Here is a 45,624-nt window from a genome sequence, read left to right on the forward strand (position 1 = left end):
TGCAGTGAGTGAGGTTGCTGGCCGGGGCATTCGGTGTCCCGGTTGTGCTTCACAGCGCTCGGCGTGGCCACGCTACGCCGGGCGCGATGCGTTTTGGTTGCGGGGCCATCCGAAGGTTGAGGACGTGCGCAGCGAACGCAACAGGCAGCAGCACGCCGTACGTCTATGGGTTGGGCGCGACGCTGCGGATCAGGTTGTTGGCTTGATCGGCAACATACAGGTTGCCGCTCGTGTCGACCGCGATCCCGGCGGGTTGATTGAACATCGCGGTGTTGCCTGCGCCGTCGGTGCTTCCCGGATTGAGGGAGCCGGCCAGGGTGGCGACCACGCCTGCCGGCGTCACCATGCGGATCAGGTTGTTGCCGTCGTCGGCGACATACAGCACGCCGTTGGTGCCGATCGCGATTCCCACCGGCAGCGAGAACGTCGCCGCAGTCCCCACGCCGTCATCACTCCCTGTCGCGCCGGGCCGCCAGCGTCGTGACCATACCTGCCGGCGAAATCTGCCGGATATCGCTGTTGAACCACTCCGCCACATACAGCGTGCCGGACGGAGAGCGCGCGATGCCCGACGGGCCATTGAAGGTGGCGAGGGCGGCCGCGCCATTGTCGCTGCCCGCCGTGGTCGTGCCGGCCAGCGTTGTCACCACCCCGGCCGGCGTGATCTTGCGGATCATGTTGTTGCTGTAATCCGCCACGTAGACGTTCTCGGCGGCGTCAACCGTGATGCCCAGCGGGTTGTTGAACGAGGCGCCTGCGCCGACGCCATCGGAACTGCCCGCAGTGGCCGAACCGGCAAGCGTCGTGACCGTGCCGCCTGGCGTGATCTTTCGGATGTCGTTACCGTAGAACTCGGTCACATAGATGTTCCCGCTGGCGGCCACGGCAATGCCGACGGGCGTCGCGAACTTGGCGCTGCCCGCCATGCCATCGACATGGCCGGGGCTGCCTGTGCCCGCCAAAGTCGTTACGACGCCACCCGGCGCGATTTTGCGAATGACGTGGTTGCCGTAATCGGCCACATACAGGTTGCCCGAGGCGTCCCGCGCAACACCGCTCGGCTGGCGGAACGACGCAGCCGATCCCGTACCGTTGGCATACCCGGCGGTGGTGGACCCGGCGATGGTCGACACCATCGACTGTGCGACCGCGCAGTTGACGCTCACGCCATTGACATCGCCGTTGGCCAGCCCCGTGCCGTTTGCAACGGAGCAAGACTGCCAGAGCGGTTTGGCGCTGACCGAGACAGCGTAGGCGCCCCCGCCGCGACGGGGACCGGAAAGCTGAAACCGCCATCTGCGGCCTGGACGATCGGGTCCGCACCGTTGTTCAGCAACGTGAGGCTGCCGTAGTCGAGCAACCCCGTGACCGTTCCCGCAATGGTGTAAGAGGCTGGAGCAATGGGGGTGACGGGGCTGACCGGGCTGACCGGCGAGCCGATCGGCGCAACCGGCTGCGTTGCGCTCGGTGGCGGGGTGGAGGCCGCATCGTCGCCGCCACCGCCGCATGCGGCCAGGATCAGGCAAATTGGAATGGCTTTCAGAAGCGGAGGGCGTGCGAACGGCATGGCTCGGTGCTGGGCAAACAACGATCAGATTTGGGTGGTGGGCCTCTCAACCCCAGCGATGGGGGCGCGGCATGTGTCTTCTGCGCCGCCGTATAGACCGTTTCTGATAGGACGCCAAACCGGGCGATGTGACGCAAACGCTTGACCGTTCTTGCGCACGCTCGCTTCGATGCTTCGCTGGAAATGCAAGGGCTCGTTGTAGATCGGCACCGGTTCCTGAATCTGTAGCCGTGCCTTGACGAAAACGGCTCTGGGTGCGGGTTTTCCTCCACATGCGTGGCGGTTCCCCCACCGATTTACCGGGATGGCATAGCGTCGCCCTTACGTTTGCCGCGATGGCCGCGTTCGGTCAGCGGATCCCCGTGTTCGTTGAATTGGGTGTAGATCGTGGCCAGCGCAGATTGAACCTTGCGCATGCGAACTCGGTAAAACATGAACGCGGCCGATAGCGCAGCCAACAAGAGACCCGAGGCCGGACCGATGATCTCGGCGCGCTTCCAGAGTGCTTCATCGTCGGCGGGAGTCGCGCTGTGGCTTTCGAGCGCGACACGTGGCGCATCGCCATTCTCTGTGGATGGTGCCGCCGCTGCCGCTGCCGCTGCCGCTGCCGGCGCCGGCGCCGGCGCATTCTTCAAGGCCGCGAGCCGGCGCATATCCGCCAGATTCTGCTCAACTTGCGCAAGGCGCGATTCGAGTTCACGGATCGCCTGCCTGGCCGCAACCAATTCCTCGTTGAGCTGCTCCACTTTTGCGCGCTCTTGCGTGCCCGAAGCGGAAATGTGCAGCGCGTCCTTGTCGGATGCATTGGCTGGTGCAGAAGTCGGCCGGCTGCCGGCAGCAGGGTTCGCATTTGCCCCGGGCTCGGTGGTCACCGCCTGCGTCAGCATGCGGATCTGGCGTTCGGCCTCGCTCCTTGCCACCGCGGTGATTTCCTCGGCCGACGGCACACGCAGCGCGGCGCCGACGCGCAGTCGGTTGATGTTTCCGCCAATGAAAGCGCGCGGATTGCCCCGGTAAAACGCGAGCGCGGTCTGCTCGGCAGATACGTCCGCCCTGTTTTGCACGGCACCGAGCGCGATCTGCGAGAGGCTGTCGCCCGCCTTGACGGTATAAGCCGCTTCGGTACGCCCGCCGTCTTCACCTGCAGGAAAGGTGGCGGCCGAAGACAAGGGACGCGCACCGTCTGGCTGACTGCCGGTCGCCGTGCTTGCAGCGGGAGAGGCTGCAGCTGTCGCTGCCTGCTTCTCGGCGCGTCGTGCCGGCGCACCGTCAGGCGAAGACACCGCGGAAGTGGGCGCGACTTTGCGTTGGGCCTGCAGGAAGGTGGTAGGTGCGCTCGCCGCGCCCGGCGGGCTGAGCAGCACCGTATACGCCGCCAGCATGTTTCCGCCCGGCGCTGCCAGACGCACGACGATATCCGCAATGGCGTCCATTTGCGGCGCGGTGGAGTACACGCGAACGGCATAGCCGCCGTCTTGCCGCTGCACCAGGCTCGTCCGCAACGAAGTCGCGCCTGCGCTGTAAGGCACGCCGGCGGCAAGGTAGGTTTCGCGGTTCCCGGGTTGCGGCACAAGCGTTTGAGCGTCGTGCGGGCGCAACCCTGTCAACTCGATTTCCGCATCCAGCGGCTGGCCAATGTTCGAATGCAGATGCAGCACGCCCAGCTCAACTGCGTGCCCAGCCGGCATGCAGGCCCACAGCGCTGCCGCTGCGCCCGCAGCCAGCGACTGCCGCGCAGGCCAATGCGCAATTCCTCCACGAAATTGCTTTTTCATTTTGATTGCTCCCCTTGTATTGCTGACACCCGAGTTATTGGTTTGGGGGGTGGTCGGGAAGGATAGAGCGTTTCGTCCGAGTGCCGGCGCCGACGTCGGGGCAGTTGAGAAAAATTCAGAGTTCGGGCGGCGTGCCGGTTCCGGACTTGGTGCTGAAGGCGTCACCCGAAGCCCGAGCGGGGTCGGCCCCAGCCGGCAATGACGCATGCGCTTAGCGGCTGAAGCGATCCCGCAAGCTCGCACTCTGGTTCAGGCTCGTCAGCATCGCATCGAGCCAGTGCTCATCTGCCCCGGCCGTCGGCACGTCCGCGCATGCGTCCTGTGCTCGGAGGTCTGATCGGCCGCATGCCTGAGAACCACCGGGCGCATGGGTTTGGCGGCATCCTGCTGTGGTTGCGGCGCAGCCTCTTGTGCTCGGGTTTGACCGGCAAGCGGCAACGGCGCACGTGCTGCCAGCTTGCGGGTCAGGATGCCTTCCACGGCGCGCGCATAGATGCCGTTTTCCCCTGGCGACTCGGAGTGATAGGCGCCGATGGCATGCCAGCTGTTGCCGTGCAGTTGCACCTTTCGCGCCAGATGCCATGCGGCCACATAGGCGCTGACGCACGGGTCATAGAGCATCTGGCGGCCGATGCCGTAGCGCGACAGTTCGGGCAGGTGGATCGTATTGATCTGGAACATGCCCAGGTCTTCACTGCCGTTGCGGTTCCGGTTGTGCGCTTGCGGGTTCAGGTGCGATTCCTGATACCCGATCGCGCGCAGGACTTGCGCGTTGACGCCGTGATAAGCGGCGGCATCGTCGATGCAATCGGCCAGGGCTGCAGCGGGCAGGCAAGCCAGCAGTGCGACGGCGAACACCAGCCCCCGGCGCAGCGCGGCGGCGTAACGCTTACGCCCCCGCATGCTCTTGCCTGCCGGCGCAGGCGCGCGTCATGGGGTGGCGTTGTTGCAGGCGTTGCTGCCGCCAGGTGCGATACGTTTCGCGACGCGTGGGCCGTACGGCATGGGTGGTTGCGCGACGCTCCCGCGCGGCCATGATGCGAGACGATTGGGCATGCATTGCGAATCTCCGGTAACGAGCATGCGCGCATCATAGAAATGGCTGCGCGGTGGTGCGCGCGGGCTGTGCGAACTAGGCGGGCCTGCAGCGAAACCGTGTCGACAGCGTGCGTTGGCATGACCGTTCGCTGTGGGCGCAACGGGTTCGTCCTGCCACGGGCCGGGTTGTGCGGGGGTCCATACGATCAGCAAACAGGCGGAAAGGGCGTGTTGCCCGCCGCTGACTGCCACTCATCTTCTTGGGCCCATCATGCAATCACATTACGGTAGTGTCCCCATGCTGCCCCACACCGTCGCACAGACCCGCGCCGACCCGGATGCGGCGGACGCCGGTGTCTCGGTCACCGGAAAGCTGTCGCGCGCATTGCGGCGCGCGCTGCAGCGCGTGCGAACCGGGCACGCCGAGCCGTCGCCTGCCGCGAACCGATTCCACGTGTCGGTACCGCACCATGACCGACAGCCGGCGCCGACGACTTCGCGCGCGCAGCATCAACAACGCGCAGGCGCGGCGCGCGATGCGCAGCGCATCCAGCAAGCCATGCCGCAGGGCCACGGCTTGCGGGCCCCCATTCCGCCGACCGATGCCAGCCGCTGGCTGTCCGTATGCGAGGCGGTGGCCGGATGGCAGCAAGAGATGGCGCGTCGCCTGCACCGCTATAGCGGCCCATTGTTGACCGACACGGCGCGGCCCACGGAGCAGGGTCTGGCACTGGCCGCCACGCGCATGCTGCTGGCCATGCAACAGAAGAGCCGGCACCTCGTGCTCGACGGTATTCCGGTGATGCGGCTGCCGGCGGCTCTGTGCCTTGCCGAAGAGCTGGAGCGGCTGACCGTTCACGATTGCGATCTGTTTGAGTGGCCGGCGTCCGGCGGTTTGCCGGTCAACCTGAGCGCGCTGCATTTCGCTCGCAACCCACGGTTGACGGCGTTGCCGGGGCGCATGGGCAAGCTGTTGCAACTGAAAGAGATCGTCGTGCTCGATTCGCCGCTGCGTGCGCTGCCGTCGTCGTTGTCGCAGCTGCCGAGGTTGGAGCGGCTGGTGCTGCAGGGCACGGATCTGCGCATCGTGCCCGTGGAGCTTGGTGCGCTGGCTGCGTTGCAAACGCTGACGCTGGCATCCAACAAGCTGCTCGTGCAATTGCCCATCAGCCTTGGCCAGCTTGCGCAGCTGCGCGAGCTGCAGTTGCGTGGCAACCCTCTGCTCACTGTCTTGCCAGACACGCTCGGCAACCTGGCCGAACTCGAGCGTCTGGACCTGCGCGAGAACTGCGCCATCACGGCACTGCCCGAATCGCTTGGGCGACTGCGCAAGCTGCGTCATCTCGACGCCTCCGGCATGGCGAGTCTCGTCGCCGTGCCGGAAGGCATTGGCCATTGCACGCAACTCCGTACGCTGCGCCTGCGCGATTGCGGATCGCTGCGCAGCTTGCCTGCGTCCGTTGGCAACCTGACGCAGCTGACACACCTCGATTTGCGCGGTTGCTACGCATTGTCGGGCCTGCCCGAAGCGCTTCGCGAGCTGCCGGCGGCATGCCGTGTCGATGTGCCGGCGCATCTGTCGGCACGGCTGGCCGAATTGCGCCCCGCAGCTGCCACCGTTGCGACAGCCGGCTCCGGCATTGCGCCGGATTGGACGGCACTGCGCCAGGAGTGGCGTGCGCGCCTGCAGCCCTATGACGCCGAATATGGCAGCGATGCCCTGTGTATCTGGATGGAACGCTATATCAACGCCATCGCACCCGACGCCGTGCGCGCCTACCGCGACAGCCGCCGTCTCGGCCTGCTGGTGGATGGCCTGTGCGAAATGGCAGCGCTGCGCAGCGCCGTATTCCAGAGAGCGCAAGAACGCTATGCGCTGGGTTGCCTGGACGAAGAGGGTCTGCCGCTTGACGTGCTGATGGCGTTGCTGGTGGGCGAGCGCTTGCGCGAGCCCGAGCTGCCGGAAGATGCGGCCGCGCGCATGGTACGCGCGGAGGCGTTTGCAGCATTGCTCGAATATGGCGCGGCCGGCGGGTCGATCGACGAAGCCGTTCAGAAGCTCGCGGCCTGGCCGCCGCTGCAAGGCTACGTCGCGCGCTATGTCAGGGCTGGGGAAGGTGTCGCACAGCGGCACGTTGCTGTCGCGCGCGAGTGGCTGCACGCCGGCTAGCACCGCTGTTCAATGTTGTTCCCATGGGCCGGCTTGATGCCGGCCTTTGTCTTGTGCGCCTACGGCAGCACAGCAGGACGCTTGCCGGGCAAAAAAAGCCAGCCCGGGCGCATCCTGGGCTGGCTGCAGAGCGTGCCTTCCGCGGGCTTTACGTCTCCGATGGGCCCTCTTCGGTCGGGAATGCGTTGCCGAGCAGCGCCTTGCGGCGTTGCAGTTCCTGCTGTGCCTGTTGGCTGATCGGCAGGTTCATGGCAGCGAGCCGCTGCAGATCGGCCAGCTTCGCCTGCTTGACCGATGCCTTGGCCGGCTCCAGGCGCATGCGCAGCTGGCCAATGGTGCCCGACGGTTGCGGTTTGCCATGGAGTGCAGCCTGCGTTCGGTTGTTCTCGCGTTGCAGCGCCTTGGGGTTGCGCACCAGCGACTGGATGCCGATGTTGCGCTCCTCGGTATGGAACAGAGCGGCCGAGTTGATTGCGCGCGTGTTGCCGATGATCTTCGAGAACGCGTCGAGCAGCGGGCGGCCCTGGTTGGAGTCGCACAGATAGTCCGCGCGTTCCTCGATGGTGGTCATGGCTTGCAGGCGCGCTCGCATCGCGTTCACGTCGAGGTGGCTCACGTCGATCGGCTTGGCTAGCGGTTCGGCCAGCTTGAACAGCTCTTCGCCGTTGGCGGTGGAGCCCGGCGCGTGCGCCGCCACCTGCGTCGACACCTGGGCCGCACGTGCGAACGGCGTCGCAGCGTGATAGCGCACGAACTCGTTCTTGATCTGGACGGGGCGGTTCTCAGCCGCCGCGGCGTTGATCTCCTGCGTGGCGGCTGCGTACTTCGCCACCACGTCGGCCATCAGATTCGGGTTGGCGAGATAGCGATCGCGTTGTACCGGATTCGCATCGAACGCCTGCCGCAGCGCGGCGTCTTCGCGATGCGCTTCCGCGTCGACGATCTTGGCGAGAAACGGGTGCTGCATGATCAGGTAGCTCGTGTCGGAGCCCATCACCTCGCCTGCGTAGCTCTGCGTGCTGTCCGTATGAGAGACGGACGGTGTGAACGTGCCGTGCGGTGTCGGGACCGTTATCGCCAGGCTCATGCCGCTGTTCTTGTTGCGCAGGACGCGCGCGTATTGGAGCTCCATCGGGGCATTCTGTACGTCAGGCGCCTGACGCAACTTGACGACCAGGCTGGTGCCGTCGGTCACGTTGAGCAGCAGCCCCTGCGTCTGGCGGATCAACTCATGCGGGTCGAACTTCTCGTCCTGCAGCCGCATGTTCGGCGCGAATTTCTCGATGGCCGCTTCGATGGCCTTGTTGAGGATCGCGCCGGTAATGGGTGCACTGCCCTGCGCTGTGAACGTCAATTGCAGGAACTTGCCCGTACGGCTGGGGTTGGGTTGATGATTGGCGTTCATCAGGCGTGCCTCGGCGGTGAGCGAAATTTGCCCCGCGCCATTGCCGACCGAGATGGAGCCCGTGAAAGGCCCCAGTTGCACTTTGCCGGTGGACCGACCGAAGCGGTTGACGATTGCGTTGAGCGCACTGCTCTGCGCGCCGCCGGAAACCGTTGCCTTCAGTGCTGCATCCCAGCGCTGCCACAGCGATTTGTCTTTCAGCGGGCCGTTCTTCTGCACGTCGTAGTTCTTGAGCGGCAGGTAGGTCTTGTCCAGCATCTCACGCGCGGTCTTGTACATCGAATCCGCCGTCAAGATGGCTTCGGCTGCAGCCGTACCGTGCTCCTCGCGCTGCGCCATCTGCTGCTTGACGACAGAGATATGCGCACCCACGCAGCCCAGCGCCAGGCTGATGGCAGCGTGGCTCTTGGAGACGAACGCTTCGGGGTGGGCCAGCGCATCCTTCTGCGGGTAACGGCCCTGCCACACGGTCTGGTTAATGTGTGCGAAGGCGGCTTCTCGATGCTGGGTCAACGTACCGCGCTCGCTGGCAGGCATGAAGCGATCATTCCTGGCGAGCACGGCGCCGGCCTGGTTGGCAAATTGCAGATACGTGCCGATGAGATGCTCCAGCTGGTCCGTCGCGTGATTGAGCTGTTCGGGGCTGGCGTGCGTGATGGCGTTGCGGAACTGCGCGGGGATGTTGGCTTCTTCACCGTAGTGCAGGCGCTCGGTTTCGGTGAAGGGCAGCGCGGGGCCCGCATGCAGTTCCTGCGTCAGTGCCTTGCGTGTCTCGTTGTACAGATGGAGCTGCGCGGGCGGCGGTTCGGCACAGGCCGCATCGAGCTGCTGATGCAGCTTGAACGTGGACTGGTAATCCTTGTGATAGCCGGGGTCCAGCAGCGTGTGCGGTGCGGCTGCGCTTTCCGTGAAGTACTGCGCGACGTTCCCGCGCAGATTCACATCAAAGCTGCCGCCGGCTTCCAGGTTGGTGCCCCCGTGGGTCTCGTTGCCGACGTTGGCATCCAGGCTGCCCGTCACCTGGCGATAGGCCAGGATGCGGTCGCCATAGGCCACCGAATTGGGCACGTCGCGTCTCGGTGGTGCGGGCAGTGGCTGTCCGCTGCCCATGCGGTCCGTCACGACGTCGGTGATCGGCGGATACGCGGCCTTCATCAGCGTGCTGAAGTGCTCGCCGCCCAGTTTCTGGTCGATGGCGCCGGCCAGCAGCGTCATCTTCAAGGTGTTGAAGCCCTTGGCAATCTTGGCGTCGTTCAGAAAGTAGGGCTTGCCGGCAGCTTCCGTGTAGTTGCGGCCCAGCGCGTGAGACACGAGGTTGGCCAACGATTCCAACTGCTGCATCGCCTGGCGCGCATGCGGCCCGGCGGACTTGACCCAGGCATGGTTGGCATCGTGGTTGGCAACGAGCTTGACGAGTTGGCGCAAATCATCGTGTTCGAGGAAGACGTTGCCGCCGGACAGGTCAAGCCGGCCCGTGAGCTTGGCGGCCCACTCGCCCAGCTTGCCGCCCAGCGCGACCTTGGCAAAGGCTTGTGCCGAGGGCCAGTAGTCCACGTCGCCGTCGTCGTCGGCAAAGTAGATGCGGCCCTTGCCGCCACCCGCTTCCACCGACACGTGCGCGCCGGCGTAGCGGTTGGTGGGGAAGGCCGACACTGCCACGCCGCCCGACGTGCCGGTGCTCACGTTGGAGCCCGGCTTTGCCGTGCTGATGCCGGGAGCCTTGGCTTCGAGGTTGGCCGTCTCCTTCTCGGCGTAGTGGCTCATGACCTCGTGCGCGCTGCCGCTCAGGTGTGTTCGCTTGAGTTCGGTGAGCAGCGCGGCGATGCCTCTGTAGGCGTCGGCCGGATCATGGTTGCCCAACGATTTGGCAAGCTGGCGCGCGGTCTTGGCGGCCGACGCAAATGCATCACGCACGGCCATGCCGACTTCATGGGGCGCCTTGCGCGTGTCGTCCGCGGCAATCGTCTGGATGGTGCTCAACTGATGCTGGAGCTTGGCGAGCAGCCCGTCGCTGTTCGGATGCGAGTGCATGAGCGCCACCGGCACCCTGGGCAGCGCATCCTTGAGCGCCAGTGCCATCTGGCGTAGCTGCGGTTTGTTCAGCGCGCCGGTATCGACGTCGAACACCGGCGAATCCGGCGGCGCGTGACGGCCTTGCGCCCGCCCGCTGAACGAGGAGACAACGGCGGCTGCTCGGGCTGCTCCGGCTGCTGGGGCGGCCACTGCAGTTTGCCCTCGCGAATACGCTTCTTGGCTTCCCGGTGCACAGCGCGCGTACCACGCCCACTCAAGGTGCTGTTCGACAGCTCAACCTTGAGCTGCTCATTGGAAAGCGATGCAGCGCTTTTCTTTTGGCGGCTGGCCGTCACCATGTCGGCAAGATCGCGCAGGCCGCTGGGCAACTGCGAGGTCTTGCGCACGCTTGGCATCGATGGCTGCGAGGATTGCGATGCCGATGTGCTGGACGACGTCTGTGCCGGAGGCGTCGCTCTGGAGTGGCGGGAGAATATCTTCATGATGCGCGAGGGCTCCGAGGTTGCATGCCGGGGCAACGCGGTTCCGCCCAAGCACAATTGAACCTTGCAAGCCTAGCCAGCCCCGGCCGGCGGACGTTGCGGGCACCGAAGTGCTGCGTCGGCATCCGAAACGAGTGACTCCGGCGTCTCAATACCGTGTGGGCGCGGCGCCGTCGTCCAGTTCCGCCGTGAGTGCGGCGATGGCATCGAGCAAATCCGTCGCTTCGGGGTCGTCGTCCAGCGCATAGCGGAAGCGATAGATCATCTGGCCGGTTTGCGGGTGTCGCACGACACTGCCGCGTGCGGCGCCCTCCACTTCCAGGCAGAGACCGAGCAGCAGATTGAGCGTCAACGCGACGTCCAGCGTGTCGCGAGGCCCAAGTTCGACATAGGCCGTCAGCATGTCGGGATCGGCGTAGCTGTCATAAGCCAGCCAGACGTTGCGGGTGCCGATGCGCAGGGCATGCGCGGGCAATGCATCGTTGTCGAAAGGGGTGGGGCAATTCTTCGGAGGGCATGGGCGGGCGCCGTGGCGGGCGTCGCTGCAACGCATTGCAGCAACCGGGTTGCACTGCCAGACGATGCCAGCAGGGGCTCCTGGATGTGGCTGGGGTACCGAAAAAGTGCGATATAGGGCGAAAAATGCCCACCTGAAATATCAGCGGTGGGTAAAATCTCGACATCTGGGTGGGGCCTTTGCCCACACCGGATCGGGCTGTTTACCGGGGAACGCCCAGCACAGATTTTCGCGGAGGGTACCGTGACGCAAACCTGCCAGCCAGTTACCGAACTGGCCTCTGACTGGTTCCGACAGCACTATGCATGGCTCGCCCGTCGTATGGGCTGCAAGACGGGCTGTCGCTTTGGCGCCGAAGACATTGCGGCGGAGGCATTTGCGCAATTGCTGCAAGCGCCAGGGTGGCAAGACACCCGCGAGCCGCGCGCCTTGCTGACAACGATTGCGCAACGCCTGCTCTACGACACCTGGCGCCGTCGCGATCTCGAAGAGGCCTACATGGCGTGGGCCGCCACGCAACCGCAGGCGACGTTGCCATCGCCGGAAGAGCGCGCGTTGATCCTCGAGACCCTCACCTCCATCGACCGCGTACTCGATGGGCTGGCGCCCAAGGCGCGCCGGGCCTTCCTCTATAGCCAGCTCGATGGCCTCACATACCCTGAGATCGCCGAGCGCCTGCAGGTATCCGTTCGCATGGTGCAGAAATACATGACGCAGGCCATGCGCCTGTGCTACCTGGCCGAAGCATCGTGAAGCACGCGCTGCTGACCGGATCGCCGAGCAGGCGATCCAGTGGCTTGTCGTACTTCGCTCGGGCACGGCTTCGGAGACGGAGCGCCAGCGCTTTGCCGCGTGGCAGGAAGCCGACCCCGCGCACGCCGCCGCCGTGCAACGCTTGCAGGGCGCGTTGGGTTCGATGGCGTTGCCGTCCGTCGCAGACTCGCACCGGCGCGCCGCGCGGCGGTTGCTTGATGCGCCGTCTGCGCCGATGCGGCATGTGCGCCGCGCACTGATCTTCAGCGGGCTGGGTTTGGGCGTTGCCGCTCTCGTTGACCGGGAGATCCCGCTGTCCGACCTGGCTGCCGACATGCGTACGGCAACCTCCGAGCGCCGCGATTTCACCCTCGTCGGCGGTTATCAATTGCGTCTGAACGCACGCAGCGCGGTCGACGCCTCCGCGGTTGTGCGCGGCTACGACGTGCGTCTGCGCAGCGGCAGCGTCCTGGCCGTTGCCGGGTCGCCGTCGGGCCAGTTGCGGTTGTGGTCTGGCGCGGGCACGGTGGAATGCACGGGCGGCATGGTCTGCGCAACGCTGGAGCCTGAAGGTGCGATGAAGGTCGCCGTGCTTGAAGGCACCGCAGCACTGTCGACGCCGGCGGGGGCCGTTTCCACGGCGCGTGCAGGCGAGGTTCGGCGTCTGGCCGACGGCGGCATCGAAAAACTGGCGCTGATGGCGCGCAACGTAGCCGCCTGGACGCGCGGCATGGTCGAGGTCGAACACCAGCCGCTGGCCGATGTGATCGACGCATTGCGCCCCTACCACCGTGGCCTGATTGAATTGAACCGCGAAGTGGCCGGCCTGCGCGTGACGGGGCGGTTCCCGCTCGGCGGATGCCGCGCCCTGCAGATGCTGGCCGAAACGCTGCCCATTCAGGTGAAGGAGCTTGGCGGCGTGTGGGTGCGCATCGGCCCGCGCTGAGCGCGCGTGCGCCGCGAAAAAATTGTTGCGATCGGGGTTCCGGTTTTTCTCGCTCGTTGCACAGAGAGAGTAAGAGGCTGCCGCGGTCACCATCCGTGCGCGCCCCTGCATCCAGATGCAACAGCTTCCACAAGAGCGAAGGACGACATGAACGCCCGGGTCCAGAACGACGTGCTGCTACACGCAGCCGACAGCACGGCTGAAAGCCGGTATTTCTCTCCCTTTCCTGCGGCCGCCGCCTGGCGGGCGCACGCGGTGGCACCTCTGACGATCTCGGTGCGGCAGGTCTCGCGTGCCCCGAACGGTGGGATCCTGGTCGATCTGACCGAGCTGGCCGAGGCCGCCGGTGAAGATCCGCCGGCCCAGCCGGTCACGCTGGAGCAGGCGCACGCCATGCTCGGGCGGATGTTGGAATCGAGGCGGAAGGGGCCTGGCCGGTCGGCGGGCAAGGAGGCTATGTTCTCGGTGCTGACGCCACGCCAGTGCGACATCCTGCGTGAGGCAGCCTCCGGCAAGTCCAACGTGGAAATAGCGCAGGCGCTGCATATCGGCGTAGAAACCGTGAAGTCGCACGTGCGCCAAATCCTGATGCGTTTGCAAGCGCGTAATCGGACAGAATTGGCAGCGTTATACCAGCAATGTGCCGGTGAAAGCCGCGCCCGCGAAAATCATTAACGCGGTAATTATTAACAAGGCAATGTTTTTAAACCGGCACTGAGTTTTTTAAGCCGGTACTGAAATTGTCAGCCTTGAAGATTTTCATTAACGAACGCTAAAAAGATTCGCCGTAGGCGCGGTCTGCCCTACGGCGCGCAATCGTTTGCGCAAAAGACCGCTCACGCGGCCAGGATGGTGTGCGCGAGGGGGCCTGTCGGCTCGTTGCTGGCAGCCTGCACGGCCAGCTGATAGCCGCGTGCATAGACGGTCTTGAGTTCCACGCCGGTTTCGGGGCCGAACTGAAGTTTCTTGCGCAGCTTGTAGATGTGCTGCTCGATCGAGCGCTCGACGATGCTGGCGTCCGCGCCCCAGACGGCCGATGCGATCTGCTGGCGTGAGAGGAACGAACCCGGCGAAGAGAACAGCAGCCATGCCGTCGCGAACTCCCGCGCAGTCATGCGAATGGGGACGCTGTTGACGGTGGCGGTACGGGTCAGCCGGCAAAGGCGATATGGCCCCACCACGACGTTGATACCGGCATTCTGGCGCACCGGCTCTGCGCGGCGCAGCGCCCGCTGCACGCGGGCCTGCAGCTCTTCGGCGCTGAAGTGACCGGTCAATACGTCGTCCACACCGGCATCAAACGCCGAGGCCATGTCCCCCCGGTCGACAAACTGCCCGAACACCAGGGTGGGCCAGCACATGTCGGCATTGCACTCGCGCCACGACAGCACGAGCTGCCCGGCAGTGCGGAAGTGCTGCGCGTCGATCATCAACAGATCAAACGTTTCCGTGCGGCGCGCGCAGCAGCGACAGCGCGTCGTCAAAGCGGACGCACTCCGCTTCCTGGGTGGATAGACAGCTCGCCACGTAGGCAAAGCTGGATGGGTTCGAGGTCAATACGGCGAACTTCATGGCGCTCCCTTTCAAGCCACTGCACTACCGATTCGAATCTTGCAGATGGCGCTTCAAACTGGGGCAAAGCATAACGTTCACAATTTGCTCACACATCCCTATAAAGAGTGAAATCGCGCTTAGATCTGATTGAGTTTTTTGTTGACTCTGCAATTGAGCGTTGAGTATGCAAATGCCGCATTCTGAGTGAACGATTATGCGCATATGCAAATTAAAAAACCGCCGAGAACATTAATTTGACGGCTTATGTGACAACCTGATGAAACGATCTTCAGCCGAACTTGATGGCGGCGAGTTCACGCGTGCCTTCAGCTTCCTTGCTGGCACGCAGCTGCAGTGCACTCGTCAGGCCGCGGCTGCGGCTGGTGGATACCTGCTCCACGATGGCGAGCTTTTCCGGCAAGCGGGACGTTGGCGCTTCCAGGAGCGCCTGCGCCAGGGCTTCTGAAGCGTGCGCGTCGGCGGAATTCGGGTCGATGCTCCGGTGCAGGTCGGCCAGGGCGAGGTGACCTTCGATCTCGCGGGCGGCGGACGGCCGAAGCCGATGCCGATGCAGATAGCGCTGGTTGGGGCGGGCGTGCTTTTCGACTGTCTCGCAGTAGGCCTCGAACTCGCGCGCGGCTTTTTCAGGCGTGCCGCCGGGCTTGTGCGCCAGCATGTTGATCCACGCATCGCGGTCGCTGCGCACGACGGCCAGGTATTCGCGCACGCTGCGGTATTCGGTGTCGAAGTAGCTGACGCGATCGGCGATCTTGCCGTTCTGGTAAGCCATCCTCACCTTGGTCGTGTGGCCGCCTTCGGAGAGTTTCCAGTTGAAGCCCAGCGGCATGCCCCCGGTAAACGACTGTGTGAACTTGCCGCTTTCGCCGGCCTTGGCCGATGCGTTGTCGTCGGGCGCGGCCGTGTAGAAGGTGCGGCCCACCGAAAAGGCCAAGCCACCCCGCGCCGTGACCTTGTGCCCCGTGGCGACGCTGAATTGCTCGACACGCATCGTGCCGGTCTTCTCGTGCAGGGTGGCCGTGTTGCTGAGTGTCTTTTCGCCGCGCAGCCGTGCCGACGGGCCGATTCGCACCGGCGTATGCGGGCTGCTCACGCGCACATTCATGCCAACGCTCGCGTCCATCGAGGCGCGCCAGCGCTTCTTTGTCTGGTCGACCCAGCCGACGGAAATGCCGCTGCCGCTCTCGCCGCAGTGCTGCGCCAGCGTATTCCACAACGTGTCGGGATCGGGCCGGTGGCCAGGCGCTGCGGTTGCCTGCTCGAACAGCAGGTTCATGGCCTTGACGATGGCCTCCGCCGCGGCCTTGTCGTCGTACTTGATGGCTTCCCAGTCGTCGTGGCCCTCTACGGGGCGTTGCGTGGGCCGTGTGGCGCGGATCACCACGCCGCGCGGCTCACCCGTCTCCACATCGAAGGGTGTGACCTTGACGGCGAGCAGGTTGGCGCGCAGGCGCTTGCCCCACGTCTTGAGGTCGTAGCCCACGGAGGCCCCCACGCCCACTGAAGCACGCATCGTGCGATCGGTGCCCACGAACACGTCGCGGCCGTGTGCACTGCGCCCGATTTCCACCACGGCCTGGCGGCCCCTGCCGTAATTGGCGTCCAGTTGGACCGACACGGGCACCGGCAGCGCCTTGCCGACGTGCGACAAGCCGGTCGATACGCCGGCCGTGCTGCCGCCGATCCAGCCGCCGTTGGACAGGCGTACCTTGTTGCCCGACTCCATGGACGTGAGCAGCGTCTCGATGGTCTTGCGGGCGTCTTCTACGGTAGGCGCTTGCATCTTGAGGTCTGCCGGATGCTCCAGCTTGTCGGCACGCTCGAGCGCGCCACGGAAGGCGGGCGATTCGGCCGCTTCGCCTGCGTGGGTGCCCCAGTAGCGCAACAGCGTGGCCGAGGGCTGCAGCCCGACCAGGTATTCCGGCGGCTCACCCGTCAGGCCGGCATGATCGATGAGCTTGGCCACGTGGGCCTGGGCGGCACTCACCTGCGGCAGCGTCAGCGTATCCAACCGGCTTTGCGCCCAGGCCCGGCTGTCGGCATCGTCGGTCAGTCCGGTCAAGGCCACGAGTTGCGCGAATTCCTGGTGGGCCGGCGAGCTGCCCGGCGTGCGGGCGATGGCAGTCGGCTCGGCATGCTCACGCTGCATGCGGCCCACAGCTGCCCCGACTTCGGGTTGCAGCGCGCGCAGCTTCTCTGCCGTGAGCGTGTAGTCGCTCAACGGCGCGTTGGAGGCTGCCAGCCCGGCCCAATGCGCGAGGATGGCGCTTCGCCAAAGATCGCCTGGGTGGGCGATGGCGTGCAGCGATGGCGCATTCCCAGCCTGCGCAAGCGTGTCGATCATCGTGCGCAGCGCCGCCGTATAGGCGTCCATTTCCTTGACCAGCCCCGGCCGCTGTGCGCCGTGCATGCCAAGCGCGGCCGATGACAGCGGCGACTTCTTCTTGCCGATCATCTGCCAGAAATGGCTGCCCGCGGTTTGCTTTTCCACGCGCGGAATGGTGCGCCCGACAAACTTGGCAAGGCGTGCCTTGGTGTTGGCCAGATCCGAGCCCGGACCATCTTCACGAAAGCCCTGGTGCCAGGCAAAGAGGACGCCCGCTTGTTGCGCACCGACGGGCTCGCCCCGCAGCTTGAGCGCAGCGGCGTGCATGACGTTGATGGCGAGTGACGCGGCCTGCGTGCCGCTGCCCGGCGGATGCGCGAGCAACAGCGCGGTGGGATCGGCCGCGGAGGTGGCAGCCGTATGCACATGGTCGGCTGCCTGCAGGAAGGCGCGCGCGGTGTGCGCCTGCTCCGGCGTGGGCGGAGCTTGCATCAGGCTGGTCAGCGCTTCAAAGCCGTGGTGGCTGCGCGAGAGCAACTGCGCCGTGCGCCAGGCCGCGCTTGCCACACCGGCATCGCTCATGCCCTGTGGCATTGGTGGGGCCGTCAGGCTGCGGGAGGAACCGTCTGAACCATACTGGACCGACAAGCTGGATTGCCGGGAGAGCGAATTCGGACTGTGCTGATCAACGCTCCGGCTGGCGCCGTCTGTTTCGCCCTCGCCAAACAAATGCGACAGGCCCAGATCGGATGCACTGGAGCGCTGCGACGACGTTGCCGATGCTGTCTCGTCAAACAGGCGCCCCATGCCCAACGAGGAGGTGCCTGTCGAATGCGTTGAGCCCTCGTTGCTGGGCGCCGGCGCAGGAGCGGCAAAGGCGGCAGCATCAAAATGCACCGCCTGCGTGACATGCTGCAGCACCCGCAGCGCATCGGCTGCATTGCCGCCGCTGGTGGCCGCCAGTGCGCGTGCCGCGAGCATTGGCCCGATGTAGTTGCCGGCTGCGGACGACGTGCCCTGCGCAGGGGCCGCCAGGACACCGAGTCGATCGGCCAGCAACTCGCGTTCGCTCGCGCTGCCCGCCGTACGGAACAACTGCCCAATGCTCTGACGAAATGCTTCGGCCGTGGCCGGCACGGTCAGCGGTGCCGTGGATGCCGGCGCTTGAGGCGTCGGCGGTTTTCCGTGCTGGCGCAGGCGCTGCGCACCCTGTTCGGCGCGCTGCATCATGGTCGACGTCTTGCGCTGCGAACGTGCAGCGCGGCGCGTCTCCTGATGTTCCTGCACCTGCGGTGTAGCCGGGTGCGGCGTGCCTTCGGCGGCCTGCGGCGTTGCCTCGGGCGTGACCGTCAACGTGCCGCGCGTGGGCTCCCTGTAGTTGCGCACCGTATCGAACGATGTGCCGGAGCGCTTGCTGTCGCTGAGCAGCGTGGCCAGTTCTGTCTCGTCGCTCTTGGGCAGCTTTTCCCGTACGCGCGACTTCAGGTTGCCCAACCAGCCGCCTTTCTTTCGCGGCTGCGGTGCATCGCCGCCTTGAGGCGAGGCCGATGGCGTGCGTGCGGCGAAATCGTGGAGCGTCTCGTATTCCGACGGCGATGTCGGCACGTTGACGGGCAACAGGCGTGAAGGGGGCATGGCTTGGAGGTTCAGGCACTGGCGTGGTCAATCGGCATACCACTTTGATGCGGCCGAATGACAATCACGCGTGCAATGCGAATCCGGTGTGACGATGGCGAAGCTGCATGGCAACGTCACACGCACGATCCGTCAGTGCACCGACCACTTGGAGACCGAGTCGGCAGACGCCGCCAGCCCGGTCATTGCATCCACCAGCAGGGCGCCCGTCGGGTCATCGTCGAGCATGTAAGGAAAGCGATAGACCAGCGTACCGGTGTGCTGCTGCTGCGCGACCATGCCGCGCGACGAAGCGGGTAGGCCGAGGCAGAGCCCCAGGATCATGTGCAGGGCTTCGTCAATGTTGATCTCGAGCGGCTTGCCGAGGTCGATGCAAACGGTGACCGACTCGGCATCGGCCTCGGCATCACAGGTGAACCAGAGCTGATATGCGCCGATGAGGATGGGGTGCGCGGCAAACGGGAAGAACTCATCGGCGCGTAGAAGCGGGATGTCTAGGGTCGGCAGATACGGCGTGCGTGAGGCGGACATGAACTTGGGTTGGCGATGCCGCAGGAGCCGACGCGTCAGCTTCAACGAGCACCTTCGCATGGAATGCCGCGAGCGTACGGCGTTATATGACAGCCGGCATACGCGTTCACGAAATCATCACGGGCGCTGCGAAGGCGCGCCCGTGGCGGCACTGCCGTGCGCCCCATGCATGCGCATTACGCGCGAATCCAGACGTAGGTGCCGTTCGCGAGGTTCTCGAACATGTCGTCGGTCGTCTGCAGGATGTTGTCGCGCCAGTAGCGGCCGTGCTCGGCGTAGTGGCCCAGCAGCTCGGCCAGTTGCTCGCCGTCGATGTCGGGGTCGTAGGCGACGCGCACGATCAGGATGATGCCGCCCGTATCGCCGTCGAGCCCGAGCTGGGCATGGTCCTGCGCATAGATGGTGACGTTGGCTTCCAACATGAGGCGGAACACGCGCAACGTGCGGCCGCCGGTGACGATGCCGTAGTCGAAGTTCAGGTAGAAGGCATCTAGGTCTTCCTCGACGGCGTCGATGATGACTTCGAACCCTTCGACAGTGAGCCTGCCGGCGGCGATGATGGCGTCGGCATCCGGAATCTGCAGATGCACGCACATGTCGCGGATAAGGGCGTCGCGCCGTTCGATGCTCATGTTCTACGCCAGCAAGTCTTTGGCCGCTTTCGGGCCCGCTTCCATCAACTTGGCGAATGCCTGCGTGCGGTTCAGTTCATCTTCCAGATGAGCGGTGTTCAGCATGTCCTGTGTGCCGGCGGAGACCACCGCTTGCAGGGTGCCGGAACCGTGCGCGGCCGGCAGGCCGTGAGCAAGGTGCGACGCGGAATCGCCCGGTGCAGGGATTGCCGGCGTGGCGGAGACGTTGCGGTGGATCGGTGTCATGTCGGGATCGCGGTAGCGGGTCGGATTCGGTGAATCGGGCTGCGGCGCGATGGGCCGGGGAGAACAGCAGAAGCGCGCGGGGAACCATTCAAAAAACCGCTCGGGAACGGCGCGGCCCCGTTCCCGAACGTTGGCGGCACCGAATGTGCCGTCCGGAACCGATCATTACGAGATCAGGTCCTTGGCGGCCTTCGGGCCCGCTTCCATCAGCTTGGCGAACATGTTGGTGCGGTTCAGTTCGTTTTGCAGCTTGGCGGCCTCCAGCATGTCGGCCTCGCCTTCCTTGGTGATGGCTTCTTGCTGCGCATTGAACGACAGGCGGCTAGCGGTGTCACCGACGGCAGCGGCTTTGGTTTGGAACGTCATGGAAAACTCCTTTGCGGTGGATGAGTGGTCTCGGGTGAGAGCCGGGTTTTTCAACAACATCCCGGTGTGGGATGTCGCTGATTCGGTTCAGCGAAACGTGCTGCTGTTGTGTTCGCCGTGAAGTCATCATCGTGGATTTCTGCGCTCCGGGCCGGCGGGGAAGCGAAATGTGATGTCGTCTCGCGAAGCCCGTAGGGGTGCTGTGCGCGTTATGCCGGGATCAACCCGGAGCACACCTGTGCCGCGCTCGAAAAGCCATGGGACAGCACACGAAGCTGCTCGCGCTGGTTGACGTCCACCGCGCGAATGGCGCGCTGTTCCATGTCCATGGCGGTGCGCTTGAGCGCGTCGACCGCCTTGTTCAGCGGGCCGAAATCCTTCGGGCCTTCCTGCTTGGCAAAGGTCTGAATGCCGTCAAACGTTTCGATGATGTCGAGCGTGAAATGGTCAAACATGTGGGTCTCCGGAAGAGTGGAATTGGCAAGAACGGCCAGGCAGCGTTAACGCTGCGCAGCGAGAAAATCCTTGGTGCCGTCAGAGCTTTCGATGTAGCTCAGCTCATCCACCGAAAGTGCCGAAGTGGCATCGGCCTTGGCGTTGCGCTGGCGGGCCTGCGTGATGTCCAGGACGATGTCCTTGATGTTGCCGCCCAGGTCACTGCGGACATGGTCCGCCGTTGCGCGCACGCGTTCGGGGTGCACGGCGGGGCCCGTGATGGAGAACCGGTTGCTGCCCAGGTAACTAATGCTGAGCCCCGGCTCCTGCAGCGATTCGCGCAGGTTTTCAATCACCTCCTGCGCGATGGAAAGATCGGTATGGACGGACGCCGACACGGCCCGCAGGTCGCGCAATGTGGCGAGCTCTTCGGCGGGCGACGTGACGATGCCGTGGACGATGATCTCGTTGTCGTGCTGCTCGATCTGCAAGCCATCGATACGGTGCAGCGCCAGGCATGTGCGCACACGCTCGATTAGCGGAATCGGGGTCGCAGCGGACGAATGGGCGGCAGAGGATGTTTCGCGTGTGGAGGCCAGGAGCAGTGCGCACGGCGTCAGCAGCGCCACTGCCGTCACGCCCATCCAGCCTTTGCGTGCGCGAGGCCGGGCGTGCGCGGGTGCATCGGAAGCAGGGGCTTGCGCAGCGGCGACGCTGTGCGTGCCGGTCTCTTGGGCAGCGGGCAACAGCACGCGCTCCAGGAGGGCAAGATCGGATGGCCATGCTTCACCGGTGGGGCCCACGCAGAGATGATCTCGCCGAAGCGGCGAGGGGCCAGGTCGTCCCAGGCGGTGCCGCCGTCGTCGGATTCGATCAGGACGCCGTGTTCTGCGTCGACAAGCAGCGCGAGCGGATCGCCCACCCAGTCGGAGATGCGGATGCTGGCTTGTGGGTCGGGGCCGACCGTCCAGCGGCCCGGAGTGAGGTCGAGGCAGGCGCCGGCATGCGCGCCTGCCAACACGCGGATGTGCTTGTTCATGGTGATTGCGGTGAAGGATCAGAAAGCGGGGGCAGGGCCAGACCGAGCCCCGCGCGGTAAGACCACAGTTCGGTCGTCCAGCGGCGTGCGACCGCGCTGCTGCGTGCGATGCTCTCGCCGCGCTCGCGGCCAATGCGCGGCCGCGATGGACTCAGCAGCAAGAGGGGAAACAGCAGGTTGAATGTCTTTTCGCGGTCGGTCAGTGCGTGGGCAGCTGCGTGCGGTGCCGCGGTGGTGGCCAGCAGCCGGTCTTTCACGGCGGCCAGCGTGCCGGGCGTGCCCTCGATGGACGCCTGTTTCAAATAGCTGCGCAGGATGTCGAACGCCATGCGCAGCGGCATCGGGTGGCCCGTGTGCATGGCGTGCCGCACGGCAAGCAGTTCCTGTTCAAGGCGCTGGTAGCTGGACGACGCCACCTCCGGGAGCAGCGTGTCGGCTGGCGGCGCGCCGGCCTCGGCTGCCGCGGTTTTCTTCGGCGCGGCGGCCGAGGTCTCCGCTGCTTGTTCCTGCAAGTACTGCAGCAACAGGGCGCGGCGGCCTTGGGCACTGCGATGGTCTCGTGCCTGTTCGTCGTCACCTTCGCTTTGGCCTTGCCGGGACGACAGGCCAATCACCATGGGCTCGACCTTGCGCGCATGCTCTTCCAGCATGAGGAGCAGTTCTTCGAACGTGCTGTCGGTGATGGGCTCTTCAGGCGAGCCCGCGCCACTGCGCTTGCCCGTGCGCGGCCGTCGCACGCGTTTTGCAACCTGCGCAACGTGCTTGTGGTGGTGCAGCTTTTCTTCGGCCAGTTGGTCGGCCCAATGGTGGTGTTCGTGCGCGCCATGCCGATGATGCTTGCGATGGTGCGGCGCGGCCGCGTTCTGTGGCGGTGCCTGCACCGGATCGGGCAACGGGAGAACGTTGGGCGTCGAAGCGGAGATACGTGTCACGGCTCCCTCCTACTGGAACAGCGATTGCAGGATTGTGTTGCCGAACTGCAGGATCGATGCTGCTCCCCAGGGCGCCGCGACCACGATCACCACGGACACGATGATGAGCTTGAGCCCATGCGAGATGCTGCTGTCCTGCAGCGACGTGACGGCCTGCACGAACGAGATCAGCAGGCCGGCAATGGCGGACACCGCCACGGCGGGCAAGGACACCAGCAGGCACAGCATGAGCGCCGTGCTGGTCAGGCGCGTGATGTTGTCGTAGTCCATGACGGCCCCTTATCGATACGTGTTGACCAGGCCGTGAATCAGCACGGACCAGCCGTCCATCACCACGAAGAGCAGCAGCTTGAACGGAATGGCGACGTTGCTTGGCGTCACCTGCGACAGCCCCAACGCCATCAGCAGGTTGGCGATCACCAGGTCGATCACGATGAAGACGAGATACAGCAGGAAGCCGATGCGGAACGCCGCGGTCAGTTCCGTCAGGGTAAAGGCCGGCGCGAGGATGATGAGGTCGTCTTCCTTGAGCTGAGCGGCTTTGGCCGGCGGCCACAGTTGTTGCGCCGAGCGCATGAAGAACGCTTTCTCGCGTGCATTGGTGTGCTTGTCGAGGAACTGCCGGAACGGTTCGCGCGCGGCGTCGAGCAGCGGCATGACCTGGCTCACGTTCGCGCTGGAATCATTGAGTTGCATGTGGGCACGCTGCATGGCCTCCATGCCGACCGGCGCCATCACGAAGCACGACACGATCATCGCAATGCCGTTGAGCACCATGCTGGGCGGTACCTGCTGCACACCCAGCGCATTGCGCAGCAGGCCCAGCACGACGACGATCTTCGTGTACGACGTGACCACCATGGCGGCAAACGGCAGCAGCGCAATGGCAACTGCCGCAATGATGAGCGAGGCGAATTCAATGTTCTGCATGGCGCGCACTCATGGCGGAGATCTGCAGACCCAGATGCTCGCCCACCGCCACGAGCTGGCCATGCCCCAGCGTCTGGCCGTGGCACACCAGGCGCACGGTCGCATCGCGCAGCAGGACGGGCAACTGCAGGACGTGGCTTGGCGCCAGCGCAGCCACTTCGGCCAGCGGCAGGCTCATCACGGCGATTTCGAGGTGGACGGGCACCTCCAGCGCTTCCACTGCAATGCCGTCAGTGCTGTCGGATGGGGTGTCGCCTGCGGCGATCGTGTCGTCGTCTGCGAGCGTAGGAACATCGAGAATCGTCACGGTGCCTTCCTTGTAGTGAGCATGGGCAGTGAAGTGGGTGCGCCGGCTGTCGCCGCAGGTCAGGTGTACGGCGCCTGCATCGGTGTCGGGGCGATAGGCGTGCGGGCCCCAGCCGAGCAGAACGTCGCCGGCCGCGAGCGAAGAGAGCGTGCGCGTTGTGCAGCGCCGGCTGGCAATGCGGACGCCCACCGGCAGGCCAATGACGCCGAGTCGTGCGAGCACAGCGCTGCGATCGGCCGTGGGTGGCGCAGGCGGTGTGGTGTGCCAACCGAGCGTGGCGATGCGGCATGGCGTTTCACCGTGCGGCCCTTCGAGCCGCATCGGCAGTTCCGGATCATCGTTACGCAGCGCACTGTGGCGCTCGGGTGCGATCGCCGTCAGCGCGGCGTCTTTCAAGCCCGCAGCAGACAGCGCATCGAGCATCGGTGTCAGCCAAAGACCGGCAAGCGCCGTGCGGCGTTGCGCATCGGGGTCCTGCGCGATGGCGTAGAGCGCCGGGTGGTTGGCCCCGTCAACAACAACGTCGACCGCGCACAGCGATGAACCGACGCCCAGCCGCATGGGCGTCTGCATGGGCGTCGGGCGTTCTACGGCGTGCAGTTGCCAGTGGCGGCCATCGTCATCCGGGAAGGGTGTGCCGGTCAGCCGTGTCAACGCGGCCTGGGCCGGCGTGAACGCACGCAGATGCGCATCGAGCGGGGATGGCGTGAGCCCGGTGTTCATGGCGAGTCGGCGAGAGGTGGCGTGTGGCGTGTGTGGCAGCGGTCACCACACTTCGAGTTCGACATCGATGCGCTGCTCCAGCAAAACGTGAATGCGTTGGCGCAGTGCATCGCCGTGTTCGGAGAGTAAGTCGCGCGCCCGCGGGTGTGCCGCCAGGAAGCGAAGCCATAGCGTGTGGGGCGAAAGGCGCAGGGTGAGGCGGGTATCGGGCAGCACGCGCGGGTCGAGGTCGAGCGTGACCTCCCAGCATTCGCTGTTGGCTTTCACAACGCGCGAGCCGCAGAACCTGGAGAGCAGCTGCGCGAGATGTTCCGTCACGGTGCTCCCCACGCTGATCTCCGAGCACGTGCGCACAAGACGGTTGGCCATGGCCGAGGTGTGCAGCGGCGCGGCCTCGGGGGCCGCATCATCGGGCTGCGCGTCTGCGTGGTCGTGTGTGGGCGGTTCGTGTTCGGGTGCGGCTTCGCTTACGGCGTCGCTGTATGTATCGAGCGGTATCCAGGCGCTGCTTTCACCCGCACCAGGCTCGGTGTGCATGCCGGCCCGCGCCTCTGTGCTGCGTTGCGCCGCAGGGCGCCTGACCGGCGTGACGGGATGGACGATGGGCGGCGCTCGCCACAGGCGTACGGGTGTGGTCATGGCGGCTTACAGCGTGAGCTTGCCCACGGGCTGCAGATCTACGTACGCGCCCAATTCCTGGAACGAATACACGTTCAGCGCCTGCAAGCGCGGCTCGATCATGCGGCGGACATAGCGTCGGATGTCCATGGACGTGACGATGGCAAGCGCCCCCGGCGTTGCGTCCGATTGCGGCGCGCTGCGGCTCATGTGTTCGAGCCGCGTGACGATGGTGTCGACCTGCTGCGGATCCAGCGTCAGGAAGTTGCCTGCGGGCGTGGGCTTGATCGCCTGACGCACTGTCTGCTCCACCGTCGGGTCCAGCAGAATGGCGGGCATCTTGCGTGAGCCGCACGTGGCCTGGTGCGCGATCTGCCGGCCCAGATCGCCGCGCACGTACTCCACCAGCATCAGCGTGTCTTTTTCTTTCGGCCCCCAGATAACGAGGCTTTCCAGGATGGCGCGCATGTTGCGAATGGGCACCTGCTCTTCCAGCAGGCGGCGCAGCACGTCTGCCATGCGCTGTGCGGGCACAGCCTTCTGCGCCTCGGTGACCAGACCCGGGTACTCGGTGGTCACACGCTCCATGATCCATTGCGTTTCCTGCAGGCCGATGAACAGGTGCGCGTGCTTGCGCAGCACATGCACGACATGGTCGGCAATCACCTGCTCGGCGTGGGGCGGAGCATCGGGCGCGGCGTCGAGTTGCGCGCGCAAGGGCTCCGGCAGATCCGATATCGATACCTTGCCGTCGGACACCGCCACGGGTTCGCCGGGGATGTCATGTACCAGCACTTCGTACGCGTCTTCGGGCTGTGCGGCGCTCTTCCACACGGCAATGCCCGGAAAGGGCAGGCCCAGCTCTTCGGCCAAGGCGTGCCGCCCGCTTTGGAACGCGGCGTCGAGCTTGGGAATGTCGAGCCCCTCTGCCAGGCGCGTGCCGAGCCGCACCCCCAGAGGCGCCGTGAACGACGGGGCCTTGTCGGCGATGGTCGGCGCCTTGTCCTTGGACCCTTCGCGCAGCAGCGCGGGCAGGGTGTCGCTGTCGGCCGTGCTGCCCGTGTTCAGGCGCTTGCGCAGCGTGTAGCCAAAGGCAAAGACCGCCCCAGCCAGCGCGACAAACAGGACCGAGGGAAACCCCGGCACCAGCGCAAAGCCGGCCAGCAACGCGCTGGCGGTGAACATGGCCCGTGCGCTGGTGGAAAGCTGCCGCACGATCTCCTTGCCCAATGAGCTTGGCTTGGCGCCGTGATCGTCGTCAGACACGCGCGTGATCATCACGCCGGCCGCCACCGAGATCAGCAGCGAAGGGATCTGCGACACCATGGCGTCGCCGATCGACAGCACGGCAAAGCGGTTGGCGGCTTCACCGGCCGTCATGCCGTGATACGTGATGCCGATCACGATGCCGGCCAGGATGTTGACCAGCGTGATGACCAGGCCGGCAATCGCGTCGCCCTTGACGAACTTCATGGCGCCGTCCATGCCGCCGTGCAGCTGGCTTTCCATGGCTAGCAATGCGCGTCGCTTGCGGGCTTCGTCAGCACTTAGATGGCCGGCGCGCAGGTCGGCGTCAATGCTCATCTGCTTGCCGGGCATGGCATCGAGCGTAAAGCGCGCTCCGACCTCGGCCACCCGTTCGGAGCCCTTGGCAATCACGATGAACTGCACGGTAGTGATGATCAGGAACACCACCAGACCGACCACCAGGTTGCCGCCCACCACGAGCTTGCCGAAGCTCTCGATGATGTGGCCGGCGTCTGCGTGCAGCAGGATGGATTTGGTCGATGCGATGTTCAGCGAGAGCCGCAGCAGCGTGGTGAACAGCAGCAGCGACGGAAACGCCGACAGCGACGTTGCCGCCGGGATGTACATCGTCACCATCAGCAGCACGACCGATAGCGTGATGTTCAGCCCCAGCAGTGAATCGATCAGGACCGTGGGCAGCGGCAGCACCATCAACGCAATGACGGCAACCACCAGCGCAGCGATGCCGATTTCGCCGCTGAATTCAGAGAAGGCGGTCTTCTTGGCCATATCGGATGCCTCAGTTCAGGATGGAAGGGCTTGCGCCCATGTGTTTGGCGCCAGGGTCTTTCGCGCCGATCTCGCCCACCCAGGCCAGCACTTCGGCCACGGTTTCAAACAGCGCTTCGGGCACGGGGTCGTTCAGCTTTACGAGGTACAGCGCGCGTGCCAGCGGCGGATTGCCGATGATCGGAATGCCCAGCGCCTGGGCTTCTTCGCGCAACCTGAGAGCTTCTTCGTCGACGCCCTTGGCGGTGATGCACGGCAGGCCGCACGCTTCGGGTGCGTAGCGGATCGCCACGGCGTAGTGCGTGGGGTTGACGATCACGGCCTGCGCGCCGGCCACTGTCTGTTTGGGCTTGGCTTCATCCACCATCTGGCGCGCGAGCTGCTTGCGCTGGCCCTTGATGTGCGGATCGCCCTCGCTGTTCTTGTGCTCGCGCTTCACTTCATCCTTGCTCATGCGGTGGTCGCGGATGAAGAGCCAGCGCTGGATGCCAAAGTCCACCGCGCCAAGCACCAGGAACAGCAGGCCGCCCGCGCCCAGCAGCTTCACGAGCATCGACATGCCGATCTGCGCGATGTCCATGATCGGCTGATACGGCGTGCCCACAATGGTCGGCAGAAGCATCAGGACCAGCTTCCAGAGCGCGGCGCCGACGGCAATCGCTTTCACCACCATCTTGAGCAGATCGATCATCGAGCGCATGGAGAACATCCGCTTCAGGCCCGATGCGGGGTTGATGGCGCTCATCTTCAGTTCGAGCGGTTTGGTTGAGAGCACGATGCCCGTCTGGCCCCACGTGGCAATCCAGGCGACGAGCGCAAACACGAGGCTCAGCGGCAGCGTCATCAGCGCCAGCTGAAGCGCGACGTGGCCGAGTGTCTGCTTGAGCGTCATGGCCGGGTGCCGGCTGTTGTTCACATCGAGCGCGAGGTCGACCAGCGCCCGCCAGCGGTCGCCCAGCAGCGATGCCGTCATGGCAAGCAGCAGGCAGCCCGTGAGCAGCACGACGGCGGCAATCAGGTCGGCACTCTTGGCGGTTTCGCCGTCTCTGTGCGCGTCTCTGAGTTTCTTGTCTGTGGGCTCTTCGGTTTTTTCATCCGACATGGCGGTGCCCTGGGGTGTCGACGGAGGAGGCCGCGGCGTACGGTGCCGTAGCGATGCGAGGCATTGTGCGGACGCGGGCGCCTTGCGCGTGCCCTTTGGGCGAAGGCGGATGCACGGTTCCGAAGCTGGGGTGTGAGCGAAGCGAGAGCGGTCGCTTTTGCGTTGTGCGTACTGGCGCACAGGGCGAACGGACTTCGGGGCAGGGCGCTCTTTTTCGGGGCAACTGGCCGGCGCGCGGCATGCGGGCGTCTATGGTTCCACCAGAGCTTGGCCGGAGCACCCACGCCGGCATCGACATGACCCGACACGGAGAACCCTGCGATATGGAACCGATTCAATGTAGCAACCGCCTGCTGGGCGGGCTGCTCGAAGTCTTGATGTATGCAACGCGCAGCGGCCAGTTCGACAACGCGCAATCGCTGCTGACTGCATTGCGCACGCTGCGCCCGAATTTTCGCGAACTCGACCTGGTGGAAGGCTGGCTGCTGGTGGGCCGCCATCAATACGCCGATGCCGCGCGCATCCTGCGCGAGCTGCACAACGGCGAGCGGGCCGAGAGCGTGGTGCCGTTTGCCTCGGCCATGATGGCGCTGTGCCTGAACGCCCTGGGCGATCAGGAGTGGCATGTGTATGCCAATGAGGTGCTCGCCCGCAACGAAGACGCCGATTCCGTCGCGCTGGTGCGCACGCTGATCGGCGTGCAGGAAGAAATGGATGCCGGCACGTTCGGCACCACCGCCGCTGCCGCGCCGGCCGCAGAAAGCGTGGATCTGAGCGCTTACCACAGCGCGCACTACTTCACCCGCGCTTAACCATCCTCCCGGGAGTCCATCATGATCCAAGGTCCGACTGCCATTCCGCCGGTCACTGCCGGCACGCCGGGCGCCGGCATTGCCCCGGCTGAAACTGCCGCGCCGGCGCCCGAGCTTGTTGCACGCTTCGAATCGATGCTGCAGAACGCAAAGCACAGCCAGCACCACAGCAAGGGGCCTTCAGCCGTTGGCGAACTGGTCAAGAAAGAGGATGCCGCCGTGCAGGCGTCGATGGCGCGTGTGGAGGCCATGACCGAGGCCGAACGCGGTATGTCGGTGCAGGAAGTCGTGGCCGAAGGCGTGCGCGTGCAAATGGAGTGCGCGGCCACCATGACGAAGATCCACCTGGGCAGCACCATTGCGCATTCCGGCAAGAACGCCGTGCAGACCCTGATGCGGAACCAATGATGCGGACCGCGCTTCCATCCTGCCGCATGCGGCGCGGCGCACTGGCACTGCTGTTCGTGCTGACTGCGCTGCTGGCTGGCTGCAACAAGCAGCTCTTTGCGCAGCTGAGCGAGGCTGACGCCAACGACATGCTCACCGTGCTGCTGCAGGCCGGCATCGACGCGCAGAAGAATTCGCCCGACGACGGCAAGACCTGGTCGGTGATGGTCGACCAGGATGCCTTTGCCCGCGCGATGGAAGTCCTGCACAGCCACGGCTTGCCGCATGAAAAGTACGCGAGCCTGGGCGACATCTTCAAGAAGGACGGGCTCATCTCTACGCCCACGGAAGAGCGGGTGCGCTTCATTTACGGCGTATCGCAGCAGCTTTCGCAAACGCTTTCGCGCATCGACGGCGTGTCCGTAGCCAATGTGCAGATCGTGCTGCCCAACAACGATCCGCTGGCCACCGTGGTCAAGCCATCCAGCGCATCGGTGTTCATCAAATACCGCCCGAGCGCCAATGTGTCTTCGCTGGTTCCGAGCATCAAGAACCTGGTTGTGCATAGCGTGGAAGGGCTTACCTACGAGAACGTCAGCGTCACGCTGGTGCCCGGCACCGTGGATGCGCCCACCGCCGATGTCGCCAGCCGCGCGCCGGCTGGTGTGTCGTGGGTCACGCTCGGGGCCGTGGTGGGTGCGCTGGGCGTGATCGTCCTGCTGTGGCGTGCCGCCATTCGGCTGTCTGCTGTACGGACACGGCTTGACGCAGCGCGTGCGCGGCTGGAAGACAAGTTGCCGGCACGCTGGAAGAAGCGCGTAACAGCATGATCGACACGAGCGCCGCACCCGATCCGGCCGCCGCCATGATCCTGCGCATGTTGCACGCGTATCAAGAGCGGATGCGTGGGCTAGTGCATGTGTTCGATGCATCGGCATGCGCCGCGCAGGCTAACGGTGTACCGGCAGGCGCGGCCAAAGACTGGCGCCAGGTCTGTATCGCGCTTGGCGTGGGTCAGGTGGGCTTGCCGACATTGCTTTCGCGCGGGCATCGCCTCGCCGTGCTCGATAAAGACGACCTCCAGCGCGTGCTGGCCGCCCGCATGCTGATCGGCAGGCGTGCCGCGCTGGCGCGATGCATCGACGGTGCTTACCTCGCCGGTCTTGCCGGTCTGTTGGGGGAGGCAGCGCTCACGGCGTTGACGCAACGCGAGCACTGGGCGCCAGGCGCCAGTGGGCCGCTGCCCGCGCTCGACTTGGCGCAGCTTGCCGAGGCCGGCCTGCATGCCCTGATTGCCGACGGTACGGTGTCGGATCCGTCGCTCGCGCAATTGATGCGCCTGACGATCGGCATGCAAGCGCCGTTGCCGCAGTGTGCCGGCACTCCCTCAGATGAAACGCCAGCCGAATCCTTCATGGCTGCGTTGCCTGTTCTCTTTCCGGAGTTGGCATGGTTATTTGGTTGAGGCGCGATGCTCCGCTTGGCATTGGCTCGGACGTGATCCGTGCTGAAGACTACGGGCACGTGGTCGAACTGGATGCCGCATGGCAAGCCGTGGACGAGGCGCGCGAAGCTGCATTGGCACAGGCACACACCGAAGCTGAAGCCATTCTGGCGCAAGCCCGGGCCAATGCTGACGAGCTGCTCCGGCAAGCCGAGCAGCGCGCGCAACGCAGCGCCAAGCTTGGTTATGCCGCCGGCCAGCGGCGCGCGCTGGAGGACTTTCACGCCTCCATGGCCGCGCGCGCGTACGACGATGAGGAGGCCACGCGCCGCGAGGAAGACCGCCTGATCGCCACGGTCATGCAGGCGGTTGAGCAGGTGGTGCTGGAATCCGACCGCCAGGCGCTGTTTGCGCGCGTGGCGGCCACGCTCGGCCGTGTGCTGCAAAGCCAGGCGCGGCTGACGGTGCGTGTGTGCAGCCGAGATCGAATCGGCCCGCGCCGCGTTCGCCCAGGCTGTGCAGACGGGTTCGCTCAATGCCGCCTTCGAGGTGCTGGCAGACGACCGCGCCGAGCCAGGACATTGCCAATGCGAATGGGACCACGGCGTCGCCGACGCGAGCCTGCGTGTGCAACTGGCGGCGCTGCGCCACGCGCTTTCCGGCCGCAAGCGCAAGCCGGTCGAACATGCCGATCCGCACGAAGGCTACGCAGATGACGATGCCGGTTTTGACGAGGATGCGGCATGACCAAAGCTGTGCTGATCGACGCCATGGATGAAGCCATCCGCAGCGTGGCGCCCGTCCAGCGCCTGGGCAAGGTCGTGGAAGTGACGGGCACCTTGCTGCGCGTGGGCGGCGTCGACGTCAAGCTCGGCGAGCTTTGCACGTTGACCACGCCGGACGGCACGGAGCTTCAGCAAGGCGAGGTGGTCGGCTTCAGCGAGCACTTCGCCTTGCTGGCGCCGTTTGGCGGCGTGGTCGGCCTGTCGCGTTCGACGCGCGTGGTGCCGAGCGGGCGCACGCTGGTCGGGATCGGCCCCGGGTTGCTGGGCCGCGTATTGGATGGTCTGGGCAGACCCGCCGACAGCGGGCCGCCGCTGGATGTGTACGACTACGTGCCCGTGTTTGCGCAGGCGCCTGACCCGATGTCGCGCCGCCTGGTGGAGCAGCCGCTGGCCACCGGTGTGCGCGTGATCGACGGATTGGCGACGTTGGCCGAGGGGCAGCGCATGGGCATCTTTGCGCCGGCCGGCGTGGGCAAGAGCACGCTGCTCGGCATGCTGGCGCGGGGCACCGAATGCGATGTCAACGTGATCGTGCTGATTGGCGAGCGCGGCCGCGAGGTACGCGAATTCATCGAACAGATCCTGGGCGACGAGGGCATGCGCCGCTCCGTGCTGGTGTGTGCAACGTCCGATCGCTCGTCCGTGGAGCGCGCCAAGGCCGCGCATGTCGGCACGGCCATCGCCGAGTATTTTCGCGACCAGGGGCTGCGTGTGCTGCTGATGATGGATTCACTCACGCGCTTTGCCCGCGCGCAGCGCGAGATCGGCCTTGCCGCGGGCGAGCCTCCCACGCGGCGCGGCTTTCCGCCATCGGTGTTTGCCGAGTTGCCGCGCCTGCTCGAACGCGCCGGCATGAGCGCCACGGGTTCGATCACCGCGCTGTACACCGTGCTGGCCGAAGATGAGTCCGGCAACGACCCCGTGGCCGAAGAAGTGCGCGGCATTCTGGACGGCCACTTGATCCTGTCGCGCGACATTGCCGCGCGCAATCGCTATCCGGCCATCGACATCCTGAACAGCCTCAGCCGCGTGATGACGCAAGTCGCGCCGCCCGACCACTGCGCGGCTGCCGGCCGCATGCGCCAGTTGCTCGCCAAGTACAACGAGGTCGAGACGCTGCTGCAGATGGGCGAGTACAAGGAAGGCAGCGATGCGGTGGCCGACACCGCCGTGCAATGGAACGGCTGGATGGAAGACTTCCTGCGCCAGCGCACCGACGAGTGGTGCAGCCCCGATGAAACATACCGGCTGCTGACCGAGGTGGCTCAGGCATGAAGCGCAAGCGCTCCGCGGTCTGGCACACGCTGATCGAAGCCAAGACGCGCCAGCGCCGTCGTGTCGAAGCGGAGATCGGCATCGCACAGCAAGCCGTGGCCGATGCACAGGCCGCAGCGCAAGACAGCGAAGACGCGTGCGAGCGCGCGCATGAGCGCCTGCGTGATCACGTTGCCCGCATGGATCAGTTGATTGCCGCGCCGGTGCTGCTGGCCGATGCGTACCTGCGCTACGACGCGTTTCGCGGCGAGCTGGATGATGCGGTCATGCAAGCACAGCACGCCGTCGCTGCCGCGCACGCCGCCGTGGCCGAACGCGAAGCTGAACTCAAGGCGCGGCGTCAGGCGCTGGCGCGGCTCGATGCCATGCTCGATCAATGCCGCAAGACTGCGGAGCGGATCGATCAGCAGGAAGCCACCGAGCGCGAGCTTGCCACCGAGGAGGAGGCTGTGGAGGCCATCCTGGCGCGCCCGCGCCCACGTGCAGCGGCTTGATGGCACGACATTTCGACGATATTCAGCCCATCCCCATGGAAGCCATCGATACCGTTCTGCACGCCTGGTTTGACCTTGACGAAAGCGCGGAGGTGATCCTTGCGCTGCTCGCGCTGTCCTGCGTGCGCATCATGACCATCTTCGCGATCCTGCCGGCCACGAGCGACCAGTCCGTGCCCGGCACCGCGCGCAATGGCGTGGTGTACACGCTCGCCATCATCGTTGCTGCGGCGCAGCCGCCGGCCGTGGCGGAACACCTGAGCGCGGCGCGGTGGTTCCTGCTGGCCGGCAAGGAGATTTTCCTGGGGGCGTGCCTCGGCTATGCGGCGTCGACTGTGTTTTGGGTCGCGCAGACGGCGGGCACGATCGTCGACAACATGGCCGGCTTCAACAACGTGCAGATGAGCAACCCGTTGCAGGGCGACCAGAACACGCCGATCGGCAACACGTTGCTGAATCTGGCCGTCACCTTGTTCTATGCAGCGGGTGGCATGCTGTTTTTGCTGGGCGTCGTGTTCGAGTCGTTTCACTGGTGGCCGCTGGGCGCCACGCTGCCCGACATGAGCGCCGTGGCCGAGAGTTTTCTGCTGCAGCAAACCGATTCCATCTTCTCCACGGCCGTGAAGCTCGCTGCGCCGGTGATGATGACGTTGTTCCTTATCGATGCCGGCATCGGGCTGCTGTCGCGCGCGGCCGACAAGCTCGAACCCGCTTCGCTTGGGCAGCCCATCAAGGGCGTGGTGGCCATCCTGATGGTCACGGCGCTGGTGGTGGCAATGTCCAGCCAGGTGCGCGACACGCTCACCTATAGCCAGTTGCTGCAGCGGGTGAGGGGCGGACTGGTGGGCGATGGCACGTCGTCAAAACCGAAAAATATGCAGTGAGGATTGTTCAGCGGCTGACGAAGCTTTGTTGAGATTGTCGGTGCAGCGATTTCTTAGGATGTCCTTACGAAATCCAACACCACGCGGCCAGCGCCTCGCGAGCCGCAATCTCTGACACGGGAGCGTCGACATGCTGGGAAACATCTACTTTGCCTTGGCCTCCGGACTGGCAGCGCGGGAGCGTCTGCCCGACTATGCGAAGGCCGTCTTCGCGGAAGATTTCGATCGCGCGTATCAACTGGTCGATGATCATGGCGGCCTGCACGGCAAAGACGCTGGCGACTACGCCGGCGTGCTGGCCATGGCCGATGCATCGATGCTACTGGAGTGCGATGAAGACGCCGAAGAGGCCTTCCGCATCGCGCAGCGTCTGATTCGCCATTCGGATGATCAGCTGCGCGTGGTGTCGTGCCGCAACATGGGCTGGCAATCGCTGCTGCGCGATCGCTACTCGGCCGCGGCAGGTTGTTTCTCCCGCATGGCCGAAGACGATGGCGCGACATGGCTGCAGCGCGTCGAAGGCATGATGGGCCTGGCACTTGTGCACCACCAGCTTGGTCAGCAGGACGCAGCAGACGAGGCGCTGCAATCGGCACGTGCCATTGCAACGGAGCGCAATGATGCCGGCTGGGTCGCCACGCTGGATCTCGTCGTGTACGAGTTTGCGGTGCAGGCGGGCATCCGCTGCTCCAACCGTCTGCTGGAACACGCGTTCTGGCAGTCCGCGGAAGTCGGCGCTGCGATGCTGCACAACCATGGCGGGCGCGACGGCTGGGCCGCCAACGGCAAGCACGATGCGAATGTGCCCGCGATGATCCATCGCCGCGCCGAGTACCTGAGCCTGCTGCGCCGCATGGCCGATGGCGACCGCACGGCAATCGACCCGCTCATGGCCATCATCGGGCAATCGCGCCGCATGGGCAGCCGCCTGCTGATGCAGACGAAGGTGGAGGTGGTGCTGGCCGCGCTCAGCGGTGAGCAGCACGACGTGGCCGGCAAGGTGTATGACCAGATCTGCAATCGCGATACGTCGTTCGGCGCGCGACGCTGGAATTTCGACTATCTCTACTGCCGCGCCAAGATGGCGGCGCAGCGCGGCGATGCAGCGGGTGCGCTCAAGTACTACACCGCCTACATGCAAGACGCCCTGCGCTGCCTGCGCACCGAATCGCCTGGCGTCCGCCGTGTCAGCACGACCACGCCGGCCGCGTCGCGCGCGTCCGATGATGTGAGCGCGCGTCTGTCGGCCAAGTACCGCCGCGCGTATCACTACATTCTCGACAACATCGAACGTAGCGACCTGACGACGCGTGAGGTGGCCGCGCACATCAACGTGACCGAGCGCGCGCTGCAGCTCGCGTTCAAGAGCGCGGTGGGCATGTCGCCCAGCTCGGTCATCCGCCGGCTGCGTCTGGAGGGCATCCGCTCCGACCTGCTGGACGAGGGGCGCGGGCCGTCGAACATCATCGATACGGCATCGCGCTGGGGCATCCGCAGCCGCTCGGCGCTGGTCAAGGGGTATCGCAAGCAGTTCAACGAAGCGCCGTCGGAAACCATCTGGCGTTAAGCCGCGGCCGCTGTATCGCCTGGCCGCGCGCTGGTGCGGTCTGTCTTCATCATTCTTACGAGTGCAACCATGCATCTGACTCGAATTGCGAGCCGGAAGGGTCGCGTGCTGGCCGCGTGCCGGTACTTGATGGCTGCGGCCGTCGCGGTGCTGTCGCTGGCCGGAAGCGCCGCTGCGGCGATGATCCCGTGGCAGTCGCAGAAATTTGAATACGTGGCCGACCGCAAAGACGTGAAGGATGTCTTGCGAGACCTCGGCGCCAGCCAGCACGTCATGACGTGGATCTCGCCCCAGGTCGAGGGCAGCGTGACGGGCAACTTCAATGAAACGCCGCAGCGGTTTCTCGATCGCATGGCCGCCACGTTCGGCTTTGCGTGGTATTACGACGGCGCCGTGCTGCGCGTAACGGGCGCCAACGAGGCGCAGAGCGCGACCATTGCGCTGCAGCGCGCATCCACCGCGCAGGTCAAGCGCGCACTGACACGCCTGGGCGTGACCGACCCGCGCTTTCCCGTGCTGTACGACGATGAAACCGGCAGCGTGGTCGTATCGGGGCCGCCGCGCCTGGTCGAGCTTGTGCAGGACATAGCGCGTTTGATCGACCGCGGCCGCGAAGATGCCAACCGCACCGTCGTGCGTACCTTCCCGCTGCGCTACGCGTGGGCCACCGACCACACCATGATCGTGGACGGCCAGGCCATCAACATTCGCGGTGTCGCGTCCATCCTGAACAGCATGTACGGCAACAACGCGCCGAGCACGGAGAGCACGCCGCAACGAAGCGGTGACCGTCGCGTCGACAGCGTCGCCCCCGGCGAGGCCAACGCAGGGCGCGGCGGCACGCGTGCGCTTTCGGGTCTGGGCAGTAATGACCGCGGTGGCGGCAAGGCGCCCCTGCCGCCGGGCGGTGTCGGCCAATACGCCGGCGGCGGTTCAGCGGCACCGTTGCCCAGCGGCGAGAGCCGCAGCCGTGCGGATGCATTCCAGGAAGACGGCGGCAGCGCCCCGATCATCCATGCGGACCCGCGCAGCAACTCGGTGCTCGTACGCGACCGCGCAGACCGCATGGCGGCCCACCAATCGTTGATTGAATCGCTCGATACGCGCCCGGCCGTGCTGGAGATCAGCGCCAGCATCATCGAGATCAGTGAGAGCGCACTGGAAGACCTCGGTGTTGATTGGCGCCTGCACAACAGCCATGTCGATATGCAAACCGGTTATGGCACGAACACGCAGTTGTCCAATCCGGGCGCGCTGGATGCGGTCGCCACCACGGCCAATGCCGCTGCTGCCATTGCCGCCACGCCCACGGGCGGTGTGTTGACCGCCGTGATCGGTGGAGCATCGCGTTACCTGATGGCGCGTATCAGCGCGCTGCAGCAGACCAACCAGGCGCACATCACTGCGAGCCCGAAGGTGGCCACGCTGGACAACACCGAGGCCATCATGGACAGCAAACAGAATTTCTACGTGCCAGTGGCAGGGTATCAGTCGGCGGATCTGTACAGCATTTCGGCGGGCGTGTCGCTGCGCGTGTTGCCGATGGTCGTGATGGATGGCGGCACTTCGCGCATTCGCATGAACATCCACATTGAAGATGGCCAGATCACCAATCAGATGGTGGGCAACCTGCCGGTGGTCAACAAGAGCGAGATCAACACGCAGGCGCTCATCAACGAAGGCGAAAGCCTGCTGATTGCCGGTTACTCGGTCGACCAGCAAACCAAGGGCGTGGATGCCGTGCCGGGGCTTTCGAAGATCCCGTTGCTGGGCGCACTGTTCCGGCATGACCAGACCACGGGCCAGCGGTTCCAGCGGCTGTTCCTGCTGACCCCGCGTGTGGTGGCGCTGTAGGGCCCCTTGCCAATGCAGCAGAAAAAAGCCTCCCGATGGGCTTTTTGTTTGTGCTCGTCGGCAACGCGGTCAACGGCGGCGCGACGGCCCGGCGTCGCCCTGTTGCGCAAGCGTATCCCAGTGGTGCTGGGCGATGGGGAGCAACGCCAGTGCAAGACCTTCGCGGCGTTCGTCGGCCGTGCCGTGCTGATCCTGCCTTGCCAGCCGGTGAAGAGCCTGCGCATTCGGGTCGTGCGCAATCCGCGTGGCCAATTGCGGCAGAAGACGCCTGAGCGTACTTGTTCCCTTGGCGCCCTCTGCCACCTTGCTGAGGTCCAACACGAACTTTCGGCCGGCCTCTGATGCCAGCAGCGGTTTCAGTTCTGTCTGCAGCGGCGGTACAAGCGCCGCGAGTGTTGCCTCGGCCTGTGTGGCGGTCCACAACTGCTGAACGATCGGCGTGAGCTGTGCCGCTACCTGTTGCGCGGTGTGGGTTGTCGGATGTCGCCGTGCCTGCTCGCGCAGGTTCCTGATCTGCGGGTGGCGGGCAATCTCTTGCGTAAACGCCGGCAGCATGTGTTGCAGCCTGCTGGAGCCTCGCACGCCAAATGCGCCTTCGCCAATGGCGATCACCAGTTGACGCCCCGAGCTAGAGGCGACCAGATCGGCCAGTTCGTGCTGCAAGGGGCGCGGCAACGCACGCGCCGCGGTCACCAAACGTGCGGACATCTCGCGATCGGGCTCCACGTTGAATGCGTTGGCCAATGCATGCCGCATGGCGACAGACGCATCGGTCTGCAGGCCTGCCGGATTACGCAGGACCTGATTCCTCACTTCGGGCAGCTTGTCATGAGCCTTCTTCAGACGAAAGGCAACCGAAACCAACTGGCCGTCGTTCATGTCGTTTGCCGACCCGAAGACGGCGTTTTCCATCTCTTCGTTCTTGCGCTCGATGTCGGCTTGCAGCAGTTGAAGTCGAGGTGCGTTCTTCATCGCCCATTCTTCACGTACCTTGCCGATTTCGGTGTGCAGATGTTCCGGGAAGTGCACCTTGCGGCCGGGCATCGGGGTGATGAGCGATTTCGGCAGACCTTGCATGGTAAGACCCGTGCAGCCACGCAGATCGAGGGTCTTGAGGTGGCGCAGGTTTCAACGGACGCCGGGACGGCGCGGAGTTGTGGACAGTACGAGAGGTCGAGCGTTTTCAGCTGACGCAGCTGCCCAATGGAATCAGGCACCGAAGTCAGGCCTACGTTGTGGCGGAGGTCCAGTTCGGTGAGTTTCGACAGATTGCCGATGCTGGCCGGCACCTCGCGCAGATAGGTATGCGCCAGAGACAATGTTTTCAGCTTTCTTGCGTTGCCGATGTCGCGCGGCAACGAGGTGAGTGGTGAATGCTGGATGGCAAGGTGTTCCAGGTTCGCGAGGCCGTGCATGGCCGGCAACGCGCGCACGCCGCTTCCCACGATCTCGAGATGCTTCAGGCTCGCCAATTGCCCCAGCGTATCGGGCACCGTGTGCAGGCGTGGGTTGTTCTGCAGCTTGAGTGTCTCGAGCATGCCGAGGTTGCTCAAGTCGTGCGGCAGTTCGCGCAGGTCGCAGTCCGACACGTGAAGGGCCTTGAGGTGCGCGATTTCGGAAACGAGGTCAGGCAGATGAAGCACAGGCGTCGCCTTCAGCTCGATCCTGTCTGCTGGCTCGACGCCCTCGCGCCACGTCTTCGATGTGGGTCAGCGCAATGTCGAGCTGCCGTGCCGGATTGAAAGGAGCAGACGGGTTTGTCGGGCGGTAGTCGCCAATCCGGGCATGCATCTGCGCGTGCCACTCCTCCAGCGCCTGGCGGACGCCGGAACCGGCAATGCGCGCATTCACGGCGGCAGCACCATGCAGCAGGTTTTCGGGCGCCGGAGCGCGTACGTGGAGTGGGCTGTTTGGCGCCGTGCGCGAAGCCCCGGGTGGGGTGCCGGCAGCGATGTTGGGGCGCGCGGCGGAAGACCGATCCGCATTGGCAGACGAGCGGCGCAGCCCGAACAATCCGGCAATTCCGCCTCGCCGAGGCTGCCGTGCCGGCTCCTGTCGCGGTGGCGTGGCATAGGCAGGGACGGCGCCATGCGCTGGCGTGGAATCGGCGGCCGGAGTGTGCGAAGTGCGGCGGAACGGATTGATCGAAGGCATTGAAATTCCAGTCGAAGGTTGCACGACGGTGGCGTCGCACCGATGGCGGAAAGCTCGACCCCACGCGAACCTCGCGTGGGGCCGAAGTGGAACAAACGCAAACAGCGGCTTATGCAGCCTTCTTATGCGTCGACGCGCTGGCGTGGCTGTTCGGGCCAGCGCTGGCGCTCGCTTGGCTCGAGCCGGAGGACTGCGGTGCCGCGGCCGGTGCGTTCGACGTAACGTCGTCGCCATCGTCATCATCGTCGTCGTTGGTGTTCGACTTGATGCCGTTCAGCATGCTCTGATGCGCAGACTGCTGTTGCAGCAGTTGCAGCTCGAGGGCCGCGTCCTGGCCGGTGGGGTCGGTGTTGCTGCCGTTGCCCGTCTTGCCCGTGCCGCTTCCGTTGCCGTTGCCGTTGCTTGAGTCGACTTCGGCCTCGTGCTTCTTCTTGCCTTTGCGGCTCGCATCTTCGTGGCCGCCAGCCTCGGGCTGATGTTGCGTACCAGTGTGGTGCGGTTCAGCTGCCGTGGCGTGACGGGTCTTGCGGGAGGCATGGAAATCGCCTGCCACGCCAGCGCCCGCAGCCGCAGCGCCGAGCAGCATGCCGCCGGTGCCATTGCCGCTGCCTTGGCCGCTCACCTTGTTGAACAGGTTCTGTGCCTGCACGCCAGCCTCTGCCTTGGCGCCTTCCTTGGCGGCGAACTTGGCCGCATCCCTCAGGCCGCTGCGGCCGCCCGTGAGCGCGCCTTCCACCACGGAGTCGACCACCGTGCCGCCCAGGTGCGTCTTCTGCAGCGTTGCTACAGCGGCGCTGGCCGCGAGGCCTTCGGGCGTCAGGTCCGAGGCCAACTGTGCGGCGTTACCCGCGGCTGAGCCGATATCGCCCAGCGCTTCGCCGAAGCGACCATGCGCAGCCGCTTTGGCCGCAGCAATGCTGCTGTCCGCAAAGCCGTTGACGCTGTCGCCGATGCTCTTGACCGTGCGGTCGGCAATATCGTTGACGAAGCCCCGTGCCTTGTCGACCTTGCTCAGCGCCTTGTCCAGGCCCTTGCTCAGGTGGGCATTTTCCAGCGATTTTTCTGCCACGTCGAAGGCAGCGGTATTCAGATCCCGCATGCCCTTGAAGGTGGCTTCGCCAACGCCCACGGCGTCGTGCAACGCCTTTTGAATGCGCAGGTGGACCAGATCGTTGGTCATGGCTGCCGTCTGCTTGGCAACGGCTTCCACGTCGTGGACGAGGTTCTTGCCGACGCTTTCGGCGGCGTGGGCGATGCCCTTGCCGACCTTGGCGATGTCATCGCCCAGGTGCTGAAAGGCGTGCTTGATTTTGCTGAAGATACTCATGGCGAGTCTCCTTGCTTGGGATAGAAAGTGACGGCCGTTGCCGGCCGTCGGGTTGAGTGGGCTGGCGTCAGGCGCCTTGCACCTGGGCGTGCTGCTGTTGCGTGCCGCCGGCCTTTTGTGCCTGCAGTTGCTCGAGCACCTTGATCATGTCTTTGAGCAGCGTTTCGAGCTGGGCCATGGGGCTGTTGGCGCCGTTGTCGGTGCCGGTGCCGTCTGCGCCGTTCGCGCCATCGGCCGTGGAGGCGTTCGGCGTGCCGGATGCACCGGACGCGCCGTTTGCGCCACCGGCTGCCGTGCCGCCCGCTGCGCCACCCGCACCTTGCGCACCACCGGCCGCGCCTGCGTTGCCTGCGCCACCGGCACCAGCGCTGCCGCCTTGCGTCTGATCACCGCCAGGCGCCTGCTGCTGTTGTTGCGTCAGCATCTTCACCAGGTCGTCCAACACTTTCAGCAGTTGTTCGATCATGGAGTCGTTGCTCTTCTGACCGCTGCCTTCGGCGCCGTTGGCGTTGTCCGCGCCCGTTGCGCCACCGGCATCGCCTGTGCCGTCAGCACCGCTTGCACCGCTGGCGTCGCCCGAGTTGTCGGCGCCATCTGCGCCACCGGCGTCGCCTGTGCCGTCGGCACCGTTTGCACCGCCGGCGTCGCTGGAGTTGTCGGTGCCGTCTGCGCCACCGGCGTCGCCTGTGCCGTCGGCACCGTTTGCACCGCCGGCGTCGCTGGAGTTGTCGGTGCCGTCTGCGCCACCGGCACCACCTGCGCCGGCTCCACCGTCAGCACCGCCTGCGCCAGCACCGCCATCAGCACCGCCTGCGCCGCCCGCACCACCGAACGCGTTCGTCATCATCTGCTGCTGCATCAGCTGCAGCGCGTCGTCGAGCATCTGGAGCATGTCGTCCATGCTGAGGCCCTTGCCGCCGTTGGCACCACCCGCGCCATCGACGCCCTTGGCGCCTTCGCCCGTGTCGAACTTGTGCTGCATCTGCTCACTGATCTTCATGAACTTCAGCAGGTCTTCCAGCAGCTTCATGAGCGCCTGCATCGGGTCTTGGCTGCTGGAGTCGTCGCCGTTGTCGTCGCCAACTTGCTGGCCCTTGTTGGCACCCTGCGCGCCTTGCGAACCCTGGCTACCTTGTGCACCTTGCGCGCCCTGGTTGGCGGACGGGCCCTGCGCGGCACCCGCGCCCTGGGCGCCACCGCCGGCTGCGCCACCCGAGCCACCGCCCGCACCTGCATTGGCGCCGCCTTGTGCGGTGGCGTTGCGCAGCATCGCTTCCAGCACCTTCAGGATGTCTTGCACGAGATGCTGCAGCGGGCTTTCCGCCTGATTCTGTTTGCCGGGTTGATCCAGCTGGAGCTGGGTCGAGATATTCAGTGAAGCGTTGTCTTGGACCTTCATATTCATGTGTCACCTCAGTGGGCAGGCGTGATGCATGGCACCGTCCAGGCCGCTGACTGGGCGCATGCCGATACAGAGAGGAGAGAAACGCCGCGCGGCCGACGTCTGCAGAGAAACGCCAGCACGGCAATCGCTTCCGATTCCAGTTCGGGTCGCGGGGCCGACATGGCCCTGCGCGTTCTGCCCGTGCCGGGCCGCGCAGCCCAGGGCAGCCGCGTGCCGGCACGCCGATCGCAAAGCGAAAGGGCATGTCGGGCGACTTTGGTGGAACGTTAGGGAATGTCGGCCATCAGGCCATGCAGCCAGGCCGAAGCGCTGATCACCGAGACGAAATCTCAGGCCAGATCGGACGTGCGCGGCGGCAAACTCACGTGCGTGCCGCTGTGTCAGCGCGCGGCATGTGAATCGCAGGTGGGCTTCAGAAGTGGTGCGTCACGCGCAGCGCCAGCGTGCGGCCCGGCAGGATGGGGATGTAGCTGCTGCTGAGCGTGTTGCCGTACGTGCGCACGTTGAAGAGGTTGCGCGCGAAGAGGTCGATGCGCCAGCGCTTTTGGTGCCAGAAGAGGCTGCTGTCGACACGCACCGAGCCGGGCACCCGGAACGACGCATCGCCGTGGGCGTCGGCACGGCCCTGCGCGCTGATGCCGAGCCCCATGCCCATGCCTGCGAGCACACCGCTCTGCAGCGTGTACGTGGTCCACAGCGCGGCGTTTCGAGCCGGCACGCCGGGTACGTAGCCGCCCGGCAGCCTCGCTGACATGCGAGCCACCGATAACCATAACGATGCCTCCCAGCCGCGCGCCACCGTGCCTTGCATCGACAGTTCCACGCCCTGGCTGGTTTGCTCGGCGAGTTGCGTGTAGTAGCCCGGGTGCGACACGTCGGCCAGGCTGACGTTCTTCGCATCGATCCGGTAGAGCGCCGCCTGTGCCGTCAGCGTGCGGTGTGCGTCTTCCCATCGCAGCCCGGTTTCGACCTGGCGGCTGCGCTCCGGTTGTGTGCCCGTGCCGTCATAGAAGTAGTAGCCCGCTGATCTGGAAGCCGCGCATGTAGTCGGCAAACCATGCCGTGCTGGGCGTGAGCTTGTAGAGCAGGCCCACGGCAGGCGTCCAGGCAACGCCGCGCAATTGCGTATGGGGCAGCAGGGCGACGTAGTTGTTCGCGCGGATGGAGGCCGACACCTCCCACCTGTTGCCAATGGCGGCGTGGTCGCGCAGCCGGAAGATGGACTGCCTCAAGGTTTGCGACAGCCGGTTGCCGGGAATGAACGTGGCCGCCGGCAGCGGTACGGGCGCGAACGGGTCTTGCGTGGCCTGTGCGATGAAGCCCGGTTTGATCAGGTTCTGCCGCTCCTGGATCTCTTCCCAGCCGAGGGTGAATGTGTGGCGCAGCGCGTTGTGCGAAACGGTGCCTGTCAACTCGTTCGACATGGCCCACAGGTGGCTTTCGGTATGACGCAGCCCGCAGATCGTGTTGTTGGGCATGGCGTTATATGACGAGGCCGATCCGAGATCCCACTGGGCCGATTCCTCTCTCACGGATTCATAGCTCGCCCGCGAATGGAGGGCCCAGTCATCGTTCAGGTTGCGCGAGGCCGTGTAGTAGACGCGCGTGCCGCTGCCTTCAACGCGGTCGTCTACGTTGCCGAACGGACGCTGCACGGGTACACGCGCAGGTGCACCGTCCAGCGCAAAGGTGGCAGGTGGCACAGGCTGCCGGCTGGTGAGGGATTCGATGCCCGCGGTGATGCTCGTTGTGCTGTCGTTCCAGCCCAGTGCGGCGTGGCCGTAGCTGACGCGGTGGCCCGCGTATCCGCCGTCGCTGTCGGTCGTCGTGTCGTTGACCCCAACGAGGCGGTACGACAACCCGTTGGCCCCGATGGCACCGGCCAGGTCGGCGACCACCTTGCGGCCGCCATGCGAGGCGACCTCCATGGCGACGCTGCGCTGTGCGGCAGCGGTCGGTGCCTTCAGGCTGGCATTGATGGCACCACCGGCCATGGTGACGCTTGCGACGTCTGCGTTCGGCCCCTTGATGACGTCGATCTCTTCCAGTGCGTCCACGGGCCGCAGCGAGGCGAGCTTGTCGGGCAAGCCATCCACGGAGATGGCATTGGTCATGTAGCCGCGGATGGCATAGAGGGGCGGTGCGGTCGGGTCAGCCAATACCGAAGCCACGCCGGCCTGTGCCAGTGCGGCATTCAACGAGGTCGGCTGTTGGCTGGCCAACAGGCCACGCGTGACCGTATTGATGGCGTGCGGCATGCTGGTCATCGGCATTTCAACGCGCGTGATGGCGCTGCTGGAAAGCACCGCGAACCCCGTGTCGCCTGCGCCATGGACTTCCGATGGCGGCAGCGCGCCGATGTCGCGCGGCTGCGGGTCGGGGGCGCCGGCGGTGCCGGCCGCCACGACGGTCATCGTGCCGTCAGGCAGCACGGACAGCGCGAGCCCGCTGTTCTGCAGTGCCAGCCGGGCGGCGTCGGCGGCCGTCATCGTGCCGTCGATCGGACCTGCCCAGCGCTCCTGCACGAGGCTGGATGCGAACGACAGCGGTTGGCCGCTCAACCGCGTGATTTCCATCAGGACATGCTCCAGCGTTGACCGCTCGATACGCAAGCGCTGAGGCTCGTCAGCCGCCACGGCATGCGCCTGCGATACGGAAAGTCCGATCAGCAGGGCAGCCAGGCCAGGAGCCGGAATGAGGTAAATCGCAAGGACGTCATGAGGGACAGCGCTGTCACCGTGCGGCGAAGGTCCGGAAAAGACGGAGAACGCAGGACGTTCGCGCGCCCCCTGCGCCTGAAACTTCCGAGGCGCTCTGCCCGCGTCGCAGAAACGAGCGGATCTGCCTGCTAGGCGCACCCCCGGTCCAGACTCGCGCGATGGTCCAGTCCACACATGCCGAACCGGTGCCTGCATTTCGCCGGCGCGATCGCCGGGATCCGCTTCTTGTTCATACCCCCACCCGTATTTTTATTGTCGTGAAACGGGCGCCAATAACGCAGGATCCATGCCACGTTTCCCCTCCGAAGAGGGGGTGGTTTTTTCCCGAGCTGCCTGATGCCGTTTCTCGGCGCACCGCAACGCAGATCTTCGATCCGCTGAGCGCTTCCTTTGGCGAA

47 protein-coding genes are annotated in these 45,624 nt (G+C 65.4%); 15 read left to right on the top strand and 32 right to left on the bottom strand.

The genetic code is table 11. The features are described 5' to 3' along the window. Positions 1–163: 163 nt before the first annotated feature. The 5 genes from OWR21_RS10135 to OWR21_RS10155 all read right to left on the bottom strand — a co-directional run bounded on the left by OWR21_RS10135 (position 164) and on the right by OWR21_RS10155 (position 4,245). Positions 164–538, bottom strand: a complete 375-nt coding sequence (locus tag OWR21_RS10135; RefSeq protein WP_442968615.1) for a hypothetical protein — start codon at positions 536–538, stop codon at positions 164–166. After that, positions 450–1,133, bottom strand: coding sequence for a hypothetical protein (locus OWR21_RS10140; protein WP_332395142.1), 684 nt, complete (start codon positions 1,131–1,133; stop codon positions 450–452). The genes OWR21_RS10135 and OWR21_RS10140 overlap by 89 nt, the downstream gene beginning before the upstream one ends. Before the next feature lie 29 nt (positions 1,134–1,162). Continuing rightward, positions 1,163–1,567: a hypothetical protein gene (locus OWR21_RS10145; protein WP_332395143.1), complete on the bottom strand. Its 405-nt coding sequence runs from the start codon at positions 1,565–1,567 to the stop codon at positions 1,163–1,165. 296 nt (positions 1,568–1,863) lie between these two features. Further along, positions 1,864–3,549: a type IV pilus assembly protein FimV gene (locus OWR21_RS10150; protein ID WP_332395144.1), complete on the bottom strand. Its 1,686-nt coding sequence runs from the start codon at positions 3,547–3,549 to the stop codon at positions 1,864–1,866. Between the two features lie 51 nt (positions 3,550–3,600). After that, positions 3,601–4,245: a lytic transglycosylase domain-containing protein gene (locus OWR21_RS10155; protein WP_332395145.1), complete on the bottom strand. Its 645-nt coding sequence runs from the start codon at positions 4,243–4,245 to the stop codon at positions 3,601–3,603. A 433-nt stretch (positions 4,246–4,678) separates the two neighbouring features. On the opposite strand from OWR21_RS10155, the gene OWR21_RS10160 reads away from it, so the two are divergent. Further along, positions 4,679–6,550, top strand: coding sequence for a leucine-rich repeat domain-containing protein (locus tag OWR21_RS10160; RefSeq protein ID WP_332395146.1), 1,872 nt, complete (start codon positions 4,679–4,681; stop codon positions 6,548–6,550). A 148-nt stretch (positions 6,551–6,698) separates the two neighbouring features. On the opposite strand, the gene OWR21_RS10165 is transcribed toward OWR21_RS10160, so the two are convergent. From OWR21_RS10165 to OWR21_RS10175, 3 genes are all read right to left on the bottom strand, one after another. Then, a complete protein-coding gene (locus OWR21_RS10165) occupies positions 6,699–10,082 on the bottom strand; it encodes a type III effector protein (RefSeq protein ID WP_332395147.1) in 3,384 nt (1,127 codons plus the stop codon). Next, positions 10,055–10,471, bottom strand: a complete 417-nt coding sequence (locus OWR21_RS10170; RefSeq protein WP_332395148.1) for a hypothetical protein — start codon at positions 10,469–10,471, stop codon at positions 10,055–10,057. The genes OWR21_RS10165 and OWR21_RS10170 overlap by 28 nt, the downstream gene beginning before the upstream one ends. Before the next feature lie 148 nt (positions 10,472–10,619). Next, the gene (locus OWR21_RS10175; protein WP_332395149.1) at positions 10,620–10,946 is read right to left on the bottom strand and encodes a hypothetical protein; all 327 of its coding nucleotides are present in this window, start codon (positions 10,944–10,946) and stop codon (positions 10,620–10,622) included. A gap of 285 nt (positions 10,947–11,231) precedes the next feature. Between OWR21_RS10175 and OWR21_RS10180 the strand changes: the two genes are divergently transcribed. From OWR21_RS10180 to OWR21_RS10190, 3 genes are read left to right on the top strand one after another with little or no spacing between them, the layout of a single operon-like run. After that, positions 11,232–11,741 carry a sigma-70 family RNA polymerase sigma factor gene (locus OWR21_RS10180; protein ID WP_332395150.1) on the top strand — a complete coding sequence of 170 codons (510 nt, stop codon included), beginning with the start codon at positions 11,232–11,234 and terminating at the stop codon, positions 11,739–11,741. A gap of 34 nt (positions 11,742–11,775) precedes the next feature. Further along, positions 11,776–12,687: a DUF4880 domain-containing protein gene (locus OWR21_RS10185; RefSeq protein WP_332395172.1), complete on the top strand. Its 912-nt coding sequence runs from the start codon at positions 11,776–11,778 to the stop codon at positions 12,685–12,687. Between the two features lie 6 nt (positions 12,688–12,693). Further along, positions 12,694–13,362, top strand: a complete 669-nt coding sequence (locus OWR21_RS10190) for a response regulator transcription factor (RefSeq protein WP_332395151.1) — start codon at positions 12,694–12,696, stop codon at positions 13,360–13,362. A gap of 161 nt (positions 13,363–13,523) precedes the next feature. On the opposite strand, the gene OWR21_RS10195 is transcribed toward OWR21_RS10190, so the two are convergent. The 17 genes from OWR21_RS10195 to sctU all read right to left on the bottom strand — a co-directional run bounded on the left by OWR21_RS10195 (position 13,524) and on the right by sctU (position 28,118). After that, positions 13,524–14,117: a response regulator transcription factor gene (locus tag OWR21_RS10195; RefSeq protein WP_442968616.1), complete on the bottom strand. Its 594-nt coding sequence runs from the start codon at positions 14,115–14,117 to the stop codon at positions 13,524–13,526. A 7-nt stretch (positions 14,118–14,124) separates the two neighbouring features. After that, on the bottom strand, positions 14,125–14,259 hold the full coding sequence (locus OWR21_RS12615) for a hypothetical protein (RefSeq protein WP_442968617.1): 135 nt from the start codon (positions 14,257–14,259) through the stop codon (positions 14,125–14,127). Positions 14,260–14,530: 271 nt separating this feature from the next. After that, positions 14,531–18,220 (bottom strand): hypothetical protein, encoded by a 3,690-nt coding sequence (locus OWR21_RS10200; protein ID WP_332395152.1) that lies wholly within the window; start codon positions 18,218–18,220, stop codon positions 14,531–14,533. A 132-nt stretch (positions 18,221–18,352) separates the two neighbouring features. Then, on the bottom strand, positions 18,353–18,751 hold the full coding sequence (locus OWR21_RS10205) for a hypothetical protein (protein ID WP_316890347.1): 399 nt from the start codon (positions 18,749–18,751) through the stop codon (positions 18,353–18,355). 176 nt (positions 18,752–18,927) lie between these two features. Then, complete coding sequence (locus tag OWR21_RS10210) at positions 18,928–19,383, bottom strand: molecular chaperone Tir (protein ID WP_147214824.1); 456 nt, start codon at positions 19,381–19,383, stop codon at positions 18,928–18,930. Between the two features lie 3 nt (positions 19,384–19,386). Continuing rightward, the gene (locus tag OWR21_RS10215; protein ID WP_147214825.1) at positions 19,387–19,629 is read right to left on the bottom strand and encodes a hypothetical protein; all 243 of its coding nucleotides are present in this window, start codon (positions 19,627–19,629) and stop codon (positions 19,387–19,389) included. A 165-nt stretch (positions 19,630–19,794) separates the two neighbouring features. Further along, positions 19,795–19,995 (bottom strand): serine kinase/phosphatase, encoded by a 201-nt coding sequence (locus OWR21_RS10220; RefSeq protein WP_316890342.1) that lies wholly within the window; start codon positions 19,993–19,995, stop codon positions 19,795–19,797. Positions 19,996–20,204: 209 nt separating this feature from the next. After that, positions 20,205–20,450, bottom strand: a complete 246-nt coding sequence (locus OWR21_RS10225; RefSeq protein ID WP_316875593.1) for a type III secretion protein HrpX — start codon at positions 20,448–20,450, stop codon at positions 20,205–20,207. Positions 20,451–20,495: 45 nt separating this feature from the next. Continuing rightward, the gene (locus OWR21_RS10230) at positions 20,496–21,074 is read right to left on the bottom strand and encodes a hypothetical protein (RefSeq protein WP_332395153.1); all 579 of its coding nucleotides are present in this window, start codon (positions 21,072–21,074) and stop codon (positions 20,496–20,498) included. After that, the gene (locus OWR21_RS10235; RefSeq protein WP_332395154.1) at positions 21,065–21,469 is read right to left on the bottom strand and encodes a hypothetical protein; all 405 of its coding nucleotides are present in this window, start codon (positions 21,467–21,469) and stop codon (positions 21,065–21,067) included. The genes OWR21_RS10230 and OWR21_RS10235 overlap by 10 nt, the downstream gene beginning before the upstream one ends. Further along, positions 21,466–22,401, bottom strand: coding sequence for a type III secretion protein HrpV (locus OWR21_RS10240; protein WP_316890339.1), 936 nt, complete (start codon positions 22,399–22,401; stop codon positions 21,466–21,468). The genes OWR21_RS10235 and OWR21_RS10240 overlap by 4 nt, the downstream gene beginning before the upstream one ends. 9 nt (positions 22,402–22,410) lie before the next feature. After that, on the bottom strand, positions 22,411–22,671 hold the full coding sequence (gene sctS / locus OWR21_RS10245; RefSeq protein ID WP_024978147.1) for a type III secretion system export apparatus subunit SctS: 261 nt from the start codon (positions 22,669–22,671) through the stop codon (positions 22,411–22,413). 9 nt (positions 22,672–22,680) lie between these two features. After that, positions 22,681–23,331, bottom strand: coding sequence for a type III secretion system export apparatus subunit SctR (gene sctR, locus OWR21_RS10250; RefSeq protein ID WP_045205537.1), 651 nt, complete (start codon positions 23,329–23,331; stop codon positions 22,681–22,683). Beyond that, entirely contained in the window at positions 23,318–24,361 is a 1,044-nt protein-coding gene (sctQ, locus tag OWR21_RS10255) for a type III secretion system cytoplasmic ring protein SctQ (protein ID WP_316890338.1), read from the bottom strand. Before sctQ ends, sctR begins: the two co-directional genes overlap by 14 nt. A gap of 42 nt (positions 24,362–24,403) precedes the next feature. Further along, positions 24,404–25,000 (bottom strand): type III secretion system protein SctP, encoded by a 597-nt coding sequence (gene sctP / locus OWR21_RS10260; RefSeq protein ID WP_332395155.1) that lies wholly within the window; start codon positions 24,998–25,000, stop codon positions 24,404–24,406. A 6-nt stretch (positions 25,001–25,006) separates the two neighbouring features. Continuing rightward, positions 25,007–27,016 carry an FHIPEP family type III secretion protein gene (locus OWR21_RS10265; RefSeq protein WP_332395156.1) on the bottom strand — a complete coding sequence of 670 codons (2,010 nt, stop codon included), beginning with the start codon at positions 27,014–27,016 and terminating at the stop codon, positions 25,007–25,009. Positions 27,017–27,026: 10 nt separating this feature from the next. Next, on the bottom strand, positions 27,027–28,118 hold the full coding sequence (gene sctU / locus OWR21_RS10270; RefSeq protein WP_332395157.1) for a type III secretion system export apparatus subunit SctU: 1,092 nt from the start codon (positions 28,116–28,118) through the stop codon (positions 27,027–27,029). Positions 28,119–28,441: 323 nt separating this feature from the next. Between sctU and OWR21_RS10275 the strand changes: the two genes are divergently transcribed. The 10 genes from OWR21_RS10275 (at position 28,442) to sctC (ending at position 37,620) form a co-directional block, all read left to right on the top strand. Next, positions 28,442–28,930: an HrpB1 family type III secretion system apparatus protein gene (locus OWR21_RS10275; RefSeq protein ID WP_232038743.1), complete on the top strand. Its 489-nt coding sequence runs from the start codon at positions 28,442–28,444 to the stop codon at positions 28,928–28,930. A 21-nt stretch (positions 28,931–28,951) separates the two neighbouring features. After that, positions 28,952–29,338 (top strand): type III secretion protein HrpB2, encoded by a 387-nt coding sequence (locus OWR21_RS10280; RefSeq protein ID WP_260801178.1) that lies wholly within the window; start codon positions 28,952–28,954, stop codon positions 29,336–29,338. Next, complete coding sequence (sctJ, locus tag OWR21_RS10285) at positions 29,335–30,147, top strand: type III secretion system inner membrane ring lipoprotein SctJ (RefSeq protein ID WP_442968618.1); 813 nt, start codon at positions 29,335–29,337, stop codon at positions 30,145–30,147. Before OWR21_RS10280 ends, sctJ begins: the two co-directional genes overlap by 4 nt. Further along, positions 30,144–30,782: a type III secretion protein HrpB4 gene (locus tag OWR21_RS10290; protein ID WP_332395158.1), complete on the top strand. Its 639-nt coding sequence runs from the start codon at positions 30,144–30,146 to the stop codon at positions 30,780–30,782. Before sctJ ends, OWR21_RS10290 begins: the two co-directional genes overlap by 4 nt. Positions 30,783–31,229: 447 nt before the next feature. Further along, complete coding sequence (locus tag OWR21_RS10295; protein ID WP_332395159.1) at positions 31,230–31,508, top strand: hypothetical protein; 279 nt, start codon at positions 31,230–31,232, stop codon at positions 31,506–31,508. Beyond that, positions 31,505–32,821: a type III secretion system ATPase SctN gene (gene sctN / locus OWR21_RS10300; protein ID WP_332395160.1), complete on the top strand. Its 1,317-nt coding sequence runs from the start codon at positions 31,505–31,507 to the stop codon at positions 32,819–32,821. Before OWR21_RS10295 ends, sctN begins: the two co-directional genes overlap by 4 nt. Beyond that, positions 32,818–33,315, top strand: coding sequence for a flagellar FliJ family protein (locus tag OWR21_RS10305; RefSeq protein WP_332395161.1), 498 nt, complete (start codon positions 32,818–32,820; stop codon positions 33,313–33,315). The genes sctN and OWR21_RS10305 overlap by 4 nt, the downstream gene beginning before the upstream one ends. Next, positions 33,315–34,199, top strand: a complete 885-nt coding sequence (gene sctT, locus OWR21_RS10310; RefSeq protein ID WP_332395162.1) for a type III secretion system export apparatus subunit SctT — start codon at positions 33,315–33,317, stop codon at positions 34,197–34,199. Before OWR21_RS10305 ends, sctT begins: the two co-directional genes overlap by 1 nt. A 130-nt stretch (positions 34,200–34,329) precedes the next feature. Next, the gene (locus tag OWR21_RS10315) at positions 34,330–35,766 is read left to right on the top strand and encodes a helix-turn-helix transcriptional regulator (RefSeq protein WP_147214841.1); all 1,437 of its coding nucleotides are present in this window, start codon (positions 34,330–34,332) and stop codon (positions 35,764–35,766) included. A gap of 69 nt (positions 35,767–35,835) precedes the next feature. Further along, on the top strand, positions 35,836–37,620 hold the full coding sequence (gene sctC, locus OWR21_RS10320; protein WP_332395163.1) for a type III secretion system outer membrane ring subunit SctC: 1,785 nt from the start codon (positions 35,836–35,838) through the stop codon (positions 37,618–37,620). A 69-nt stretch (positions 37,621–37,689) separates the two neighbouring features. Here the strand turns inward: sctC and OWR21_RS10325 are convergent, their stop codons facing one another. From OWR21_RS10325 to OWR21_RS10355, 7 genes are all read right to left on the bottom strand, one after another. Continuing rightward, a complete protein-coding gene (locus OWR21_RS10325; protein ID WP_332395164.1) occupies positions 37,690–38,664 on the bottom strand; it encodes a hypothetical protein in 975 nt (324 codons plus the stop codon). Then, entirely contained in the window at positions 38,589–39,263 is a 675-nt protein-coding gene (locus OWR21_RS10330; RefSeq protein WP_332395165.1) for a leucine-rich repeat domain-containing protein, read from the bottom strand. Before OWR21_RS10330 ends, OWR21_RS10325 begins: the two co-directional genes overlap by 76 nt. Continuing rightward, complete coding sequence (locus OWR21_RS10335) at positions 39,247–39,774, bottom strand: hypothetical protein (RefSeq protein WP_332395166.1); 528 nt, start codon at positions 39,772–39,774, stop codon at positions 39,247–39,249. Before OWR21_RS10335 ends, OWR21_RS10330 begins: the two co-directional genes overlap by 17 nt. A gap of 109 nt (positions 39,775–39,883) precedes the next feature. After that, positions 39,884–41,101, bottom strand: coding sequence for a hypothetical protein (locus OWR21_RS10340; protein WP_332395167.1), 1,218 nt, complete (start codon positions 41,099–41,101; stop codon positions 39,884–39,886). Between the two features lie 67 nt (positions 41,102–41,168). Beyond that, entirely contained in the window at positions 41,169–42,506 is a 1,338-nt protein-coding gene (locus OWR21_RS10345; protein ID WP_332395168.1) for a hypothetical protein, read from the bottom strand. A 412-nt stretch (positions 42,507–42,918) separates the two neighbouring features. Further along, on the bottom strand, positions 42,919–43,560 hold the full coding sequence (locus OWR21_RS10350) for a TonB-dependent receptor domain-containing protein (protein WP_332395169.1): 642 nt from the start codon (positions 43,558–43,560) through the stop codon (positions 42,919–42,921). Beyond that, a complete protein-coding gene (locus tag OWR21_RS10355; RefSeq protein WP_332395170.1) occupies positions 43,511–45,142 on the bottom strand; it encodes a TonB-dependent siderophore receptor in 1,632 nt (543 codons plus the stop codon). The genes OWR21_RS10350 and OWR21_RS10355 overlap by 50 nt, the downstream gene beginning before the upstream one ends. Before the next feature lie 269 nt (positions 45,143–45,411). Between OWR21_RS10355 and OWR21_RS10360 the strand changes: the two genes are divergently transcribed. Next, the coding region (locus tag OWR21_RS10360) for a hypothetical protein (RefSeq protein WP_332395171.1) at positions 45,412–45,624 on the top strand (213 nt) is incomplete at its 3' end.

This window comes from Ralstonia sp. 1B3, from assembly GCF_036631435.1.

Excerpts from the sequence above, each read along its gene's own strand:
- OWR21_RS10290 (WP_332395158.1), top strand. The coding sequence starts at position 30,144 with ATGATCGACACGAGCGCCGCACCCGATCCGGCCGCCGCCATGATCCTG.
- sctR (WP_045205537.1), bottom strand. The coding sequence starts at position 23,331 with ATGCAGAACATTGAATTCGCCTCGCTCATCATTGCGGCAGTTGCCATT.
- sctS (WP_024978147.1), bottom strand. The coding sequence starts at position 22,671 with ATGGACTACGACAACATCACGCGCCTGACCAGCACGGCGCTCATGCTG.
- OWR21_RS10160 (WP_332395146.1), top strand. The coding sequence starts at position 4,679 with ATGCTGCCCCACACCGTCGCACAGACCCGCGCCGACCCGGATGCGGCG.
- sctC (WP_332395163.1), top strand. The coding sequence starts at position 35,836 with ATGCATCTGACTCGAATTGCGAGCCGGAAGGGTCGCGTGCTGGCCGCG.
- sctP (WP_332395155.1), bottom strand. The coding sequence starts at position 25,000 with ATGACCACACCCGTACGCCTGTGGCGAGCGCCGCCCATCGTCCATCCC.
- OWR21_RS10200 (WP_332395152.1), bottom strand. The coding sequence starts at position 18,220 with ATGCCCCCTTCACGCCTGTTGCCCGTCAACGTGCCGACATCGCCGTCG.
- OWR21_RS10195 (WP_442968616.1), bottom strand. The coding sequence starts at position 14,117 with ATGATCGACGCGCAGCACTTCCGCACTGCCGGGCAGCTCGTGCTGTCG.
- OWR21_RS10215 (WP_147214825.1), bottom strand. The coding sequence starts at position 19,629 with ATGACACCGATCCACCGCAACGTCTCCGCCACGCCGGCAATCCCTGCA.
- OWR21_RS10305 (WP_332395161.1), top strand. The coding sequence starts at position 32,818 with ATGAAGCGCAAGCGCTCCGCGGTCTGGCACACGCTGATCGAAGCCAAG.
- OWR21_RS10230 (WP_332395153.1), bottom strand. The coding sequence starts at position 21,074 with ATGGGCGTGACGGCAGTGGCGCTGCTGACGCCGTGCGCACTGCTCCTG.
- OWR21_RS10225 (WP_316875593.1), bottom strand. The coding sequence starts at position 20,450 with ATGTTTGACCATTTCACGCTCGACATCATCGAAACGTTTGACGGCATT.
- OWR21_RS10340 (WP_332395167.1), bottom strand. The coding sequence starts at position 41,101 with ATGAGTATCTTCAGCAAAATCAAGCACGCCTTTCAGCACCTGGGCGAT.
- OWR21_RS10135 (WP_442968615.1), bottom strand. The coding sequence starts at position 538 with ATGTGGCGGAGTGGTTCAACAGCGATATCCGGCAGATTTCGCCGGCAG.
- OWR21_RS10325 (WP_332395164.1), bottom strand. The coding sequence starts at position 38,664 with ATGCCCGGCCGCAAGGTGCACTTCCCGGAACATCTGCACACCGAAATC.
- OWR21_RS10205 (WP_316890347.1), bottom strand. The coding sequence starts at position 18,751 with ATGTCCGCCTCACGCACGCCGTATCTGCCGACCCTAGACATCCCGCTT.
- sctN (WP_332395160.1), top strand. The coding sequence starts at position 31,505 with ATGACCAAAGCTGTGCTGATCGACGCCATGGATGAAGCCATCCGCAGC.
- OWR21_RS10210 (WP_147214824.1), bottom strand. The coding sequence starts at position 19,383 with ATGAGCATCGAACGGCGCGACGCCCTTATCCGCGACATGTGCGTGCAT.
- OWR21_RS10280 (WP_260801178.1), top strand. The coding sequence starts at position 28,952 with ATGATCCAAGGTCCGACTGCCATTCCGCCGGTCACTGCCGGCACGCCG.
- sctU (WP_332395157.1), bottom strand. The coding sequence starts at position 28,118 with ATGTCGGATGAAAAAACCGAAGAGCCCACAGACAAGAAACTCAGAGAC.
- OWR21_RS10170 (WP_332395148.1), bottom strand. The coding sequence starts at position 10,471 with ATGAAGATATTCTCCCGCCACTCCAGAGCGACGCCTCCGGCACAGACG.
- OWR21_RS10145 (WP_332395143.1), bottom strand. The coding sequence starts at position 1,567 with ATGCCGTTCGCACGCCCTCCGCTTCTGAAAGCCATTCCAATTTGCCTG.
- sctJ (WP_442968618.1), top strand. The coding sequence starts at position 29,335 with ATGATGCGGACCGCGCTTCCATCCTGCCGCATGCGGCGCGGCGCACTG.
- OWR21_RS10155 (WP_332395145.1), bottom strand. The coding sequence starts at position 4,245 with ATGCGGGGGCGTAAGCGTTACGCCGCCGCGCTGCGCCGGGGGCTGGTG.
- OWR21_RS10265 (WP_332395156.1), bottom strand. The coding sequence starts at position 27,016 with ATGGCCAAGAAGACCGCCTTCTCTGAATTCAGCGGCGAAATCGGCATC.
- OWR21_RS10220 (WP_316890342.1), bottom strand. The coding sequence starts at position 19,995 with ATGACGTTCCAAACCAAAGCCGCTGCCGTCGGTGACACCGCTAGCCGC.
- sctQ (WP_316890338.1), bottom strand. The coding sequence starts at position 24,361 with ATGAACACCGGGCTCACGCCATCCCCGCTCGATGCGCATCTGCGTGCG.
- OWR21_RS10315 (WP_147214841.1), top strand. The coding sequence starts at position 34,330 with ATGCTGGGAAACATCTACTTTGCCTTGGCCTCCGGACTGGCAGCGCGG.
- OWR21_RS10275 (WP_232038743.1), top strand. The coding sequence starts at position 28,442 with ATGGAACCGATTCAATGTAGCAACCGCCTGCTGGGCGGGCTGCTCGAA.
- sctT (WP_332395162.1), top strand. The coding sequence starts at position 33,315 with ATGGCACGACATTTCGACGATATTCAGCCCATCCCCATGGAAGCCATC.
- OWR21_RS12615 (WP_442968617.1), bottom strand. The coding sequence starts at position 14,259 with ATGAAGTTCGCCGTATTGACCTCGAACCCATCCAGCTTTGCCTACGTG.
- OWR21_RS10345 (WP_332395168.1), bottom strand. The coding sequence starts at position 42,506 with ATGAATATGAAGGTCCAAGACAACGCTTCACTGAATATCTCGACCCAG.
- OWR21_RS10335 (WP_332395166.1), bottom strand. The coding sequence starts at position 39,774 with ATGCCTTCGATCAATCCGTTCCGCCGCACTTCGCACACTCCGGCCGCC.
- OWR21_RS10235 (WP_332395154.1), bottom strand. The coding sequence starts at position 21,469 with ATGAACAAGCACATCCGCGTGTTGGCAGGCGCGCATGCCGGCGCCTGC.
- OWR21_RS10150 (WP_332395144.1), bottom strand. The coding sequence starts at position 3,549 with ATGCGTCATTGCCGGCTGGGGCCGACCCCGCTCGGGCTTCGGGTGACG.